At 41.8% G+C, this 57,671-nt stretch carries 56 protein-coding genes and 6 pseudogenes (2 of these 62 only partly in view); 47 read left to right on the top strand and 15 right to left on the bottom strand.

What is annotated here, in order from left to right:
- From rpsO to trxA, 3 genes and pseudogenes are all read left to right on the top strand, one after another.
- Positions 1-35: pseudogene (gene rpsO / locus N596_RS05780) on the top strand (30S ribosomal protein S15) (it extends 236 nt beyond the left edge of the window).
- A gap of 589 nt (positions 36-624) precedes the next feature.
- The gene (locus N596_RS05775; protein WP_023024402.1) at positions 625-849 is read left to right on the top strand and encodes a DUF4649 family protein; all 225 of its coding nucleotides are present in this window, start codon (positions 625-627) and stop codon (positions 847-849) included.
- A gap of 12 nt (positions 850-861) precedes the next feature.
- Positions 862-1,176 (top strand): thioredoxin, encoded by a 315-nt coding sequence (trxA, locus tag N596_RS05770; RefSeq protein WP_023027262.1) that lies wholly within the window; start codon positions 862-864, stop codon positions 1,174-1,176.
- An 85-nt stretch (positions 1,177-1,261) separates the two neighbouring features.
- On the opposite strand, the gene N596_RS05765 is transcribed toward trxA, so the two are convergent.
- The 3 genes from N596_RS05765 to pepF form a co-directional block, all read right to left on the bottom strand.
- Entirely contained in the window at positions 1,262-1,708 is a 447-nt protein-coding gene (locus N596_RS05765; RefSeq protein ID WP_258025862.1) for a DUF6568 family protein, read from the bottom strand.
- On the bottom strand, positions 1,701-2,402 hold the full coding sequence (locus N596_RS05760; protein ID WP_023027260.1) for an excalibur calcium-binding domain-containing protein: 702 nt from the start codon (positions 2,400-2,402) through the stop codon (positions 1,701-1,703). The genes N596_RS05765 and N596_RS05760 overlap by 8 nt, the downstream gene beginning before the upstream one ends.
- A gap of 128 nt (positions 2,403-2,530) precedes the next feature.
- A complete protein-coding gene (gene pepF / locus N596_RS05755) occupies positions 2,531-4,327 on the bottom strand; it encodes an oligoendopeptidase F (protein WP_023027259.1) in 1,797 nt (598 codons plus the stop codon).
- A 176-nt stretch (positions 4,328-4,503) separates the two neighbouring features.
- Between pepF and N596_RS05750 the strand changes: the two genes are divergently transcribed.
- The 10 genes from N596_RS05750 to N596_RS05705 all read left to right on the top strand — a co-directional run bounded on the left by N596_RS05750 (position 4,504) and on the right by N596_RS05705 (position 16,347).
- Complete coding sequence (locus N596_RS05750) at positions 4,504-5,820, top strand: DUF6287 domain-containing protein (protein WP_042361246.1); 1,317 nt, start codon at positions 4,504-4,506, stop codon at positions 5,818-5,820.
- 650 nt (positions 5,821-6,470) lie between these two features.
- On the top strand, positions 6,471-8,687 hold the full coding sequence (pnp, locus tag N596_RS05745; protein ID WP_023027257.1) for a polyribonucleotide nucleotidyltransferase: 2,217 nt from the start codon (positions 6,471-6,473) through the stop codon (positions 8,685-8,687).
- A gap of 24 nt (positions 8,688-8,711) precedes the next feature.
- A complete protein-coding gene (gene cysE, locus N596_RS05740; RefSeq protein ID WP_023027256.1) occupies positions 8,712-9,329 on the top strand; it encodes a serine O-acetyltransferase in 618 nt (205 codons plus the stop codon).
- Between the two features lie 12 nt (positions 9,330-9,341).
- Positions 9,342-10,208 carry a GNAT family N-acetyltransferase gene (locus N596_RS05735; RefSeq protein WP_023027255.1) on the top strand — a complete coding sequence of 289 codons (867 nt, stop codon included), beginning with the start codon at positions 9,342-9,344 and terminating at the stop codon, positions 10,206-10,208.
- A gap of 22 nt (positions 10,209-10,230) precedes the next feature.
- The gene (locus N596_RS05730) at positions 10,231-10,752 is read left to right on the top strand and encodes a dihydrofolate reductase family protein (RefSeq protein ID WP_000301974.1); all 522 of its coding nucleotides are present in this window, start codon (positions 10,231-10,233) and stop codon (positions 10,750-10,752) included.
- Positions 10,753-10,769: 17 nt separating this feature from the next.
- Complete coding sequence (cysS, locus tag N596_RS05725) at positions 10,770-12,113, top strand: cysteine--tRNA ligase (RefSeq protein WP_023027254.1); 1,344 nt, start codon at positions 10,770-10,772, stop codon at positions 12,111-12,113.
- Positions 12,106-12,501 (top strand): Mini-ribonuclease 3, encoded by a 396-nt coding sequence (locus N596_RS05720; protein ID WP_023024384.1) that lies wholly within the window; start codon positions 12,106-12,108, stop codon positions 12,499-12,501. The genes cysS and N596_RS05720 overlap by 8 nt, the downstream gene beginning before the upstream one ends.
- A complete protein-coding gene (locus tag N596_RS05715) occupies positions 12,501-13,361 on the top strand; it encodes a helix-turn-helix domain-containing protein (protein WP_023024382.1) in 861 nt (286 codons plus the stop codon). Before N596_RS05720 ends, N596_RS05715 begins: the two co-directional genes overlap by 1 nt.
- A 123-nt stretch (positions 13,362-13,484) precedes the next feature.
- Positions 13,485-14,615 (top strand): ABC transporter ATP-binding protein, encoded by a 1,131-nt coding sequence (locus N596_RS05710; protein ID WP_023024380.1) that lies wholly within the window; start codon positions 13,485-13,487, stop codon positions 14,613-14,615.
- Positions 14,616-14,679: 64 nt separating this feature from the next.
- Positions 14,680-16,347 carry an alpha-glucosidase gene (locus N596_RS05705; RefSeq protein ID WP_023024378.1) on the top strand — a complete coding sequence of 556 codons (1,668 nt, stop codon included), beginning with the start codon at positions 14,680-14,682 and terminating at the stop codon, positions 16,345-16,347.
- Between the two features lie 329 nt (positions 16,348-16,676).
- Here the strand turns inward: N596_RS05705 and N596_RS05700 are convergent.
- Together N596_RS05700 and N596_RS05695 are read right to left on the bottom strand one after the other, a co-directional pair.
- A pseudogene (locus tag N596_RS05700) lies at positions 16,677-19,571 on the bottom strand (LPXTG cell wall anchor domain-containing protein); the annotation flags it as partial.
- Between the two features lie 507 nt (positions 19,572-20,078).
- On the bottom strand, positions 20,079-21,044 hold the full coding sequence (locus tag N596_RS05695; RefSeq protein WP_023027252.1) for an aromatic acid exporter family protein: 966 nt from the start codon (positions 21,042-21,044) through the stop codon (positions 20,079-20,081).
- Between the two features lie 104 nt (positions 21,045-21,148).
- Here N596_RS05695 and rlmB point away from each other — a divergent pair, with 104 nt between their 5' ends.
- The 5 genes from rlmB to rpsI all read left to right on the top strand — a co-directional run bounded on the left by rlmB (position 21,149) and on the right by rpsI (position 24,293).
- The gene (rlmB, locus tag N596_RS05690) at positions 21,149-21,877 is read left to right on the top strand and encodes a 23S rRNA (guanosine(2251)-2'-O)-methyltransferase RlmB (protein ID WP_042361243.1); all 729 of its coding nucleotides are present in this window, start codon (positions 21,149-21,151) and stop codon (positions 21,875-21,877) included.
- 29 nt (positions 21,878-21,906) lie between these two features.
- Positions 21,907-22,422 carry an NYN domain-containing protein gene (locus N596_RS05685; protein ID WP_023024371.1) on the top strand — a complete coding sequence of 172 codons (516 nt, stop codon included), beginning with the start codon at positions 21,907-21,909 and terminating at the stop codon, positions 22,420-22,422.
- Entirely contained in the window at positions 22,419-23,282 is an 864-nt protein-coding gene (locus N596_RS05680) for a DegV family protein (protein ID WP_023027250.1), read from the top strand. The genes N596_RS05685 and N596_RS05680 overlap by 4 nt, the downstream gene beginning before the upstream one ends.
- 153 nt (positions 23,283-23,435) lie before the next feature.
- Positions 23,436-23,882 carry a 50S ribosomal protein L13 gene (rplM, locus tag N596_RS05675; RefSeq protein ID WP_002876943.1) on the top strand — a complete coding sequence of 149 codons (447 nt, stop codon included), beginning with the start codon at positions 23,436-23,438 and terminating at the stop codon, positions 23,880-23,882.
- An 18-nt stretch (positions 23,883-23,900) separates the two neighbouring features.
- On the top strand, positions 23,901-24,293 hold the full coding sequence (gene rpsI / locus N596_RS05670) for a 30S ribosomal protein S9 (protein WP_002893764.1): 393 nt from the start codon (positions 23,901-23,903) through the stop codon (positions 24,291-24,293).
- Positions 24,294-24,402: 109 nt separating this feature from the next.
- Here the strand turns inward: rpsI and N596_RS05665 are convergent, their stop codons facing one another.
- Positions 24,403-24,624 (bottom strand): tyrosine-type recombinase/integrase, encoded by a 222-nt coding sequence (locus tag N596_RS05665; protein ID WP_002893762.1) that lies wholly within the window; start codon positions 24,622-24,624, stop codon positions 24,403-24,405.
- Between the two features lie 244 nt (positions 24,625-24,868).
- Positions 24,869-25,477 (bottom strand): DUF1269 domain-containing protein, encoded by a 609-nt coding sequence (locus N596_RS05660; RefSeq protein WP_023027249.1) that lies wholly within the window; start codon positions 25,475-25,477, stop codon positions 24,869-24,871.
- Positions 25,478-25,827: 350 nt separating this feature from the next.
- On the opposite strand from N596_RS05660, the pseudogene N596_RS10250 reads away from it, so the two are divergent.
- The 12 genes and pseudogenes from N596_RS10250 to N596_RS05610 all read left to right on the top strand — a co-directional run.
- A pseudogene (locus tag N596_RS10250) lies at positions 25,828-25,971 on the top strand (IS982 family transposase); the annotation flags it as partial.
- Between the two features lie 3 nt (positions 25,972-25,974).
- Positions 25,975-26,308, top strand: a pseudogene (locus tag N596_RS10345) (diacylglycerol/lipid kinase family protein); the annotation flags it as partial.
- A gap of 148 nt (positions 26,309-26,456) precedes the next feature.
- Positions 26,457-27,047, top strand: a pseudogene (locus N596_RS05650) (IS256 family transposase); the annotation flags it as partial.
- A 180-nt stretch (positions 27,048-27,227) separates the two neighbouring features.
- On the top strand, positions 27,228-27,506 hold the full coding sequence (locus N596_RS05645) for a DUF6110 family protein (RefSeq protein WP_002902306.1): 279 nt from the start codon (positions 27,228-27,230) through the stop codon (positions 27,504-27,506).
- 1 nt (position 27,507) lies between these two features.
- Positions 27,508-29,571 carry a heavy metal translocating P-type ATPase gene (locus N596_RS05640; protein ID WP_002893754.1) on the top strand — a complete coding sequence of 688 codons (2,064 nt, stop codon included), beginning with the start codon at positions 27,508-27,510 and terminating at the stop codon, positions 29,569-29,571.
- A gap of 299 nt (positions 29,572-29,870) precedes the next feature.
- Entirely contained in the window at positions 29,871-30,485 is a 615-nt protein-coding gene (locus N596_RS05635) for a CadD family cadmium resistance transporter (protein ID WP_002911684.1), read from the top strand.
- Between the two features lie 11 nt (positions 30,486-30,496).
- A complete protein-coding gene (gene cadX, locus N596_RS05630) occupies positions 30,497-30,835 on the top strand; it encodes a Cd(II)/Zn(II)-sensing metalloregulatory transcriptional regulator CadX (RefSeq protein ID WP_000711078.1) in 339 nt (112 codons plus the stop codon).
- A gap of 43 nt (positions 30,836-30,878) precedes the next feature.
- Positions 30,879-31,013, top strand: a complete 135-nt coding sequence (locus N596_RS10340) for a hypothetical protein (protein WP_023024363.1) — start codon at positions 30,879-30,881, stop codon at positions 31,011-31,013.
- 923 nt (positions 31,014-31,936) lie between these two features.
- Positions 31,937-32,239, top strand: a complete 303-nt coding sequence (locus N596_RS09700; RefSeq protein ID WP_081698226.1) for a TMEM175 family protein — start codon at positions 31,937-31,939, stop codon at positions 32,237-32,239.
- Positions 32,164-32,505, top strand: a complete 342-nt coding sequence (locus N596_RS05620; RefSeq protein WP_000397556.1) for a hypothetical protein — start codon at positions 32,164-32,166, stop codon at positions 32,503-32,505. Before N596_RS09700 ends, N596_RS05620 begins: the two co-directional genes overlap by 76 nt.
- A gap of 13 nt (positions 32,506-32,518) precedes the next feature.
- On the top strand, positions 32,519-32,842 hold the full coding sequence (locus N596_RS05615) for a potassium channel family protein (RefSeq protein ID WP_001253404.1): 324 nt from the start codon (positions 32,519-32,521) through the stop codon (positions 32,840-32,842).
- Positions 32,839-33,888, top strand: a complete 1,050-nt coding sequence (locus N596_RS05610) for a DUF389 domain-containing protein (protein WP_000126416.1) — start codon at positions 32,839-32,841, stop codon at positions 33,886-33,888. Before N596_RS05615 ends, N596_RS05610 begins: the two co-directional genes overlap by 4 nt.
- A 528-nt stretch (positions 33,889-34,416) precedes the next feature.
- On the opposite strand, the gene N596_RS05605 is transcribed toward N596_RS05610, so the two are convergent.
- Positions 34,417-34,620 (bottom strand): CsbD family protein, encoded by a 204-nt coding sequence (locus N596_RS05605; protein ID WP_021154436.1) that lies wholly within the window; start codon positions 34,618-34,620, stop codon positions 34,417-34,419.
- Positions 34,621-35,078: 458 nt separating this feature from the next.
- On the opposite strand from N596_RS05605, the gene N596_RS05600 reads away from it, so the two are divergent.
- From N596_RS05600 to dnaJ, 12 genes are all read left to right on the top strand, one after another.
- Positions 35,079-35,786, top strand: a complete 708-nt coding sequence (locus N596_RS05600; RefSeq protein ID WP_023024359.1) for a CPBP family intramembrane glutamic endopeptidase — start codon at positions 35,079-35,081, stop codon at positions 35,784-35,786.
- 114 nt (positions 35,787-35,900) lie between these two features.
- Entirely contained in the window at positions 35,901-36,506 is a 606-nt protein-coding gene (locus N596_RS05595) for a rhomboid family intramembrane serine protease (RefSeq protein ID WP_023024357.1), read from the top strand.
- Positions 36,507-36,652: 146 nt separating this feature from the next.
- The gene (locus N596_RS05590; RefSeq protein ID WP_006595627.1) at positions 36,653-36,919 is read left to right on the top strand and encodes an ACT domain-containing protein; all 267 of its coding nucleotides are present in this window, start codon (positions 36,653-36,655) and stop codon (positions 36,917-36,919) included.
- 18 nt (positions 36,920-36,937) lie between these two features.
- Positions 36,938-38,275, top strand: coding sequence for a PFL family protein (locus N596_RS05585; RefSeq protein WP_023027248.1), 1,338 nt, complete (start codon positions 36,938-36,940; stop codon positions 38,273-38,275).
- A 133-nt stretch (positions 38,276-38,408) separates the two neighbouring features.
- Positions 38,409-39,125, top strand: a complete 717-nt coding sequence (locus N596_RS05580) for a histidine phosphatase family protein (RefSeq protein ID WP_023027247.1) — start codon at positions 38,409-38,411, stop codon at positions 39,123-39,125.
- 41 nt (positions 39,126-39,166) lie between these two features.
- On the top strand, positions 39,167-39,865 hold the full coding sequence (locus N596_RS05575) for a histidine phosphatase family protein (protein ID WP_023027246.1): 699 nt from the start codon (positions 39,167-39,169) through the stop codon (positions 39,863-39,865).
- Entirely contained in the window at positions 39,858-40,631 is a 774-nt protein-coding gene (locus N596_RS05570; protein WP_023027245.1) for a M15 family metallopeptidase, read from the top strand. The genes N596_RS05575 and N596_RS05570 overlap by 8 nt, the downstream gene beginning before the upstream one ends.
- A 167-nt stretch (positions 40,632-40,798) precedes the next feature.
- Complete coding sequence (hrcA, locus tag N596_RS05565; RefSeq protein WP_023027244.1) at positions 40,799-41,833, top strand: heat-inducible transcriptional repressor HrcA; 1,035 nt, start codon at positions 40,799-40,801, stop codon at positions 41,831-41,833.
- Positions 41,834-41,839: 6 nt separating this feature from the next.
- The gene (gene grpE / locus N596_RS05560; protein WP_023027243.1) at positions 41,840-42,382 is read left to right on the top strand and encodes a nucleotide exchange factor GrpE; all 543 of its coding nucleotides are present in this window, start codon (positions 41,840-41,842) and stop codon (positions 42,380-42,382) included.
- Between the two features lie 223 nt (positions 42,383-42,605).
- Positions 42,606-44,429: a molecular chaperone DnaK gene (gene dnaK / locus N596_RS05555; RefSeq protein ID WP_023027242.1), complete on the top strand. Its 1,824-nt coding sequence runs from the start codon at positions 42,606-42,608 to the stop codon at positions 44,427-44,429.
- A 202-nt stretch (positions 44,430-44,631) separates the two neighbouring features.
- Positions 44,632-45,264, top strand: a complete 633-nt coding sequence (locus N596_RS05550; protein WP_023027241.1) for a DJ-1/PfpI family protein — start codon at positions 44,632-44,634, stop codon at positions 45,262-45,264.
- A 267-nt stretch (positions 45,265-45,531) separates the two neighbouring features.
- Positions 45,532-46,674, top strand: a complete 1,143-nt coding sequence (dnaJ, locus tag N596_RS05545) for a molecular chaperone DnaJ (RefSeq protein ID WP_023027240.1) — start codon at positions 45,532-45,534, stop codon at positions 46,672-46,674.
- Positions 46,675-46,918: 244 nt separating this feature from the next.
- Here dnaJ and gdhA read toward each other — a convergent pair whose 3' ends face one another.
- Positions 46,919-48,265, bottom strand: a complete 1,347-nt coding sequence (gene gdhA / locus N596_RS05540; protein ID WP_023027239.1) for an NADP-specific glutamate dehydrogenase — start codon at positions 48,263-48,265, stop codon at positions 46,919-46,921.
- Between the two features lie 375 nt (positions 48,266-48,640).
- On the opposite strand from gdhA, the gene N596_RS05535 reads away from it, so the two are divergent.
- The 5 genes from N596_RS05535 to N596_RS05515 all read left to right on the top strand — a co-directional run bounded on the left by N596_RS05535 (position 48,641) and on the right by N596_RS05515 (position 54,480).
- Positions 48,641-49,576 carry a dihydroorotate oxidase gene (locus tag N596_RS05535; protein ID WP_023027237.1) on the top strand — a complete coding sequence of 312 codons (936 nt, stop codon included), beginning with the start codon at positions 48,641-48,643 and terminating at the stop codon, positions 49,574-49,576.
- Between the two features lie 154 nt (positions 49,577-49,730).
- Positions 49,731-50,060, top strand: a complete 330-nt coding sequence (locus tag N596_RS05530; RefSeq protein WP_023027236.1) for a hypothetical protein — start codon at positions 49,731-49,733, stop codon at positions 50,058-50,060.
- Positions 50,061-50,330: 270 nt separating this feature from the next.
- Positions 50,331-51,266: a peptide-methionine (R)-S-oxide reductase MsrB gene (gene msrB, locus N596_RS05525; RefSeq protein ID WP_023027235.1), complete on the top strand. Its 936-nt coding sequence runs from the start codon at positions 50,331-50,333 to the stop codon at positions 51,264-51,266.
- A gap of 250 nt (positions 51,267-51,516) precedes the next feature.
- Entirely contained in the window at positions 51,517-52,794 is a 1,278-nt protein-coding gene (locus N596_RS05520) for a CapA family protein (protein WP_258025874.1), read from the top strand.
- Between the two features lie 18 nt (positions 52,795-52,812).
- A complete protein-coding gene (locus N596_RS05515; protein ID WP_023027233.1) occupies positions 52,813-54,480 on the top strand; it encodes a MutS-related protein in 1,668 nt (555 codons plus the stop codon).
- A 104-nt stretch (positions 54,481-54,584) separates the two neighbouring features.
- Here N596_RS05515 and N596_RS10435 read toward each other — a convergent pair whose 3' ends face one another.
- The 6 genes and pseudogenes from N596_RS10435 to N596_RS05495 form a co-directional block, all read right to left on the bottom strand.
- Positions 54,585-54,818: an IS3 family transposase gene (locus tag N596_RS10435; protein ID WP_373364508.1), complete on the bottom strand. Its 234-nt coding sequence runs from the start codon at positions 54,816-54,818 to the stop codon at positions 54,585-54,587.
- Between the two features lie 18 nt (positions 54,819-54,836).
- A complete protein-coding gene (locus tag N596_RS10430; RefSeq protein WP_156023429.1) occupies positions 54,837-55,001 on the bottom strand; it encodes a DDE-type integrase/transposase/recombinase in 165 nt (54 codons plus the stop codon).
- Between the two features lie 49 nt (positions 55,002-55,050).
- The gene (locus N596_RS05510; RefSeq protein WP_081697786.1) at positions 55,051-55,938 is read right to left on the bottom strand and encodes an IS3 family transposase; all 888 of its coding nucleotides are present in this window, start codon (positions 55,936-55,938) and stop codon (positions 55,051-55,053) included.
- A complete protein-coding gene (locus N596_RS05505) occupies positions 55,869-56,435 on the bottom strand; it encodes a helix-turn-helix domain-containing protein (RefSeq protein WP_023023319.1) in 567 nt (188 codons plus the stop codon). Before N596_RS05505 ends, N596_RS05510 begins: the two co-directional genes overlap by 70 nt.
- A 91-nt stretch (positions 56,436-56,526) precedes the next feature.
- Positions 56,527-56,904 (bottom strand): annotated as a pseudogene (locus tag N596_RS05500) (AraC family transcriptional regulator); the annotation flags it as partial.
- 79 nt (positions 56,905-56,983) lie between these two features.
- A protein-coding gene (locus N596_RS05495) for an AraC family transcriptional regulator (protein ID WP_023027230.1) crosses the window boundary here: on the bottom strand, positions 56,984-57,671 show its 3' portion. 188 nt of this gene lie beyond the right edge of the window; the window shows 688 of its 876 coding nt (coding positions 189-876); the start codon falls outside the window, past its right edge; the stop codon is at positions 56,984-56,986.

Below are 57,671 nucleotides of genomic sequence, written 5' to 3'. Positions count from 1 at the left end.
GTGAGTTGATCAACTCTCTTGGACTTCGTCGTTAATTCAAGATACAAAGGCCGTGTTCGATTGAATACAAAAAAGTTAAGTTACTCTATTGTAGAGTAGCTTTTCTTTTTTTACTAGAATTTCAGTATTATCTTCGGCTTCGGTTCCTAGCATCGTAAGGTAAAATAAACCAGATTCATCTCCCTTCGGGGAGATTTTTTATTTTCACTAGGAGTTTATCCCGAGCTCAAATCAGCTCTCTGGATTCAGGGGGCTTTTCTTTTTTTACTAGAATTTCAATATTATCTTCGGCTCGGCGCCTTGTCTAGAACCGTTTTATCCAGCAAGAATGGAGAGAGTGGGACAGAAATCGGTAATTCGTTAGAATTCGATTTCGTCGTCCCACCTCCGCACAGTTGAGTAGGGCTGTAAAAGCTGATGAAATCAGTGTAGTAGAGCCCACTCAACCACTGCGTCTTGCTCGACAATCCAAAGACAATTGAGAGGATAGGACTTTTGTCCCAGCCTCTTTTTTTATTGTCTTTTTTTCGGACAAGATTCATCATTCTGAGTAAATCGTTTTATTTGACAGATGTAATAAACAGAGTTACAATGAGTGTATCTTAAGAAATAGAGGTTACTGATATGATTGAAATTACATATCTAGATGGTGCAAAACAAGAAAGAGTCATGCATTTTGATTCCTATGAAGAGTTTGAACGCTCCCAACAGACCTGCTTGATTGGTGTGGCGGATTACTATCCAGTACAAAAATTGACCTATAATGGTCACGAACTTGATTACCACGGAACTTACGGAGATGTCTTCTTCTATTTGATGAAGCAAGACCTCGATCAATACAAAAACTAAAGGAGAAAGAAAATGGTAAAAGCAATTACAGACGCAACATTTGAAGCTGAAACAAAAGAAGGATTGGTCTTGGTAGACTTTTGGGCGACCTGGTGTGGTCCATGTCGCATGCAAGCCCCTATCCTAGAAAAATTATCCCAAGAACTTTCAGAAGATGAATTAAAAATCCTGAAAATGGATGTGGACGAAAATCCAGAAACGGCGCGTGCTTTCGGCATTATGTCCATCCCAACCTTGCTCTTTAAAAAAGATGGGCAAGTTGTCAAACAAGTAGCAGGTGTACACACAGCAGACCAAATCAAGGCCATTGTGGCTGAGTTGAGTTAAGAAAAAAAGATTGGAGCTATGTTCCAATCTTTTTTTATGTCAGAAATTCAATCATATTTGTTTAGAAGAAATTGACTTCGATTAACTATTCTTTTGTGATAAAATCCAAAATTTCTTCCACACTTGCTTTGCTACCTTTATCTAATTGATTTACTTTTGAACCATGAACAAAATTTGAAAGATTTGGGACCGTCTTGACGTCTAAGTCATGGGCAAATTTTGTAATTTCTTTTCGCTCAGATGAGTCATTATCCAGATAATAAACAATCTTATTACATTTTTGAATGGCTACAGCTAGCTTTGGAGCAAATTTTTGGCAGTACGGGCAAGATTCTCGTCCTATAAAGAGTGTAAACTTCTCCTTGTGCTTAATTTTGGACCGAATGTCAGATAAAGATACCTTCTGAACATATTGGATAGCTTCTTTATAGGTAGTTGGAGTGTTTACTTCCTTTTTTCTAACAATAAGGAAAAGGAAAGCAAGTAAAAGAAGTGAAATTGACAATAGAATGGTGAGAAATTTCTTATTCACAGGCAACACCGTCACCATCTCTATCAAGATGAGAACCATATCCAGGTTGTCCTCTGTAAAGTGGTGCAGCACCTGCCGCGCGTGCTTCACGACAATTTCTATAAGCCCCTTGTTGAGGTTGTGAAGCAAATGCTTGTTGTTGTTGCGCTTGTCGAGCTTGTTCAGCTTCGGCAGCTTGTTGTGCTTGTCGAGCTTGTTCAGCTTCAGCAGCTTGTTGCGCTCGGATATTAATAGCATTTTGTACTAATCCCACTCGGTAAGTTAAGCTATCTTTTATTCCTTGATCTGCTACATTTGAGATAGCGGCTTGAGCAGGAGCAACGTTTTCAGTTACTTGGTTCGCTTCTAATGTTTGAACGGCTTTCTCAGCTTCTTCAGCCTTTTTTGCTTCTTCAGCCTTTTTCACTTCCTCAGCTTTTTTCGCTTCCTCAGCTTTTTTTGCTTCTTCAGCCTTTTTCGCTTCCTCAGCTTTTTTTGCTTCTTCAGCCTTTTTCGCTTCTTCGGCTTTTTTTGCTTCTTCAGCCTTTTTCGCTTCTTTAACTTTTTCTTTACTTACCTCATCATTGTTCTTGTTATTTGTCTTCTGTACAAGACTGACTTGCGTTTTCGTTTTATCCTTGGGGACCTCCGTCTCCGTTGAACACGCCCCTACTAATAGTATAGTAGCAACCATAAAAAATAATCCTTTTTTCATATTAATACTCCTTTTGAATATTTACCCAAGAACATCATAACACAAACTGAAATCGTTTTCAATCACTGCATAGTGATTTTTTTAACAAAAAAATCAGACTTAGAATAAACTAAGTCTGAAAATTGTACTTACTCTCCCAACTCTTCACTATAAGCGATAATCTGATCAACCGTATCAGACAAGAACTGAATCGTATCACGGAGTGGTTTGTCCGTTGAGATATCTGCTCCGATAATCATAGCAGACTCAAGTGGGGTCTTGCTGCCACCAGATTTGAGAAGGTCCAGCCAATCTTTGGCGCCATTTTCGGAGTTCTTCAAATGCAGGTAACCGGCGGTTGAGATAACTAGGCCAGCTGAGTAGGTATAGCTGTATAGCCCCATGTAGTAGTGGCTTTGGCGCATCCAGGTTAAAGCTGCATCATCATCGATTTCTACAGCGTCGCCCCAGAATTCGGTCAAGACTTCCTTCATGATGCTGTTGAGCTTACTAGCTCCAAAGGTCCCACCTTCTTCGATCAGAGTATAGACCTTGCGTTGGAAGGCTGCTTCCAGCAAGTGGGTGATGAAGTTGTGGAAGTAGGTGTCTGTCAAACGGTGAGCTAGGGCAAAGCGTTTTTGACGAGGGTCGTCAAACTGCTGTTCCAAGTAGTCGCTAAGGAGGAGCTCGTTAAAGGTAGAAGGAGCTTCCACATAGTAAGTCGACATGTGGGCGTTGAAGTAGCTTTGGTTGTTGTCTGAGAAGATGAATTGACCAGAGTGTCCGATCTCGTGGATCAGGGTATAAACATCGCTCATGCGCCCTGTCCAACTCATCAGGACATAAGGATGGACGCGATAGGGGTCAGCCGCATAACCACCGGAATCCTTGCCTTCGTTGGCCGCAAAGTCGACCCAACGTTCGGTTTGGTAGCGGGCGATTTCGCGAGAATATTCTTCACCAAGTGGTGCCACAGATTTCATGACCAAGTCATAAGCGTCATCAATGGTGACATCTGGGTTGAGCGCGCTGTCCAAGTCCAACTTCCAATCAGCAAAGGTCATTTTTTCAAGGCCGTTGACCTTGGCCACGTGTTTGAGGAATTTTTGAGCGACCGGAGCGAAGTCTTTCATGATGAGGTCAATCTGACGGTCAAACATAGAACGATCCACTTCTTGCTCAGCCAAGAGATAGTCAAAGACAGAGTCGTAGCCTCGCATATCTGAGATCAGTTTTTCAGACTTGACTTGGGCTAGATAGGTGGCAGCAGCAGTGTTTTGGTGCTTGCGCAATCCTTCTGAGAAGGAACGAAAGGCTTTTTCACGGACTTCTGCATTCTCATGGTTTTGGTAGAAGTTTTCATAGGTGACAAAGCTATTCTTGTAAACTTTTCCATCCACTTCAAAATCAGCCATTTCAAAGTCACCTGCTCGCATCTTGGTGTAGATGTCTTGTGGTCCGTAGAAGACTTCACCAAGGTTAGTCAAAGTCTTTTCCACATCAGCTCCCAAGTAGTGAGCTTTTTTGATTTTAGCTTGGCGAATAGCAGACGTAAGATGAGGGAGTTTCCCTAGGCGCTCGAGGACATCTTCATCCGCTTCGACTAAGGCATCATCAAAGAAGGAAAGCTCGACGCTGGCCCAAGTTTCGAAATCCATCCCCGCTTGGGCAATTTCAGCAAAAGCTTCATCACCAAAGTCCGTCGTTTGTGGCATAAAGCTGTAGTTGCCGATGTGGCTGAGTTGGATCTGAATCTGTTCCAAGACCGCAAAGGCAGCTTCAAAGTCTTCAAAAGTGTGGAGCTTGCCCTTGTAGTTGCGGACAAATTCATTGATTTCCTCACGCGTCTTTTCAATGGCACGTAAGAAGTCTTCCTGGTCTTGGTAGAGGGCTGTGAGATCCCAGAGTTCGTTCTCAGGAAATTCAGAACGTTTTTTTAATTCCATAGTGTTCTCCTTTTTGATCAAATAACTATACTAAGTATAGCAGAAAAAAGGGCAGAATGATAGGTGGATGGGGGATCTTGTCAAAGCCTGACTGAGCCAATAAGAAAACAAGGATTTTCTAGCTTTTTGAACTTCGTTTGGTATAATAAAATGGAGAAAGTTTTAGGGAGTATATGATGAAAAAAATCTATAAAGTTAGCTTGGCAGCGATGACGTTGCTAACCCTGGTGGCATGTGGACCTAAGCGACGTCCTCGGACGCAACCTTCTACAGTTCAGAGTGAAGTAGCAGATGGAAAAGAAACTAAGAAAACATCGTCTGGGCATGAGTACTATCAAACGGTTCTTGAACGTTATCAGGCCTACTCTAGGGCTATCGAGGCAGGTGATAGTGCAGGTTTAGAGACCAAACTAAAAGAAATAGATCCTCAATCCGATGAGTATGTTTATGCTAGGTATCTTCAAACCCTGGGTAGAAAACCAAGTCTTTCTTATTTTTATACGGATTTGGATAAAGATGGGCGGGATGAGCTCTTGATTGGAAATGGCCAAACAGTATCAGCGATTTATTATCTAAAAGGCCAGCAACCAGAATTGCTACATACGGCTTTTGTAGCTTCCTCTGGCGGTTCTCGTTCAGGTTTCCAAATTTTTGAGGATGGTTCAGTCATTTATGCTAGCTTTTCGTCTCTTCAACCAGAGGTGAATCTAATTCATTACAAGTTCCAAAAAGGAAAGCTTGAGACTGTCAATCAGATCCAAATAAAAAATGGGGACGGCCAGAAGCCAGAAAAAGCCTTGGGGATTACAGCAAAAGAATTGGATCAAGCAAAATTTGGATGGAAAGAACTAGAGACCGGTAAGAAGGCGACGAGCCAAGCAAGTAACTCAGAGTCGCAAACAAGTAGTTTTCAAGTCCGCGTAGGAGTTTCAGATCTTCGGATTCGTAAAGAAGCATCGATCAAGGGAGAGGAAGTTGGAATGATCCCACAAGGTGTTTATACGATCACAGAGAAGGTTTCAGCTGACGGTTATACCTGGGGAAAGCTCCAGTCTGGCCAGGGGTGGATTGCGCTTGAATTCACGACGAGAGTGGAAGGTTCTAATGCGGCTACCTCAAATAAGGGAAGTGTCGGGATGAATATTCAAGAGATTCAGAACGGAGATTTTTCAAGTATTTCGGGGACTTGGCGAAATGGCTTGGGATGGACTTTGGAATTTGATAAAGATGGCTTGACCGGAAATCAATTTTTTACAGATGGTAGTGGGGTCGTCAATAACATTAATCCTGATCATAGCTATATTACTGGAGCTATCCACAGTTCAAAACCGAATACAGCTGGTGGAGCAGCAATTTCGTTTTTACCAGCAGGGACATCTATCAAACCAGATAGTAACCAGAATAGTGATCCGTCAGATACTAAAAAAGATCGAATTTGGATTGGGCAGCAGTACATTTGGAACCCAGAGGACTTCTTCTATCGTGTGGATTAATAGAATTGTCATTTACCTAGGAAGCACTTAGTTGTGTAGTGAGTAGAGATTTCATGTAAACTTTAAAATAGATAGCACCTATATCTAGCTCTAGAATTTTAAAATAAGTGGAAATCAAATATTCCTCGAAAAAGGCTTTTTAAGCCTTTTTCTTTTGGGCTTGAATATGGTAAAATAAAGGTTATACGTGCTTGGATACAAAGATGAGGATATAAGATACAGATGGATGCTTGAAATCCTATGCTATCAGGTGTAATTGAACCCGCCTACAACTCTGTGGAAAAAGATAAATCTTCCTAGGAGCGGTCGCTCCGTCGTTGGATTTCCTATTTTCCTTTGAGTTGTTTAACGGCTTAGTATCTTGGGAATTGAATTTTGGCCTCATTTCTTAGGAAAAAAGATAAGCTTCCTAGCACTCATCGAGTGCGGCGTCACCTTCCTATTTTTCTACAGAAATGTTCGGCAAGCCGAACCGTCCAAAATATCTTGATAGTTGAACACGGGCTAAATCCCTAGTGAAAAAGAGAGATTTCCTTGTGTGCGTGGCACACTGCGTCAATCTCCTATTTTCATACGGGATTCTTCACGCCCTTTGTATCCTGATTTTTGTAGGCAAGTCGTATAATATTATCCATCCAAAGGGGATTAAAATGGTAAAACAAGTGTTTAAAACGACTTTTGCGGGTCGTGAGTTGATCGTAGAGACTGGCCAGGTTGCCAAGCAAGCAAATGGTTCTGTTGTCGTACGTTACGGTGAGTCAACTGTCTTGACGGCAGCTGTCATGTCTAAGAAGATGGCAACTGGGGATTTCTTCCCACTCCAAGTCAATTACGAAGAAAAAATGTATGCAGCTGGGAAGTTCCCTGGTGGCTTTATGAAGCGGGAAGGACGTCCTTCAACAGATGCGACTTTGACAGCGCGTTTGATTGACCGTCCGATCCGTCCGATGTTTGCGGAAGGTTTCCGTAACGAAGTGCAAGTCATCAATACTGTCCTTTCTTACGATGAAAATGCCTCTGCACCAATGGCAGCCATGTTTGGTTCATCCTTGGCCTTGTCTATCTCAGATATTCCATTTGACGGCCCAATCGCTGGAGTACAAGTAGGTTATGTCGATGGGGAAATCATCATCAACCCAACCCAAGAACAAGCAGAGCGCTCGCTTCTTGAATTGACAGTAGCTGGTACCAAGCACGCTATCAACATGGTAGAGTCTGGTGCCAAAGAATTGTCAGAAGAAATCATGTTGGAAGCTCTTTTGAAAGGGCATGAAGCCGTTAAAGAATTGATTGCCTTCCAAGAAGAAATCGTTGCGGCAGTCGGCAAAGAAAAAGCAGAAGTTGAATTGCTTCATGTAGATGAGGAATTGCAAGCTGAAATCATCGCAGCCTACAACAGTGACCTTCAAAAAGCGGTCCAAGTAGAAGAAAAATTGGCTCGTGAAGCTGCAACTCAAGCAGTCAAAGACCAAGTCACAGCCGTTTACGAAGAAAAATATGCAGACCACGAAGAATTTGACCGTATCATGCGGGATGTGGCTGAAATCTTGGAACAAATGGAACACGCAGAAGTGCGCCGTTTGATTACAGAAGACAAGGTTCGTCCTGACGGTCGTAAGGTCGATGAAATCCGTCCTTTGGAAGCGGTTGTTGACTTCGTTCCCCGTGTGCACGGTTCAGGTCTCTTTACTCGTGGACAAACGCAGGCCCTTTCTACCTTGACGTTGGCGCCAATGGGTGAAACGCAAATCATCGATGGTTTGGATCCAGAGTACAAGAAACGCTTTATGCACCACTATAACTTCCCACAATACTCTGTTGGTGAAACGGGTCGTTACGGTGCGCCTGGTCGTCGTGAGATTGGTCACGGTGCTCTTGGTGAGCGTGCTCTTGAGCAAGTCTTGCCAAGCTTGGAAGAATTCCCATACGCGATCCGTCTGGTAGCAGAAGTCTTGGAATCAAACGGTTCTTCTTCTCAAGCCTCTATCTGTGCGGGAACGCTTGCCCTTATGGCTGGTGGTGTGCCAATCAAGGCGCCAGTAGCAGGGATTGCCATGGGACTGATTTCTGATGGAAGTAACTATACCGTATTGACAGATATCCAAGGTTTGGAAGACCACTTTGGAGATATGGACTTTAAGGTTGCAGGTACGCGTGACGGGATTACAGCCCTTCAAATGGATATCAAGATCCAAGGGATTACTGCAGAAATCTTGACGGAGGCTCTTGCTCAAGCCAAGAAAGCTCGTTTTGAAATTCTTGATGTGATTGAAGAAACGATTCCAGAAGTTCGTCCAGAATTGGCTCCAACTGCTCCGAAAATTGATACCATCAAGATTGATGTGGACAAGATCAAGATTGTCATCGGTAAAGGTGGAGAAACCATCGACAAGATCATCGCTGAAACAGGCGTTAAGATTGATATCGACGAAGAAGGTAACGTGTCTATCTACTCGAGTGATCAAGCTGCGATTAACCGTGCCAAAGAAATCATTGCTGGCTTGGTTCGTGAAGCGAAAGTGGATGAAGTTTACCATGCCAAAGTGGTTCGGATTGAGAAATTTGGTGCCTTTGTAAACCTCTTTGATAAGACAGATGCCCTCGTTCATATCTCTGAAATGGCTTGGACACGTACCAACCGTGTCGAAGACTTGGTAGAAATCGGTGATGAAGTGGATGTCAAGGTAATTAAGATCGATGAAAAAGGCCGTGTCGATGCTTCGATGAAGGCTCTTCTTCCTCGTCCACCAAAACCAGAACATGCAGAAGAAAAAGGGGATAAGGCTCATCGTCATGGTGATCGTCCTCGTCACCACAAACCAAAAAAAGACTTTGCTAAAGATGCAAGCCAAGAAACGAAAGAATAAGCAATCAAAAGAAAGGAGCACGGTATGGGATGGTGGCGTGAAACCATTGATATTGTAAAAGAAAATGACCCAGCAGCACGTACCTCGCTGGAAGTCCTCTTGACCTATCCTGGGGTAAAAGCTCTAGCTGCTCACCGTGTTTCTCACTTTTTGTGGAATCATGGTTTTAAGCTCTTGGCGCGGATGCATAGTCAGTTCTGGCGTTTTTGGACCCAGATTGAGATCCATCCAGGTGCGACCATTGCTTCAGGTGTCTTTATCGACCATGGAGCAGGCCTTGTCATCGGGGAAACGGCTATTGTTGAAAAAGGAGCCATGCTCTACCACGGGGTGACCCTTGGAGGAACTGGGAAGGATATCGGCAAACGCCATCCAACGGTCCGTGAAGGAGCCTTGGTCTCCGCTCATGCCCAGGTCATCGGCCCAATTGAGATTGGAGCCAAGGCCAAAGTAGGAGCAGGAGCGGTTGTGGTCTCCGATGTACCGAGTGATGTGACCGTTGTCGGAGTCCCTGCCAAGATTGTTCGGGTTCACGGCAAAAAGGATGAGCCAATCATTCACCAAGAAGAAGAAAAACGCGAATACTACGTGAATAAGATGGAGCACGCCAAGGAAGCCAGTCATCGGTCTTCTAGCTTGTAAGGAGATAGCCACATGATTCAAGCAATCAATACATTGAATGACCACCAACTATTGGAAGTCAAGGCCCTGATTGCTGCCTGTCAGAACTATGACGGAACTTTTCGGGAGCCCTATCTCTCTAACATGCTTAATTTTGACCCAAATATGCCCGCCTTTTTCCTTTATTATGAAAAAGGCGAACTTGTTGGCCTATTAACAGTCTATGCAGATGACCTAGATGTGGAAGTGGCGATACTGGTCCACCCCAACCATCGTTGTCAAGGCATTGCGCGGGCTTTGTATAGAAGTTTTGAGAAAGAAACGGCCTCTTATCCAATTGAGTCTGTTACCTTTCAGACTGAGCGTATTTTTCTAGAGCGCCATCCTGATTTCGCCAGCAACTGGGGACTGGTTGAGGATGAAGAGACAGAAACTTGGTTAGGTAAGGATAGAAGACCTTATCCGTTAGCAAATGTTTCCAATCTGGAAGTTTTGTTAGCAGATCGTTCGTATCAGGATCAAATTAGTCAGTTAAAATTTCAGGCATTCTCAGAGGACCATGAATCTAGAGAAGTTGTGGATAGATATGTCGCTAAAGCTCTGAAGGATCCAGAAAGTCTCCTATATATTTTATTAAAAAACGGTCAGGTTATTGGAACTTGCACGGTTGATTTGTCGAGTAATACGAATTACCTCTTTGGCTTGGCAATAGCTGAACTTGAACGTGGAAAAGGCTATGGAACTTATCTAGCAAAATCCCTTATCAACCAACTGATTGAGCAAAATGACAAGGCATTTCAGATTGCCGTAGAAGACAGCAACCTAGGTGCAAAACGCTTGTATGAAAAGATTGGCTTTGTCAAACAGACCCAGGTGGTTTATCTGAAACCAAAAGTGTAGAACTGGAAAGGAAACTACAAGAATGGCAGTATATTTTTACGGCTGTATCACCATGGATGGCTACTTGGCAGACAGCCAGCACAGGATAGACTGGCTGCATCAGCTTGGTTCTGTAGAGGATACAGGCTATGATGACTTTTACAGGCAAATGGATATCACCATCATGGGCAAGCGGACCTTTGAGGAAATCCAAGATTTGCAAGATGTAGAAAGTTTTTATCAAGCTACGGAAAACTATGTCTTTACGCATGATAGGCATCTGCCTGTCAGCAATTACCAGCCAGTAGCTGGGGATGTGGTGGACTTTGTTCACCAGATTGACAAAGGCAAAAATGTCTTTGTGATTGGTGGTAATTCCTTGGTAGGACCGCTCTTGGATGCGGATCTTTTCGACCACCTCATTATTCAGATAGCGCCCCTTATCCTAGGAAAGGGGGTTCCCCTCTTTACCCAAGAGGAAGGGCAGCGCTTTTACCAACTGGATAGCCTCAGACAATTTGGCCCTTTTGCAGAGCTGGTTTTCAGCCGAAAAAGTCAGAAATAGAGAAGGGAGTGGACCGCATGATTAAAATTTACGACACCATGACCCGCAGCTTGCGGGATTTTGACCCTATCGAGGACGGCAAGGTCAAGATGTATGTTTGTGGGCCAACTGTTTACAACTATATCCACGTGGGGAATGCCCGTTCAACGGTAGCCTTTGACACGATTCGTCGCTACTTTGAGTATCGTGGCTACGAAGTTACCTACATTTCCAACTTTACAGATGTGGATGATAAGATCATCAACCGTGCCAAGGAAGAAGGCATTACGCCTCAGGAAGTGGCAGACAAGTACATAGCGGCTTTTCGTGAGGATGTGACGGCTCTGGGGGTCAAGCCTGCTACCCGTCACCCTCGTGTGGTTGAGTTTATGGATGATATTATTCGTTTTGTCACCGACTTGATCGAAAAAGGCTATGCCTACGAGAGTCAAGGGGATGTTTATTTCCGTGTGGAAAAATCCCACAACTACGCCAAATTGGCTAATAAAACTCTAGAAGACTTGGAGCTAGGTGCTTCAGGTCGGACAGACGAAGAGACGGCTCGCAAGGAAAATCCTGTCGACTTTGCCCTTTGGAAAGCTGCCAAGCCAGGTGAAGTTTCTTGGGAAAGCCCTTGGGGGCCTGGTCGTCCGGGATGGCACATCGAATGTTCGGTCATGTCAACGGGGATTTTAGGAGATACCATTGATATTCATGGGGGTGGAGCCGATCTCGAATTCCCGCACCATACCAATGAAATCGCTCAGTCAGAGGCTAAAACAGGCAAGACCTTTGCCAATTACTGGATGCACAATGGCTTTGTCAATATTGACAATGTCAAGATGTCCAAGTCCTTAGGCAACTTTATCACTGTGCATGATGCTCTCAAGACTATCGATGGCCAAGTGCTTCGCTTCTTCTTTGCGACCCAGCACTACCGCAAACCCATCAACTTCACAGAAAAAGCTGTGCGCGATGCGGAGACCAACCTCAAGTATTTGAAAAATACCTACGAGCAACCTTTCACAGGAGAAGTGGATCCAGCAGACTTGCAAAGCTTTGTGGACAAGTTTGTAGCGGCTATGGATGAAGATATCAATGCGGCAAACGGAATCACCGTCGTCTTTGAATTGGCCAAATGGATCAACTCAGGACATTACAACCAAGATGTCAAGGAGGCCTTGGCAAAGATGTTAGAAGTCTTTGGAGTGGTCTTTGTCGAAGAAGTCTTGGATGCGGATATTGAAGCCTTGATCGCTGAACGCCAAGAAGCGCGGGCTAAGAAAGATTTTGCGCGAGCAGATGAAATTCGCGATGAATTGGCTGCGCAAGGAATCAAGCTCTTGGATACAAAAGAAGGTGTAAGGTGGACACGTGATTGATGTCAATCTGATTAATGGGATTGCCCTAGCCTTTGAGGGAGATGCGGTTTATTCCATGTATATCCGTAAGCATTTGATTTTGCAAGGGATGACCAAGCCTAACAAACTCCACCAGACTGCGACTAGGTATGTCTCTGCCAAGGCGCAAGCTAATCTGATTGCGACCATGCTTGAGGAAGATGTTTTGACAGAGAAAGAAGTTGAAATCTATAAGCGCGGCCGTAACACCAATAGTCACACCAAGGCAAAAAATGCCGACGTCGTAACCTATCGTATGTCGACAGGTTTTGAAGCGGTCATGGGTTACTTGCACTTGACAGATGAAATCAACCGCTTAGAGGAATTGGTGGCTTGGTGTATTCAAAAAGTGGAAGAAGGGACAAAGTAGTGAAAGATATCAGAGAGTGGTTCCCTCAGGCAGAGGTAACGGATCAACCCAATCCACCAGCTGGTTTTGTAGCCATTCCCCTGCAGGCCCAGCAATGGTTGCAATTGAAGGAAGAAGATCTGACCGAGAGAGAAAAACATTTGATTGCCTGGTTGGCTAGTGAGGAAGATCTTGCCCCCAATCCATGGTACCAATACCTGATAGATGGGAAAGGGGAAGCCCCTCAAGTCATTAAAAAGATGCAACTCGTCTATTGTCACCTCTCACATTCGACAGCGGAAGGTATTGCTTCTTGGCTAGAGATGATGCAGACGCTCTTGCCAAACTTTCGAGCAACCTTGCAACTGAGTGGACAAGATTATGTGCTCATTCTGGATCAAGAGCAGTCGCTAACTGTGGCTGATATCTTAAAAGATACCGTCTCTGCCATGGAGTATGACTTTAATATTCGCTTATCCATCATGGTCGGGCAGGTATGGACAGAGTCAAAAGATGGAAAAGTGTCTCCTGTCATCCGAGCAGAATGGGCAGCCTTTAGAGCCTGGATCCGAGAAGGGCACCAAGGTGTCTACCGCTTTTCTCAACTCTATCTGTGGGGAATCGAGCAGGCAGATTTGGATCTCCATCCTATCAAAGAACGCTTGCATCAGTTGATCGGGAGTCAAGACCAGTTGCAGGATATCATTGTTGCACTGTGGGATAACGGAGCAGTTGTGACCAAGGCGGCTCAGCAACTCTATCTCCATCGGAATTCCCTTCAATACAAGATGGACAAATGGGAAGAGCTAACGGGTCTCCAACTGAAAAACCTGACAGATCTAGCTCTTTGTTACCATTTGGTTCTACAGGATGTGATGTAACGGAATAAATAGAGGGTTTTGTGCAACTTGCACAAAACTCTTTTTCTTTTTTGTGAGACTTGCCATAGCTTTGTAAAACGTTTTCATTTACAATAGAATTATAAAAATCAAAGGAGTACCATCATGGTAGAATTAAATCTTAAAAATATTTACAAAAAATATCCAAACAGCGAGCACTATTCAGTTGAAGACTTCAACTTGGACATCAAAGACAAAGAGTTTATCGTTTTCGTAGGTCCTTCAGGATGTGGTAAATCAACAACTCTTCGTATGATCGCTGGTCTTGAAGACATCACAGAAGGTGAATGTTCGATCGATGGTACTGTTGTAAACAACGTGGCACCTAAAGACCGTGATATCGCCATGGTATTCCAAAACTACGCTCTTTACCCACACATGACTGTTTATGACAACATGGCCTTTGGTTTGAAATTGCGTAAATACAGCAAGGAAGATATCGACAAACGTGTACAAGAAGCAGCAGAAATCCTTGGCTTGAAAGAATTTTTGGATCGTAAACCAGCTGACCTTTCTGGTGGTCAACGTCAACGTGTGGCTATGGGTCGTGCCATTGTCCGTGATGCAAAAGTGTTCTTGATGGACGAACCTTTGTCAAACTTAGATGCCAAATTGCGTGTATCCATGCGTGCTGAAATCGCTAAAATCCACCGTCGTATCGGAGCTACAACTATCTACGTAACTCACGACCAAACAGAAGCGATGACATTGGCAGACCGTATCGTTATCATGTCAGCAACTAAGAACCCTGCTGGTACTGGTACAATTGGACGTGTTGAACAAATTGGTTCTCCGCAAGAAGTGTACAAAAACCCAGTGAACAAATTCGTAGCTGGATTCATCGGAAGCCCAGCGATGAACTTCATTAACGTGAAATTGGAAAATGGCTACATCGTTGCTAACGGTTTGAATTTGAAAGTTCCAGAAGGTGCTTTGAAAGTTCTTCGTGAAAAAGGTTATGAAGGCAAAGAATTGATCTTTGGTATCCGTCCAGAAGATGTGAATACAGAGGCTGCTTTCCTTGAAACATTCCCAGAATCAGTAGTAAAAGCAACCATCTCTGTATCTGAGTTGCTTGGTTCTGAATCTCACTTGTACTGCCAAGTTGGTGACAACGAATTCATCGCTAAAGTGGATGCGCGTGACTACCATGAAACAGGTGCAACTATCGAACTTGGATTTGACTTGAACAAAGCTCACTTCTTCGATAAAGAAACTGAAAAAACAGTATACTAAAATTTGAATAATATAGAGGCTGAGACGCATGTCTTGGCCTTCTATTTATTAAAGGAGACAAGAAATGGAAAAAGATTGGTGGAAGGGAAAAGTCGCTTACCAGATCTACCCGAAAAGCTTTAAGGACAGCAATGGCGACGGGATTGGGGACCTGAAAGGAATTACTCAAAAGCTAGATTATCTTGAAAAACTTGGAATCGATATTCTCTGGCTATCCCCTATTTACAAGAGTCCTTTTATTGATCAGGGCTATGATATTTCAGACTACTATGCCATTGATCCCCTCTTTGGGACTATGGAAGACATGGAAGAGTTGATTGCGGAAGGCAAGAAGCGTGGCATTTCCATTATTATGGACTTGGTGGTCAACCACTGCTCCAGCCATCACGAGTGGTTCCAAAAAGCTTTAGCGGATCCTGATGGCCCTTATGCGGATTACTTTTATTTTATCGAAAGTGACAAGGAGCCCAATAACTGGGAAAGTTATTTTGGAGGCAGTGTCTGGGAACCGGTTCCTGGCACCAACAAATACTATCTCCATTCTTTCCATAAGGATCAGCCGGATCTCAATTGGCAAAATCCTGTCCTGCGCGAAGAAATTTACACTATGATCAACTGGTGGTTGGACAAGGGGATTGCGGGCTTTCGGATCGATGCCATTATCAATATCAAAAAGGATCTGGAATGGCGTTCGCTTCCATCAGATCGTGCCAATGGCTTGGTCCCAGTACCGGAATCATTGGTGAATGCCCAACCGATTGAACCCTTCTTGCAAGAGTTAAAGGAGCGAACCTTTGCTAAGTACAATGCCTTCACTGTAGGGGAAGTTTTCAATGAAACCGACGAAGAATTGCATTTCTTTATCGGAAAAGATGGTGTCTTTTCTTCGATTTTTGACTTCAAGCAAACCATGCTAGGTCAGGAAGGAAAGGGCTGGTTTGACCATACTCTTCCAACAGCAGATGAACTTAAGGAAAGTATTTTTCAAGCGCATGAGCGCGCGGATAGCATTGGGGTCCTCTCAACCATCATTGAAAATCATGATGAGCCTCGTGGTGTGTCCCACTATATCGCAGAAGGTCCTGTAAACGATACCAGTAAAAAAGCCCTAGGAACCATTCAAGTGTTGCGCAAGGGAATTCCTTTTATCTATCAAGGCCAAGAAATTGGGATGGAAAACCAAGTCTTTGAATCAGTGGAGGATTTTGATGATATCGCAACGATTAATGGCTACCATGTGGCTAAAGAGGCCGGTCTGAGCGAGGAAGAAGCCTTGGCGGCGATTGCCAACTACAGCCGAGACAATGCGCGGACGCCGATGCAGTGGACAGCAGAGCCAGGTCTGGGCTTTAGCGATGGACCAGCTTGGTTGATCAGTCCCAAACCGGATTATTCCATCAATGTGGAAGACCAGGAAAAGGACCCAGACTCCATCTTGAATTATTATCGTCAGCTGACGGCCTTGTATCGCCATCCTCTCTATGGAAATACCATCCGGTTTGGAGATATGATCCCAGCTTATCGGGATCGTGAAAACATCATCGCCTTCGAACGTCGTGGGGAGAAGCGTCTCTTAATTGTCAGCAATTTTCAAAATCGTCAAGCTAGCTTGGACTTGCCAGCTCCGATTGAAACTGTCATTTTAAATAATGTCACGGGACTATTCCAAGAAGAAGACCAGGTATTAGAATTGGCCCCTTACCAAACCATCGTGCTGGAACTACAAGAATAAGAAGGAACTTTGCATCATTGTTAGAATTTAAGATGTAGAATAGTATTTTCATTAAATATTCTGAAAAATTTATAGAAGATTTCTATTACTTTAGAATCAGTCAAGTATAAACTGAAACTTTCCGCTGTGAGAAAAGTGCTTGAAACATTATTGTTTCAAGCACTCGGGAGTTTTGAGACCTTAGGCTCAAAACTAAGTCATGGAACTTCGAAGAAGTTCGCTGACGTCCGTACTCACCTAAGGAAAGTTTTGAAAAATATTTTATTTCCGAAAAGAACCTTCGCATCTGCGAAGGTTCTTTTCATGCCATCCAAGTCTAAACCTGGAACTTATTCAACTTCTTTCTTTTTCAAGAGGAGGAATCCACCGCTAACGGCTAGCAAGAAGCTTGAAAGGATAAAGTGTCCACTTGAGTGATCTCCAGTTTGTGGCAATTGTGGCTTGGCTGGATTTTCTTGGAAGCTTTGTCCAACTTGGTAGGCCAAGGCTTGTACGCTTTCTCCAGTTTCAGCTGTAGTTTCTTTTTGTGGAAGGAGAACTGTAGGAGTGTCCTTCTTGGCCAAGATTGGCTGTTGAGTGGTTGTTTGGTTATGAATTGGAACTACCACTTGATCTGGGTCTTTAGCTGGAACGTAGTCTGTCAAGGTAGCCAACTTACTACCAAAGATCGCATTGGTTACCCAGCGGAAGAAGTGGACAGGGTGTTGGCGATTGGTTGGATTTCCAGCATAGACAAAGAGTGGTTGGCCGAGAAGTTCCCCAGAAATGGCCATGACCTTATTGGCTAGGACCTCATTTTTTGGCCACCAGCCCGCAATGTAGTAGTCGCTTGAAGCGATACTCATCAAGGTCTTGAAGTTGCTTGGAACTTTTTCAATCCAGTTTCCTGAGTTGGAGTAGAAGAGGGCGTTCTTCTTGTAACCACTGGTCAGTGGGTCTTGGTCATCAATGATGGCCTTCATCAAGCCCTCGTAGTCACTGCCACCTTTTAGTTTTTCAGCATCAAATCCTGAAAGAACTCCCAATTTTTCCAGTTTCTGCATGGCTTCCCCGCCGATGACGAGGGTTGGTTTCTTGCCGAAGATGGAGGCATCATAGCGATTGTTTTCAAGCACAATGACATCGGCCTCTTCAGGAGTATCGACGATTTGGAAACCTAATTTTTCAAGAACCAAACTAGTATGAGCAGGCGCATCTACTCCAGTCCAATTGTAGTGATAATTAGGTGAGTAGATTTTCAGTGGTTTTAAGGTTGGACCGTTTGGAACCTTGTAGAGGGCTTCACCGTAAATAGCATAATTTGGAAGGAGCGATGCGAAGGTATCGCGGTCAACGATGTAACCATCATCTGTTAGGTAAACAGATTTGCCTTGGGAAATCGCCTTGTTTACTGCTTGAACAGCGCTAGCTGATGTATTGGCGATGACGTAGTAAGGTGCTTTTGGATCGATCTCAGAGGTCCGAGTCGCGCGAGTGGTTGTGACTTCTCCAAGTTTTCCAGCAAAGAGACCGTCCTTGAATACAGGTTCTGCCTTGAAGCCTTTCATATCAGGGAAGTTAACGAGAAGTTCTGCATACATGGCTGCCCAGGCGGATTCATTCGAACCTTTATAGAGGATATGGTTGGCATAGCCCCGTTTGGCTTGGGCCATATCAATGACTAAGTCCCCTTTTTTGTAGCTGCCTGTATCTTCTTTGAGTTCTTTAACGAGGACACCGTTTCGTTTGAAGTAGTCGATCATATTGAAGGCTTCTTGGGCGTCATTGTCCTTGTCGAGGCTCATTGGGATGACATAGTAGTCTGGGAAGAATTTCGGACGACCATTTTTCACACGTCCAACGATTTCCCCATTTGGACCGACCAGTTCGTTTTCTGCTTTTGGATCTTCAATTTTGTTGAGACCACGTAAGTAGAAGTTGAGACGCATTTCAAGGAGTTTGTCTGGATCTTTGTTGAGGAAGTCAATGCCTCCGAGGACAGCATTACGACCAGCATAATAAGATTCTTGGTTGGATTCTGGAATTTCAATCGTATGGCCTAGGATACCGTGATAGACAGCATAGACACCTGTATACCCAGAGAAGGAATCATCCCAGCCATCTCCCCAGTCTAGTTTTGGAATGATGTAGCTATCGTATTTGGAATTGGCAACTCCAGCCCGTCCCATATGACGGGCATTTTCCAACATGAGGTTGGACATGAGGTCGTATTCAAAGTTCGGATCATGTGGAGGTGTTGCAGGCTCGATCAAGAATTCTTTGACAAATCCATGGATATCATAGAGAGCGATTGGATTCCACTTGTTGATCATTTGGATGACGGTACGCACTTCTGGGTTGGTTTGGTAGCTAGCATCCCGGTTTGGATCCAGTCCATTGGCCAAAGCACGCAAGTTGAGAGCATCCCCGTCTGGGTTTTCCGTGAAGTCAAACAAGAAGATAAATTTATTTAAGAGAGTTGGGATGTCCAGAGTCACATTCTTGACGTTACCAGCTTCGTCTGTCGTTTTAAAAGTGACTTGATCTTCTGTGGCGAAGGTACGGAAGAGACCGGTGATGATATCAATACCAGGTTGTTCATCCGCATGCGTATTATGAACTAGGACAGGCAGTTTGTAATCTAAGGTTTTGTCCTTCAGAGCTGCCAGCATTTCACTTGGTTTGGTCAAAGCTTTTGGATTGGTAGATGAGAGATAGTGGTCAATACTTGCTTGGTCCTTACTCACAATTCCCATCTTCATATCCCGTCCTTGGGCGCTCTTGCCAAGAGTTTCGAGCTGAACCAGACGGTCTGTTTTGGCTTCTGCCTTTGTCTGTTCAATAGAAGCTAGCATCTCCTCGTGGGTATGGAAATCTTTATATGGACGGAAGGTTAGATTCTTGCGAATAGTTAGTCCAAGATCTGCGCTGGTTCCAACCAAAGTGTGTTCACCGATATAGTTCCGATAGGTCCGACGGATATTATTAGGGCTCCGAAGACTTAAATCTTCACCAAAGAGTTCCTTGACAGTAAAGGTTAGATCCAAATCATTTCCGTTTTTGTTCTCTTCAACTGTGATGAAGGGATCTTTGGACAGAGTACCTGTCTCCATATCCCAAGTTTTCCATTCTTCTAGTGGTTTGTCGTCCAAGGTCCAGTTGATCTTTCCAGCAGCCTGAGCTTGATCCTTGACGGTATCCGTCAGCATCCCTTTTTCAGACATGTAAATAGGGCTATCAGTAAGACTGATAGTAGGCTCTGCGTTTGCAGCCCGCTCTGTTACAGGGGCTTCTACTTTGGCTGTAGGACTCGCTGTGTCTGAAGCGGTAGGAGAGCTTTCTCCTGTCCCAGCTGGACTAGCAGTCGCTTCTGTTGCAGGGGCAGGATTTGTTGCCTCTGTGCTGCTTGCCGGACTAGTACTGGTTTCCTCTGGCTTGAGGACGTTTTCGACAGGTGTAGCAGGACTTGCTGGTTCAACAGTGTCCGCAGCAACTTGGCCTTGTGCGAGGAAGGCTAATAGGACAGCGGTAGAGAGACTGAGTGCGTTTGTGTACAAACGCTTCTTATAAGAAGAATGCATAAAGAGACCTCCTTTGTTCTTTACATGTATGCACCCCTATCATAACACTTTATGACAGCGCTTTCAATATATATGGAGGTTTTTCTCTTAAAATTCGTTATAAATTGATGACAAAGAAAAAAGAGCTGGAAAAATCTTTCCAGTCTATTTTTTATAGATCTAAAGATAGAGCTAAGCTTGAAGTTCCTTCTGATAATTTTGATAAAATTCGACCTTGAAGGAGATGAAGGTTTCAAGATCTCGCAGGAGTTGCAAAAGGGTCGCTCGGGTTTCAAATTCTTGACGAGATCGAGGAAGAGGTCGTTCACGAAAGACTGCTAGATAGCGATTGATTTCATCAAGAAGGAATTGAGCTGGATTTTCCTGACTGAGTTGGCTGGCTGTTTTAGCAAAGAGTTGAGCCAAAATAAGACTCTCGCTCGCGGCTAATTGGCAGTTGTTTACGTTGTTGGCCATGTCTCGCAGGATATTATTTTGGCGCTTGCGCATTTCAAAATAGTGGATATGATAGTTGGTCTGATGGAAGAGGTGGTTGGAATGGTCTAGATACACCAAATCGAGAGCCTCTTTTAAGATAGTATCTAGCTCACGAATCAAGCTGGCATCGTTGCTTCCATCTCCTTTTCCCAGAAATTCTGCAAACCGATAGAGAATCTTCTTGAGTTGTTCCTCAACAATCTCGTGATAGCGATCAATTTCTTCTTGTCGAGAAGGCATATAGAGATTGGCAAGGAGAGCAAAGCTGGTTCCAATTAGGAAAATAGCCACTTCATTTCCTAATAGGGCTAGAGAAGTGGATTTTTCTAGCAGGAGATGGGTAACCAGGACGGAACTTGGTGTGATGCCAATTTCCCAGCCTTGTAGAAAAGCAAGTGGGACATAGGTAGCCAGATAAAGACCAAGAGCCCAGAGATTGTAGCCGAGAATCTGAAAGGCTAAGCTTCCAAGGAACAGGGCTAGAAGCATGGACATAAAGCGGTTGTAGGCCAATCTAGCTGTACTGCGACGGGTATCGGTAATGCTGAGGATGGCAATAATCCCCGCAGAGGTGGCGTAGGCCAGACCTAAAAACTCTGCAAGCAAGATGGCCAAACAGGTGGCGAGGACCATCTTGATGGTTCGGTGAATAAGTGGCATAATGCTGATTCTTTCCTTTTTCTAAACTAGTTTTATTATACCACAAGCAAAGTGGGCTACTCCAAATGTTTCACCAGATATGGCAATTGTGTTATACTAGTTTCATGGAAAAAAACGATATTGTTTACGGCGTTCATGCCGTCACAGAAGCACTGATCGCAAATACAGGAAATAAATTGTATATCCAGGACGATTTGCGAGGAAAGAATGTAGAAAAAATCAAGGATCTGGCTGCAGATAAGAAGGTGTCCATTTCTTGGACTCCTAAGAAGACCTTACAAGAAATGACAGAAGGGGCTGTCCACCAAGGTTTTGTCTTGCGAGTTTCAGAATTTGCCTATACGGACTTGAATGATATCTTGGCCCAGGTAGCTGATCAAGACAATCCCTTGCTCTTGATTTTGGATGGCTTGACCGATCCCCATAACTTAGGATCCATTCTCCGAACAGCCGACGCTACCCAGGTGGCTGGAGTCATCATTCCCAAGCACCGTGCTGTTGGGGTGACACCTGTTGTTGCCAAGACCTCAACTGGAGCAGTAGAGCATGTCCCTATTGCTCGAGTGACCAACCTTAGCCAAACCTTGGATAAGCTCAAAGAAGCAGGTTTTTGGATCTTTGGGACCGATATGAATGGAACGCCTTCTCACAAATGGAATACCAGTGGGAAGTTGGCCCTCATCATTGGAAACGAAGGCAAGGGCATTTCGTCCAATATTAAAAAGCAAGTGGATGAAATGATCGCGATTCCGATGCAGGGGCATGTCCAAAGTCTGAATGCTAGTGTCGCGGCAGCAATCCTCATGTATGAGGTCTTTCGCAATAAACTATAATAGAAGAAAATCCTAGGAAGGGGGAGTCGATGAAGGAAAAGATTTTGTTAGTGGACGGCTACAATATGATTGCCTTCTGGCAGGAAACCCGTCAGCTCTTTAAGAAGAGTGAGCTAGATGCCGCACGAACGATCCTCCTAGAAAAGCTTAGTCACTATGCCAGCTTTGAAGGCATTCGCGTGATTTGTGTGTTTGATGCCCAATATATGCCAGGGATTCGTCAGACCTATGAGGAATTTCAAGTCCAAGTGGTCTTCACAGCGGAGGATGAAACCGCCGATGACTACATTGAACGCTTGGCGGCAGAGCTCAATACCCCCCTTCACCAAGTATCAGTCGCGACGAGTGACTTGAATGAGCAATGGACGGTCTTTGCTCAAGGAGCGCTCCGTGTTTCGGCGCGTGAGCTGGAGAAGAGAGTCGCCGTTGTCAAAGCTGATTTGAACCAGGCGCGAGGAGCCGTCAACGATCAAAAACCACCGATACGGCCTTTTGACCAAGAGGGCCTACGTCAACTACAAAAAGAGATGGGAGCAAGTAAATGACCTTTAAAATTTTAACAGATTCAACTGCAGATTTAGATGAAAGATGGGCACAGGAGCATGATGTAGAAATCGTCGGTTTGTCGATCCAAATCGATGGGACTCATTATGAGACAGTAGGTCCAGATAAACTTACTAGCCCCCAATTATTAGCAGAAATGCAAAAGGGTGCTAAACCAACGACCAGCCAGGTCAATGTTGGGCAATTCCAAGAGATTTTCAAGGGCTATGCTCAGCGCAAGGAAGACCTCCTTTATATCGCCTTCTCTTCAGTCTTGTCAGGGACCTACCAGAGTGCGATCATGGCAAGAGACTTGGTCCTTGAAGAATACCCAGAAGCTGTGATCGAAATCATCGATCCAAAAGCTGCAGGGATTGGAGAGGGCTACTTGTCTATGCTAGCAGTTGAGGCGCGTGATGCCGGAAAGAGTTTGGATCAAGTTAAGGAAGAACTGATGGAAGTCGCTCCCAAGTTGCGGACCTATTTCTTGGTGGATGATCTCTACCATCTGATGCGCGGAGGACGTCTCTCTAAGAGTTCAGCCATCGTCGGAAGTTTGGTCAACATCAAACCCCTTCTTTGGATTGATGCAGAAGGCAAGTTAGCCCCTATAGCCAAAGTTCGGGGACGTAAAAAAGCTATGCGGGAAATGCTTTCTCTGATCCAGGAAGATATCGGTCACAGCACAGCCTTGGTTTCCTATACAGATGATTTGGCAGGAGCAGAGGAGCTCAAGGATCAATTGTTGGAGAATCCAGCTATCTCCCAAGTCTTGATCATGCCACTAGGTCCCGTCATTGCTGCTCACGTCGGTCCTAATTCTCTCATCGGCTTTGTTATAGGAAAAGAAAATCGCAAATAATTTTTTAAATTGGTTGACTTTTATCTTAAAAATTTGATACAATAGTAGGCGGTATTGTTTACCCCATTTGTAAGGCCCCGGAACCTTTCAAATAACTTGCGGACCGGAACATCCGCCCTGTAAACAAAAACGATATTCATAATAGGAGAAATCATGAACAAAACTACATTCATGGCTAAACCAGGCCAAGTAGAACGCAAATGGTACGTTGTTGACGCAACTGATGTACCTCTTGGACGCCTTTCAGCAGTTGTTGCAAGCGTGCTTCGCGGAAAAAACAAACCAACATTCACACCTCACACTGATACAGGTGACTTCGTAATCGTTATCAATGCTGAAAAAGTTAAATTGACTGGTAAAAAAGCAACTGATAAGATCTACTACACTCACTCAAACCACCCAGGTGGATTGAAATCAATCTCTGCTGGTGAACTTCGTTCTAAAAATGCAGTTCGTTTGATTGAGAAATCAGTTAAAGGTATGCTTCCACACAATACTCTTGGCCGCGCTCAAGGTATGAAATTGAAAGTATTCGTTGGAGCTGAGCACACTCACGCTGCACAACAACCAGAAGTTCTTGATATTTCAGGACTTATCTAAGGAAAGGAACAATAAAGTATGTCACAAGCACAATATGCAGGTACTGGACGTCGTAAAAACGCTGTTGCACGCGTTCGCCTTGTTCCAGGAACTGGTAAAATCACTGTTAACAAAAAAGATGTTGAAGAGTACATCCCACACGCTGACCTTCGTCTTGTAATCAACCAACCATTCGCAGTTACTTCAACTGCAGGTTCATACGACGTTTTCGTTAACGTTGTAGGTGGTGGATACGCTGGTCAAGCAGGAGCAATCCGTCACGGTATCGCTCGTGCCCTTCTTCAAGTAGACCCAGACTTCCGCGATTCATTGAAACGCGCAGGACTTCTTACACGTGACTCACGTAAAGTTGAGCGTAAGAAACCAGGTCTTAAGAAAGCTCGTAAAGCATCACAATTCTCAAAACGTTAATCAATACGATTATATCAACGTTTACAGACATTCAAGAATTATTTCTTGGATGTCTTTTTTGTTTCAAAAAATCAAAGTTCACCCCAAAATTCACCCCATATTCACCCCATCAATTTTTTAAACTACGAAAAGCAATATCACCTACAGTCTGATTGACTTTATCTTTGATATTAACGTAAGTTTTTGTAATCTCTTTATCACTATGAGTAAGAGCTTCTGAGAAGGCTTCAAGAGAAACACCTGCTTGTTTAGCAAGAGTAGCACCAGTATGTCTTAGTTTGTGTGGTGATGCTGGTGCTAATTCGGGATGTCTTCGTCTGACTGATTTCATCTTGATAAAACTTAAAATTTTTCTAATTATAACGAAGCATAGTCAAAAAGCTATGACCTCTATATTCACAAAAAAATCCAGACCAATACTAGTCCAGATTTCTTGTCTATTAAACATTCTTTTCAAAGAATGGAAGAACGGCTGTAACGGCTTTGTCAACGCAATTATTTAACTGTGAGAATCCGACGCACATAAATTTTAAATGGCGTCTCAGTCACATTTAAATTTATGAGACGCTTAGACGTTAGGCTTTCAATTTGTCAAATTTTGCTTTGACATTTGCCTTGAATTCTTCAAGTTTATCCTTGCGTTCGGCTTTACGTTCAGCCTTCATTTGTGCACGTGCCTGGTTGTAGAGGTCTTCTTGGACTTGCAGAGCTGCTTCGATTTCGGCTACGACGGTTGCTACATCCCAACGCATGATTTGGGTGTCGTACTTGGTGAAGTAAGCATCGATGACTGCTTCGTTGTCTTCTTGCACCAAGGCAACAACGGCTGTTTCACCGTTAGTCAATTTCTGAGAAACAACGTCAATCAGGCCAGTTTCAGCCGTATCAATGGCATCACCAGCAGCCAAACCATAGAGGCTACCCATACCATAACCAAACAAGACGCCGATAGGACCACCCAAAAGCCCGATAACTGCACCGAGCAAGCCACCTTTTAGGGCTGCATCCGTCGTTGAATCTTCAAAGTCATAGCGTTCTTTTTCAACGATATGACCGTTTTCATTTTTGACCAAGGCGATTTGAGCAACCTTGGTCGTCTGAGTTTGGCGGAAAGCCTTCAAATCCGCAAAGGACTGATAAGCTTCGCTTTCAGTGTTAAAGACTGAAACTACTAGGTTTTCCATAGTTAGTACCTCTTTTCTAAATATATACGTTCATTATAATACAGTTTCAATCACTTTTCAATCATTTTAGTGCGACATTTTAATTGATATGTCGCGTTTATCAGCGTCAAAGAACAGTTTCAGGCAGCGGTATATCTTTGCCATATCCCAGCCCAGACACTCTGGCGACTCTGAGTGATTATCAAGAAAGGCGTCCAGCAACATCTTAAAGCCTCCCGTGCAAAAAGTAAATAAATAGTGTTTTTCCTGTATGCCTGTCACACGGCTAAAAGACCGCTTGACCAAATCTTCCAGAAAATTATAGCAGATATTATGTACCAGCTCTGTGTAGCGAGTCTGATGAGCGTGCCGAATCACATCGACACTTTTATAGAATCTGCCAACTGTTTCCTTATGGTCGAATCCTTGAAAGAAGTCGCTTTATTCGTCGGTCAAGACAATTAATTTGGCTGGTGCAACTGATTCGCCAAGCTATGAACAAGCAATTATTACCTTTTGAAAGCAAAAATGGCAATTATGAAGGTGAAGCTACTCAGGTCTTAGTTCTTCTATCCAATTACTATGCAGACAAAAAACTATTTGATGAAAATACAGATGAATATGGAAATATCTTGATTTTAAAGGATTCATCCATCATTTCTAAATTATCGGCTATCCCAGATTTATTAAAAAGGGGATCTAGTAGGTAACAATAATATCGAATATATCAAAGTACGCAATATTAGGATTTCTTCAGAGGTTGAGTTAGAGTCAGATGTTGATGGGGATAAGTCGGATAATCTGCCAATAGATATAAAAATACTAGAAAACAGGCTTGAAAAAGGCTCGTAAAGCTAGCCAGTTCTCTAAACGTTAATTCGTTGCTGGACAGCAGAATACAAACGAAAACACTTTGCATCTTGCAAGGTGTTTTTTTCTATGAGAACTGGCGGTGCGCAATTAGGATAGCTCTAGCGACTTTAGTCGCATAGAGATATGCTATGCACAGTTGCCTCAAGAAAACAATGCTTCTTGGTCCACCCTGTTAGACAAGCTTCAAAACCAAGGAATCCAACAGATTTCTCTTGTAGTTACAGATGGCTTTAAGGGGCTTGAGCAGATTATCAGTCAGGCTCACCCATTAGCTAAACAACAATGTTGCTTAATTCATATTAGTCGAAATCTAGCTAGTAAAGTGAAACGAGCAGATAGAGCGGTTATTCTGGGGCAATTTATAATGATTTATCGTGCTGAAAATTTAGAAATGGCAGGACAAGCTTTAGAGGACTTTCTCGCCGAATGGAAACCAAAGTATAGGAAAGTCATGGAAAGTCTGGAGAAGACGGATAATCTTTTAACTTTTTATCAGTTTCCCTACCAGATTTGGCACAGCATGTATTCGACAAACCTCATTGAGTCTCTTAACAAAGAAATCAAACATCAAACGAAAAAGAAGGTTCTTTTTCCTAATGAGGAGGCTCTGGAACGTTACTTAGTTACGTTGTTTGAAGATTATAATTTCAAGCAAAGTCAACGAATCCATAAAGGGTTTGGTCAATGTTCTGATACACTTGAAAGCTTATTTAATTAACACTCCGTAACTCTACTTAAGTGTTTACACATAATTATTGACAGTATCAAAAAATAAAGTATATTGTTTTCATCATAATATAATTAAATATCAGTATAGAGAATTTTATCTATATATCAGATATCAGCAATTGCTTTTGCTGTCATTTTTCGCTACAATAGTTACAAGGAGGAAATAAACATGTTAAAAGAAGTATTAAACGTCGTAAAAGTTGCGAAAAAATCATCTCTCTTCTTAGGAGGGGTAGCATTTGGGACGCTTGGCTTGAAAGTCTTAGCAAGTAAAGAAGCTAAGAAAGGCTATTCTAAGGCCTTGGCTAAAGCTTACAAATTGAAAGATGGACTGGATGCATCTGTTTCTGTTGTAAAACAACACGGTGATGATGTTTTACAAGACGCTAAATATTTATACGAACAGGAAAAGAAAGAAGAACAATTAGATAGCCTGACAGGTGAATAATATGTCTTTTAAAGTGCTACACAGAGGATATCAACATATCCGATTATCGTCCTCGTTTTCACTGACCTTGGATATTCAAGATTATCTTCGTTCCTTGGCTAAAGATGAAAAAGGGATCGACTCTATTCAGTTTTATATGGATCAGCAGCACTTTACTCTACGTATGAAAGAAGGCTTCTCTGTATTAGAAAATGCAGAGGCCTTTTTAAAAAAAATTGACAAGGGGAAAGTTTCGGACTTGATGACTCTTCCCATTCGTAGAGAAGAGAGTGCTTATTCAATTGTATCGGGTGCAGCGATTAAGCGTTTGCTGTTTCGAAGTTTTGTACCCTACCCTATTCGTTATATTTGGACTTGTTATCAGGCTTTGGGTTATGTCAAAGAAGCCTATCAAACTTTAGCGCGCAAGGAACTAACCATGGAGGTCTTGGACTGTTCGGCCATTTTGTTGTCCTTGTTTATGAACCAATCCAAGACAGCTAGCAACATCATGTTTATGCTTGATTTGGGTAATCATCTGGATCAGTGGTCTTTAAAAAAAACAGCAACAGATTTGGAACAAAGCCTTCTTGCTAAAGAAAGTGATGTTTTCTTAGTGCGGGGAGACATGGTCATCAGCATCAAGAGTTCTGATGTTCAAGTAGGTGATGTATTAGTTGTCTCCCAAGGTAATGAAATCTTGTTTGACGGCCAAGTGGTTTCAGGATTAGGCATGGTCAATGAGAGTTCCTTGACTGGAGAGAGCTTCCCTGTTGAAAAGAAAGAGGGAGATTCTGTATGTGCGAATACTGTTTTGGAAACAGGAGAGTTAAGAATTCGTGTGACTGATAATCAGATAAACAGTCGTATTTTGCAACTCATCAATCTGATGAAAAAATCTGAAGAGAGTAAGAAGACAAAACAACGTCATTTTATTAGGATGGCAGACAAGGTTGTAAAATATAACTTCTTAGGTGCTGGTTTGACTTATCTGTTAACAGGTTCGTTTTCAAAAGCCATTTCCTTTTTATTGGTGGATTTTTCATGTGCTCTAAAAATATCCACACCTGTAGCCTACCTTACGGCCATAAAGGAAGGTCTAAATCGAGAAATGGTTATTAAAGATGGTGATGTATTAGAAAAATATCTGGAAGTGGATACTTTCTTGTTTGATAAAACGGGTACCATCACGACGAGTTATCCTTTGGTTGAAAAGGTTCTTCCTTTCGGAGATTATACTGAGAAAGATATTTTAAGAATAAGTGCATGTTTGGAGGAACATATCTATCATCCTATTGCCAATGCAATTGTTAAACAAGCTGAAATTGAAGGCATTGAACACGAAGAAATGCATGGCAAGCTTCAGTATGTTGCAAGCAAAGGGATTAAATCGCAAATTGATGGTCAATCGGTTGTCATTGGAAATTATGTACTAATGCAAGACGAACAGGTAAGAATTAGTTCTGAGCAGCTGGCCTTGATTGAGCAATATAAGACTCATTACAATTTATTGTTTTTGGCTTATAAGAAAGAATTAATTGGGATGTTTTGTATCCACACTCCCTTGAGAAGCGAGGCGAAAGTTGCATTGAAAAAGCTAAAGCGCCAAGGGAAAAAACTGATTCTGGCAACTGGTGATACGTTGGCTAGAACAGAAGAGTTGGTTAAAGATCTGCCATTTGACAACGTTTATACTGATTTAAAACCAGATGGTAAGTTTCAGTTGGTTCAGGAATTACAGAAAGCTGGCCGAACTATTTTGATGGTTGGAGACGGGTTAAACGACTCTGCTGCCTTGACGCTTGCAGATATTGGGGTTGTGATGAATGAAAGTGCTGATATTTCTAAGCAGATGAGTGATATTTTATTATTAGATAATCGTTTAGATTTCTTCGAGGAATTGAATTCTTTATCTGAATCGTTGCAGAAATTAATTCAAAGAAATATTCAAGAAACAGTTGTAATAAATGGAAGTTTAATTGGATTTGGGTTGTTAAATTGGTTAAGCCCATCTAATCTTTCGATATTGCACAATCTGACTACTTTAAGAATCGTCCTTCGTAGTCTTTCTATTAAAAGTAGGTAAGAGACCGAGAAGCTGAGGTTATAAAAACTAAAAGGAGTTGTCTCATTTGAGAATAACGGTTCTTTGTCAACTGTAGTGGGTTGGTGGAAAATTATACCCTGGAGAGGACCAAATTGGTTCTCTCCTTTTAAATATTGAAAAAACCATTGGCAGTGGACATACTTTAAGACTATATATTTCTGAAACTAGTTTCACAATACAAATATTGACATGCAATTATTAATTGGTGGATTTTAAGTTGACATCTACAAAGGTTAATGTTAGAATACATTCAAAAATATATTTGAATGAGGTGTTTTATGATTCAAAATATTGTTACTTCAATAATCCTGTATTCTGGGACAGCCGTAGACTTACTTATTATCCTAATGTTATTTTTTGCCAAAAGAAAAAGCAGAAAGGACATCATTAACATCTATTTAGGACAATTTCTAGGCTCTGTTAGTCTAATATTCCTAAGTTTGCTTTTTGCATTTGTCTTAAATTATATTCCTAGTAAAGAGATTTTAGGTTTACTCGGTTTGATTCCAATTTTCCTAGGCCTCAAAGTTTTGCTTTTAGGAGATTCTGATGGAGAAGCTATTGCAAAAGATGGTTTGCGAAAAGACAATAAAAACCTGATTTTTCTAGTCGCTATGATTACTTTTGCAAGTTGTGGCGCTGACAATATTGGTGTCTTTGTCCCATATTTTACCACCTTAAATTTAGCGAATTTGATAGTGACTTTACTTACTTTTCTAGTCATGATTTATCTCTTGGTTTTTTCTGCCCAAAAATTAGCACAAGTCCCTTCTGTTGGAGAAACTTTGGAAAAATATAGCAGATGGTTTATTGCCGTTGTCTATTTAGGATTGGGGATGTATATCCTGATTGAAAACAACAGCTTTGACATGCTATGGGCTGTGTTAGGCTAGGAGAAAAAATTATGAAAAAAGATAGTATCTGTCAAGTGGATGTTATAAATCAACAAAATGTTACAACCGCAACGAACTACCTTGAAAAGGAAAAAGTCCAAAAATCACTTCGCATTTTATCAAAATTTACCGATAATAAACAGATAAATATCATCTTTTATCTCCTTGCCGTCGAAGAACTCTGTGTCTGCGATATAGCCTGTTTATTAAATCTCAGTATGGCATCTGCCTCCCACCATCTTCGTAAACTAGCCAATCAAAACATCTTGGACACTAGAAGAGAGGGGAAAATTATATATTATTTTATAAAAGATGAGGAAATCAGAGATTTTTTTAATCAACTAGGATAACAACTATTTTTACTACTTTTCCATGATTATAGGGAGATTATATATGAAATTTTTTGATGAAAATTACTCACAAGAAATACCTACTCGTATTAAATGTTTAAGAAAAAAGTATAATTTAAAGCAAAGCGACCTAGGTAATGCAGGTCAAGTTAGGCAAATTGAAAAGGGAGAAATTTGAAAGAATTTGTATCTTTTATTTTTTGTTTCATTTATGCCCTATGCTACTGGAATAGTTAGTAGTCATTTCATGAATCATACGGCACAGCTCTTTTATGGACTGATCGTTATTGTTTCAACGGTAGCAAACTGTTTTTTACATAAAGTAATTGATAAACCCAATATAGATCAGAAAGAATTACTTGAAGCTACCGCACAATATAGGAAGTTATTGATACCTGACCTAATAATTAAAGGAGTGGGATTGATTCTATCCTTAATTGTCTATCCTCTGATTATGATGTATAGTGTTTTAATTGCGGCATTTTACATCATAACTTTAAAAACACTATCCGAAAAAAGAGTGAATAACTAAAAAACGGTGACCAAAGTTAGGTGTATTATTTTAATGCTTAGAGACCTAAACTATTTCCCCGTTTAAAAAATATTGATTCAAATTTTATGAAATCAATTAGTAGATATCGTTCTGAAAAGCCCTGATATTACGCTATTTTTAGTCCATCTGAAACCCATACTTTCCAAACCAGGCTTGAAAAAAGCTCGTAAAGCATCACAATTTAGTAAACGTTAAAACTTATTTAAACTTATTGAAAGCATTTCGTATCAAAAATACGGGATGCTTTTTCTGTTCACCCCAAATTTTTGTAACTAGGTGATACTTGAAATTAATACAAATTTGGTTGTTTTTGATAAATCTAAGCAACACTAAATGATGAAGTGAAAGGGGATGAATCTTTGATAGTATTCATTTATTGTGAAATATGATATATTTATTAATTAGATGGATGAATACTTCTAGAGTTAAATATAGCATAATAGGGACAGACTTTTTGGTTTATTTTTGTTTGTAGTCGGATTATGAAAGAATATCCAATATTATGCGATAAGATAGAATGTTACAAAAAAGAAAGGGGATGCAATCCGATGAAGAAAGACAGATTAATTGTATTGACAGATGTTGTTCTAGCAATTATTATGACCATCTTGATTTTAGAGTTAGAAAAACCAACAACACCAAGTCTTGAAGCTTTTTGGGATTTACGGCAAAATTTCTTTGCTTGTTTTCTTTCCTTTTTCTGGTTGGGATCGTTATGGATGGCACTAAACACATTATGGGAAAAGGTTGAGAAAATTTCCTCAGAAATTATTTGGTGGAATTTGTTTCTACTCTTGGAGCGGCAGGAGTTCTCTTTGGAGAATTTCATGCCATCCAAGATACCAGTCTGAATGATGTGGTGGACCGGATCTATATAAATGTCAAGGATTTACCGTTTCAGTCCTTGGGAGCTTTAGCTAATATCCTGTCTGATGTTAAGAAGGGACTGATTCAAGACAGTCATATCTGGTCTTTCTTCCAGTCATTTTTCAAACAATATCAGTTGATAATCAGCTTAAATCAGATCTATCAGTTTGTCTATCTTTCTCTGATGGAGATCATGTCCTATCTTCACTTTGATTATTGGAAAAAACGGCTCGGTCAGGAGCTAGTATGAATAAGGAGAACAAATGAGACGTTTAAAAATGTTATGGCATATTATACAGGTTACGGGTTTTACTCGGTTTGCTCTGAGTTTTGTGACCTTTGTTTTTGGGTCAGGAGGCGTGCTTTTCCTAGTTGAACCTGCTATCACAAATTACGGAGACGGTCTTTGGTATGCTTTTGTGACTTCGACGACTGTCGGCTACGGGGATCTCCTAGCTGTGACCTTGATTGGAAGGATTACCAGTGTCTTCTTGACGATTTATGGGCTCATATTTTTTGGCTGTTTATCAGCTGTTATTATTAATTATTATACCGATTTAAATAAGGAAAGAGGAGAGGACAAATGACTGCCAATTATTCAACACGGGAATACCGTGAGAAATTATACGATGACCTTCATGTTCGATTGAGAGATACAGCGATTTTGATGTGTGCAATTTTTATTGCCTCTATCGGTCTAAATATGAATTCAACAGCTGTTATTATTGGAGCCATGTTAATTTCACCTCTCATGACACCGATTGTTGGACTGGGATTCGGTTTAGCTATTTTTGATACGCGTTTAATCAAGCAATCTCTAGAGGTTTTATTGACTCAAGTGTTGGTCAGTTTGCTTGTCTCGACTCTGTATTTCTGGATTTCTCCCTTGTCTTATGCAAGTAGCGAGTTGATCGCACGAACCTCTCCAACCATTTGGGATGTTCTCATTGCTATTGCTGGTGGGATTGCTGGTGTGATCGGTTCAAGGAAAAAAGAAGCAAACAATATCGTGCCAGGAGTAGCCATTGCTACAGCTTTGATGCCGCCTATCTGTACTGCTGGCTATGGTTTAGCTAATGGGAATGTACGATTTTTATTGGGGGCTCTCTATCTTTTCTTGATCAACTGTGTCTTTATCATGCTAGCCAACATTGTTGGAACAAGAATTTTGATGAGAAAATCTCCTTTAACTTCATTTAAAGAGCTGAGCATTAAAATGAGAATTGGCTTGATTTCTTTGATTGTATTGTTGATTCTTCCAGCTAGCTATTCGGCAGTTACTCTGACAATAGAACAAGCGCGCAAAGAAGGGATCAAACAGTTTGTAGGAAAAGAGTTCGCCAATTATACGGTTATTAATCAAGTCTACAAGTCAAGTAACAATGAATTGGTCTTGACGGTTGTTGGAGATCCGATTTCAGAAGAAGAATTAGAAACACTCCACCAAAAACAAGCCTCTTACGGTATTCAATCTGTTCAATTGAAAGTGAATCAAGTTCAGAACTCGCCAACATTAGATAGTGAAGCGACCAAGGAATTTTATGAAAACATTGACAAGTATATTGATCAAAAACTCTCTGAAAAAGATTCACAAAACGATCTCGTAAAAGAAAATGAAGCAGACAAGGATTGAGGACAATGAACTGAATCGGTTTTTACGCCGTGTTTTTCTTGTATCTTCCTCTTTCTTACTTATAGCAGGTTGTTTTTGCTTGAATAAGAAATAAATTAGAAGTTCTATCATCTAAGAAAAATGATGAAAAAAATCATTTAACTAATGGTGTGAACGTTTAGTGTTTATCAGCTCCATTCTCTGTAATTTTGGGGGTAAAATCCACACCATTTAGATAAAATTAGTTGAATTTGATTGGAAAAACGCTTTTATAAAAGCGGAGAAAAGTCTTGATATTACGCTGTTTTTAGTCCAACTGAAATTCATACTTTCCAAACCAGGTCTTAAGAAAGCTCGTAAAGCATCACAATTCTCAAAACGTTAATTCGTTACTGGAAAGCAGAATACAAACGAAAACACTTTGCAGTTTGCAAGGTGTTTTTTCTATTCCTAATATATAGTTTACATATGAATGGTAAACAAAAACCACCCCATCTCCTCCAGTCAAATAGGACTGTAGAAAATAGGGTGGATCCAGAACGTTAACGATTAGTTATCGTCTTTGTGAAGGATGTTTTTCACACCGTTGATAGCTCCTTCGACAGCTTCTTTTGCGTCTTCAGCAACTTCTTTAGCTTTTGATGCAACTTTTTCAGCAACGCCTTCAGCTTCTGTTTTTGTGTCACCAGTTACTTTACCGAGACCTTCTTTAACAGAACCTTTAACTTGGTTTAATTTATCTTCTAATGACATAGCGCCACCTCCGTTTAGTAAATAGTTTTTTTAATCCGAATTCAAGACAGTTTATTAAAAAATTAAAACTGTTTATATCAGATTAATATAAGTATATGTCTTCTGGAATGGAAAGTCAAATTTTCGCTACGCTAATCTGAAAGTTGGAATGAGTCCTTCCGATATTGTGAAAAAGAGGGATGAAAAAGTTGCTGCCTTGTTTTCTATTTGAAGAAAGATCAGTCTTCAGTTATTTCAAAACAAAATCGTCCAGATGATGAAGGGATAATAGATTGTAGAATTGTCAGACTAGAAAATCTAAAATGCTGATTTCTTCTATTAAAGTGGACAAAAAAATACGAGTAGATGCCTCTATCTGTTGAAAAAGGAACAATTTAGGATTAACTTGTATACAATTATTTCCATGTGCTATACTTGTAAATAATTGTATAGAAGAATGATATTGGAGATTGGATGTTATGAAATATGCCAAACATGGAGTCGCTTTACTGTTTCTGTTGTATCTATTTGTTTTTGGGATCGATGGCCTTGTTATCTACCTAACCGGAGTTTTCAATGGTGATGTAAGTTTTCTTTATTTCATGTATTTGGTTCTCTACTCTTTGCTTCTCATCGGCATTCTACTTTGGTTTAAAAGACAGAAGATAGCCACCCATTCAAACAGACAGAAATGGAAGTGGTCCTATCTGGGGTATTTTGCTTTGGTGCTCTTGTGGTTCTTTGTTGAAAGATGGGTGCTGCAAACTTTTCAGGATTTGCTGGTTCCTGTCGTTCATCAAACCAAATTGCCATCCTCCATTTATCTAAATGGCCCTGGTATTTCGGGTACTCTGTTTTTTGTCCTAGCAACTGTTACATCTCCTATGATCGAAGAATTTATTTTTAGAGGCTATCTGATGAATGTCTTCTTTAAAGAAAGTAAGTTTCATTTAGATGTTTTGCTTTCGGGCTTTCTCTTTGCGGTCTTTCATTTGATCCATCAATATCGGGACCCTATAACCTTTTCTCTTTATTTCTGTTCAGGACTCTTCTTGGCAGCTGTCTACAAGAAACACAAAGATATCCGGTTGCCCATCTTCTTGCATGCCTTTAGCAATTTTCTCACTTTTTGGAAACCAATCTGGATTTTCATCTACAACTATATCTACTGGCATTTTCTTGTTTAATATCTATTGTCTTTGAAGTTGGCATAAAATGGGAAATTAGAAATCGGAGTGTAGTATAATAGACATAGATGAAGAACTGCAAAAATTAGAAGTATATAGAAGAGAATTAGCAACATGAAAAACATCCTCAAAACCTACCCAGTTGTCATTACTTTAACTTTTATTTGTTTATTGTTAGGAATTCTCACTTCTATTTATGGGAATGCTATGTACGACCTATTGGCCTTTCATTCAAAACCGGTTTATTATTGGCAGTATATGAGTGGAACCTTGATGCATGGAAGTAAAGGAGCCCCCCTCTGGTTTTTATGGGTACATCTATTTTTAAATGGGCTCATGATTCTACCTTTTGGCGGACTACTGGAAAGGAAAAGAGGCTCCAAATATGTCTTGCTTGTTTTTGTTACCGCGACAGTCATCTCTTCCATCGCCTTTCACTTCTTAACACAGGGGCAAAAAATTCAGGCGACGGGGATTTCTGCGGTTGGCTATGCTTTTATAACTGGAGGAGTCATACTTTTACTGAATATTTGGAAAGAATTTTCATGCACCGTAAAACTGTGTTATCTTTTCTTAATCCTTCTATCTATCCTGATGCTACTACCAATGATCACCGGATGGATCTCGACCTTCTTGCATCTTTCGGGGATTGCTAGTTACCTTTTGGTTTTATCTTCAGCTACTACCTTAAGGGAAATGCTTGAGCCATCCGTTGATTGATCATGATATTAAGATTTACAGACATTCAAGAGATTCTCTTGGATGTCTTATTTTTATTTGTAAAACCGAACCTTCTCTAAAACATTTAAGCGATTTTAAGGGGAATATGCTACAATGGAAGCAAATAAATAGAATGGAGCAGTGAAATGAAAGCAATTATTACAGTTGTCGGAAAAGACCAAAAAGGAATCGTAGCAGGTGTTGCGACTAAAGTGGCAGAGTTGGGACTCAATATCGATGATATTTCCCAGACCGTATTGGATGAGTACTTCACTATGATGGCGGTTGTGACATCGGATGAGAAAAAAGATTTCACACAGCTTCGTTCAGAATTAGAAGAATTCGGTCAGTCTCTTCATGTAAAAATCAATATCCAGAGCGCAGCGATTTTTGATGCCATGCACAATTTGTAAGAATGAGGTGGTAGAAATATGGACATTAAACAGGTAACAGAAACCATTGCCATGATTGAGGAGCAGAACTTTGATGTTCGGACCATCACCATGGGCATCTCCCTTCTAGATTGTATTGATCCAGATATCGATAAGGCGGCTGAAAAAGTCTACCAGAAGATTGTGACAAAGGCCAAGGACTTAGTAGCTGTCGGGGATGAGATTGCGGCAGAACTCGGCATTCCGATTGTGAATAAGCGGGTTTCGGTTACTCCTATATCCATTATTGGAGCAGCAACCAATGCGACAGACTATGTGCCCTTTGCCAAGGCGCTGGATCGTGCGGCTAAAGAAGTTGGGGTCAACTTTATCGGTGGCTTCTCAGCCCTGGTTCAAAAAGGCTACCAAAAAGGGGATGAAATCCTCATCAATTCCATTCCTCGCGCTCTAGCAGAGACCGATTTTGTCTGCTCTTCGGTTAACATTGGTTCCACTAAGACAGGGATCAATATGACAGCTGTCCGAGACATGGGCCGTATCATTAAAGAAGCTTCCCAAGCAGATCCGATGGGGCCAGGTAAGCTGGTGGTCTTTGCCAATGCAGTAGAAGATAATCCTTTTATGGCAGGGGCTTTCCACGGTGTCGGTGAAGCGGATGTTGTCATCAACGTTGGGGTTTCTGGTCCTGGTGTTGTCCAACGGGCGATTGAAAAAGTTCCAGGTGCAAGCTTTGATGTATTGGCAGAAACCGTTAAGAAGACAGCCTTCAAGATTACCCGTGTCGGTCAATTAGTGGGTCAAATGGCTAGTGAACGTCTCGGTGTGGAGTTTGGGATTGTAGACTTGTCTCTCGCACCAACTCCAGCTGTTGGGGATTCGGTTGCCCGTGTCCTCGAAGCTATGGGGCTTGAAGTAGTAGGAACCCACGGGACAACCGCAGCACTGGCTTTGCTCAATGACCAAGTGAAAAAAGGCGGCATCATGGCTTGTAACCAAGTCGGTGGTTTGTCAGGTGCCTTCATTCCAGTCTCAGAAGATGAGGGGATGATTGCAGCGGTCCAATCGGGTCATATCAACCTGGAAAAATTGGAAGCCATGACTGCCATCTGTTCAGTCGGTCTGGATATGATTGCCATCCCAGCTGATACTCCGGATACGACGATTGCGGCTATGATTGCCGATGAAGCAGCTATCGGAGTGATCAACCAAAAGACAACAGCGGTTCGGATTATTCCTTATGGAGAAGAAGGCGATATGTTAGAGCTTGGAGGACTTCTTGGCTCTGCTCCAGTGATGAAGGTCAACAAAGCTTCGTCAGCTGACTTTATTGCCCGTGGCGGTCAAATTCCAGCCCCAGTTCATAGTTTTAAAAATTAAAAAATGGCCCTGGAGCATACTGTTTGCTCAGGGCTTTTACTGTTGACCAAGGTAGTGAAAGTGAATCTAGAGGTCATCGCTGCCAGTTTCCTTATAAAAAATGATATAATAGAAGAACGTAAAAGGAGATCACATGGCGAAAACAAGATTATTTATTATTCGGCATGGAAAAACCATGTTTAATACGATAGGTCGTGCCCAAGGTTGGTCGGATACGCCTTTAACTACTCAAGGAGAAGAAGGTATCCGTGAATTGGGAGTTGGGTTGAGAGAATCTGGTTTGGACTTTGTCCGTGCTGTTTCCAGTGATTCAGGTCGCGCCATTCAAACTATGGGGATTGTTTTAGACGAGCTTGGACTCACAGATCAGATTCCTTATACTTTCAACAAAAAGATCCGGGAATGGTGTTTTGGAAGTTTTGATGGTGCCTATGGAGGAGAGCTGTTCCGTGGAGTCGTTCCCCGTGTTCTGGATATAGAAGACTACAAGAAGTTAACACTAGAAGAGTTAGCGAATGGGATCTACCAAGTGGATACAGCCGGTTGGGCTGAACCATGGAATGTGTTGAAAAAACGGATTGTAGATGGTTTTGAAGAGATTGCGAAAGAAGTTGAAGCTAAGGGTGGTGGAAATGTTCTTGTTGTCAGTCATAGCATGACGATCGGTTCCTTTGTGTGCATTTTAAATCCAGAGATTGTGCTAGATCCAAGGGTTGAAAATGGCAGTGTTACCCTTGTCGAATACGAAAATGGACGCTTCTCGATCAAGACCATCGGAGATGAATCTTATCGCAAGCTAGGTGCTAACTGGTTAGAGGCCCACTCAGAAGAAATTGATGTGAAAAAATAAGTTATCTTATATAAGAAGAAAACAATTGCAGGAGGATAGAAATGGCAAAGACAAAATTGTATATTGCCCGTCACGGAAAAACCATGTTTAATACGATCGGTCGCGCCCAAGGGTGGTCCGATAGTCCCTTGACGGAAGCTGGCGAACGAGGGATTCATGAATTAGGGATTGGTCTGCGTCAAGCAGGAATCCAGTTCCAACAAGCTGTGTCCAGTGACTCTGGTCGAACCATTCAAACCATGGGGATTGTGCTAGAAGAATTAGGGTTAACAGGTAAAATTCCTTATCGCTATGATAAGCGTATTCGCGAATGGTGTTTTGGAAGCTTTGATGGCGCCTACGATGGAGAACTCTTTATGGGGGTTCTGCCACGTGTCTTTCGGGTCGATGATTTCCATCATTTGAGCTTGATGGAGTTGGCTGAAGGAATTGTCGAAGTGGATACAGCAGGCTGGGCAGAGTCTTGGGAAACTCTTCGCGATCGAATTTTGGAAGGCTTTACGGCAATTGCCAAGGATGTTGAGTCTCAAGGTGGTGGCAATGCCATCGTGGTCAGTCATGGGATGACCATCAGCACCTTGATTTACCTGATTGATCCAAAGGCTTTTAAAGAATTTGTCTTGGACAATGGTAGTGTGACTGTTATTGAGTATGAGGATGGCCAACTTAAACTAGAAGCAGTTGGAGATATGTCATACCGACAGGTTGGAGCAAAATTGTTAGAGGAAGATCATGACTAAATACAAACTTGCCAAGAAAAGAGAAAAGAAAGTTAGCTGGATCGTGCTCTGCTGTTTAGGTCTCTGTCTGATCGGAGCAGGAGTGGGTATTTTCTATTTGAAACCTCAATGGCTTCATATGAGCTCTGTTGAAGATAAAAAAGTAGAAACAACCACTCCAAAAAAGGTTGAGAAAAAGGAAGAAAAACCTAAAACAGACCTTCCTCAAGTTTCTACTAAGGATTGGAACCTAGTCCTGGTCAATCGGGACAACAAGTTAGCTGAGCTGAACCCTCAGTTAGTTGATGTTGAAGAAATCAAGGTGGATAGTCGGATTGCAGAACAAACGAAACAGTTTCTAGCAGCGGCGAGAGCTGTCGCGCCTGAAGAATCCTTGATTTCGGGTTATCGAAGTGTGGAGGAGCAAACAGAACTCTATAATGAGCGGGTGGCGCAATTAGAAGCTACGGGACTTTCTCATGAGGAAGCAGAAGCTCAAGCTCAAGCTCAAGTACAGGTTCCAGGTGCTAGTGAACACCAAACGGGTCTTGCGATTGATATGAGTGCTCCAAATGGACAGTCTGAAGAGGTAGCCCAGCAGATTATTGCTTTGGCTCCCCAGTATGGTTTTGTTCTCCGCTATCCAGAAGGGAAAAATGCGATTACAGGTGTGGACTATGAAAACTGGCATTTCCGCTACGTTGGTGTAGAAAATGCCCAGTATATGGTCAAGCATCAGCTGGTTTTAGAAGAATACATTCAAAAATTGAAAGAAGCAGGTTTATAGGCTTTTTTAGACAAGTATCGGTCTTAAGAATGATTTTTAGCACTCTTTGAAAAAGAGTGCTAATTTTTTGGATTTTTCTCTTGACTTTCTCTTGAGAGGGTGTATAATAGAATCATGGTTTAGCACTTGAGTGTTTAGAGTGCTAAATATGAAAGAGAGGTGAGGTCATGGTTACAGAACGTCAAAATGAGATTCTAAATCTTGTCGTTGATATCTTTACCAAGACCCACGAACCAGTCGGTTCAAAAGCACTGCAAGATGTCATTCAATCTAGTAGTGCCACTATCCGAAACGACATGGCTGCCCTCGAAAAGAAAGGCTTATTAGAAAAAGCCCATACTTCGAGTGGCCGAATGCCTAGCCGAGCTGGTTTTCAATATTTTGTTCAGAACTCACTTGACCTAGAGCTGATTGATGAACAAGATGTCTACCAGGTGGTGAAAGCCTTTGATTTTGAGGCCTTTAAGTTAGATGATATTTTGGATGCTACGGCTAAGTTGCTGGCCCAGATGACGGGCTACACCGCAGTCATTCAGGATGTTGAACCGACACGACAGCGCTTGACTGGTTTTGAGATTGTTCCATTATCCAACCACGATGCCTTAGCGGTTCTGACCTTGGATGAATCAAAGCCTGTTACCGTCCAGTTTGCGATTCCAAAGAATTTCTTAACCAGTGACTTGGAAATCTTCCATCAGTTGGTTCAAGAACGTTTCATTGGAAATACAGTTTTGGATATCCACTACCGCTTGCGGACGGAGATTCCACAGATTGTACAGCGCTATTTTAAGACGACAGACAATGTATTGGATCTGTTTGATTACGTCTTCTCGCAATTGTTTCAAGAACTGGTCTTTGTAGAAGGAAAGGTTTCATCCTTAACCTACGCCGATCTTCAGACTTATCAGTTCTTAGATAACCCTCAACACGTAGCTCTTGAGTTGCGAGGGGGGATGGCGGAGGACCAAATGACCCAGATCCTGGTTGCTGAATCCCAAGAGAAGGCCTTGAAAAATGTGACCGTGATTAGTCACAAATTCCTGGTTCCTTATCGTGGGATGGCCCTCATGCATGTGATTGGTCCCGTAGAGATGGATTACAGGCGTGTGATTAGCCTCGTCAATGTTATCGGCCGAGTGCTGGTCATGAAGTTAACGGACTACTACCGTTACCTCAACAGCAACCATTATGAAGTAAATTAAGACCAAATGAAAGGGGTGTATGCCTTGACAGAAGAAATCAAAAAAGAAGACGTGAAAGAAGAGGAAGTTGTCGAGACAACTGAAGAAGTTGTAGAGGAAACCAACCAACCTTCTGAATTAGAAGAAGCACAAGCGCGTGCCGAAGAATTTGAAAACAAATACCTTCGTGCCCACGCAGAAATGCAAAATATTCAACGTCGTGCCAATGAAGAACGCCAGCTCTTGCAACGCTATCGTAGCCAAGATTTGGCAAAAGCAATCTTGCCATCACTTGATAACCTTGAACGTGCCCTTGCTGTAGAAGGGTTGACAGATGATGTGAAGAAAGGCTTGGAAATGGTGCAAGAAAGCTTGATTCATGCTCTGAAAGAAGAAGGAATCGAAGAAATCGCAGCGGACGGAGAATTTGACCATAACTACCACATGGCCATTCAAACAGTTCCAGCGGATGATGAGCATCCGGCTGATACCATCGCACAAGTCTTCCAAAAAGGCTACAAACTCCATGACCGGATCCTACGCCCAGCCATGGTGGTTGTCTATAACTAGGCTACCTTGTCCGAAACGACACTAAACTATGAAAGAAAGATAAGATGCAAGCCGGAGGCTTGCAAGGAAGATATTTCCCGCCGTGGTGAAACAGGGGATTTTTGAGACAATAGGCTCAAAAATAAGTGATGAAATCCCGTAGGGAGTTGCTCACGTCCCCACCACTTAAGGGGAATATCAAGAAAAATCAAAATTAGAATTAAAATAATAAGGAGAAAAACACATGTCTAAAATTATCGGTATTGACTTAGGTACAACAAACTCAGCAGTTGCAGTTCTTGAAGGAACTGAAAGCAAAATTATCGCAAACCCAGAAGGAAACCGCACAACTCCATCTGTAGTTTCATTCAAAAACGGTGAAATCATCGTTGGTGACGCTGCAAAACGTCAAGCAGTCACAAACCCAGATACAGTTATCTCTATCAAATCTAAGATGGGTACTTCTGAAAAAGTTTCTGCTAACGGAAAAGAATACACTCCACAAGAAATCTCAGCTATGATCCTTCAATACTTGAAAGGCTACGCTGAAGAATACCTTGGTGAAAAAGTAACCAAGGCTGTTATCACAGTTCCAGCTTACTTTAACGATGCTCAACGTCAAGCAACTAAAGACGCTGGTAAAATTGCTGGTCTTGAAGTAGAACGTATCGTCAATGAACCAACTGCAGCAGCTCTTGCTTACGGCTTGGATAAGACTGACAAAGAAGAAAAAATCTTGGTATTCGACCTTGGTGGTGGTACCTTCGACGTATCTATCCTTGAACTCGGTGATGGTGTCTTTGATGTATTGGCAACTGCAGGAGACAACAAACTCGGTGGTGACGACTTTGACCAAAAAATCATCGACCACATGGTTGCAGAATTCAAGAAAGAAAACGGCATTGACTTGTCAACAGACAAGATGGCTCTTCAACGTTTGAAAGACGCAGCTGAAAAAGCTAAGAAAGACCTTTCTGGTGTGACTTCAACTCAAATCAGCTTGCCATTCATCACTGCTGGTGAGGCTGGACCTCTTCACTTGGAAATGACTTTGACTCGTGCGAAATTTGATGATTTGACTCGTGACCTTGTAGAACGTACAAAAGTTCCAGTTCGCCAAGCCCTTTCAGATGCAGGTTTGAGCTTGTCAGAAATCGACGAAGTGATCCTTGTCGGTGGTTCAACTCGTATCCCAGCAGTTGTAGAAGCTGTTAAAGCTGAAACTGGTAAAGAACCAAACAAATCAGTAAACCCTGACGAAGTAGTTGCGATGGGAGCTGCGATCCAAGGTGGTGTCATCACTGGTGATGTGAAAGACGTTGTCCTTCTTGACGTAACACCATTGTCACTTGGTATCGAAACAATGGGTGGAGTCTTTACAAAACTCATCGACCGCAACACTACAATTCCAACTTCTAAATCACAAGTCTTCTCAACTGCAGCAGACAACCAACCAGCCGTTGATATCCACGTTCTTCAAGGTGAACGCCCAATGGCAGCAGATAACAAGACTCTTGGACGCTTCCAATTGACAGATATCCCAGCTGCACCTCGTGGTATCCCACAAATCGAAGTAACATTCGACATCGACAAGAACGGTATCGTATCTGTTAAGGCCAAAGATCTTGGAACTCAAAAAGAACAGACAATTGTTATTCAATCTAACTCAGGTTTGACAGACGAAGAAATCGATCGCATGATGAAAGATGCAGAAGCAAACGCTGAAGCAGATAAGAAACGTAAAGAAGAAGTAGACCTTCGTAACGAAGTAGACCAAGCTATCTTTGCGACTGAAAAGACAATCAAAGAAACTGAAGGCAAAGGCTTCGATGCAGAACGTGATGCTGCACAAGCTGCCCTTGATGATCTTAAGAAAGCTCAAGAAGACAACAACTTGGACGAAATGAAAGCAAAACTTGAAGCATTGAACGAAAAAGCACAAGGACTTGCTGTGAAACTTTACGAACAAGCCGCAGCAGCCCAACAAGCTCAGGCAGGAGCAGAAGGCGCACAAGCAACAGGAAACGCAGGCGATGACGTCGTAGACGGAGAGTTTACTGAAAAGTAAGATGCAAAGCCCGTTAAAACCTCACAGTGAAAATAGGAAATCTGACGCAGAAACTTTAGTTTCTAGAAAGATTTATCTTTTTCACCAAGAGGTTAGGGCGTGCTCAATTCGGCCTAACTCGTTTAGAACGTCGTAATGATAAGAAGAAATCCAGAGGTTGCAACCCAGCCTCTGTTTTTCGGTAAAATAGAGGATGTTGCGTATGAAAAAAGTACTTTGTATTATTTATCCTAATTTTTCTCTTTATGAGATAACCACTTTAACGAGTACTTTAGCTCTGTCTTTTGATATCACGATTGATTATGTAGCTTTTGAGAATTCAATAGTGGTCTCTGAGGATGGTTTGCCCTGTCAACCGACGAAAACATTGGATCAAATCCGTATAGAAGAGTATTCTTGTGTGATTTTGCCAGGAATGGTAAATATAGGTCCTGCTCTACAAGATGAGAAATTGATCTCGTTTTTGAGAAGTCTTGATGAGCGAGATATCCTAATTGCAGCCATTTCTTCAGCGCCTCTTTTATTAGCCAAAGCAGGTCTGTTGAAGGACACGAAATTCACAGGTGGAATTTGGCAAAACTTCTTTAACTATTTTGAATTTCTTCCACGTGAAAATTTCCAACCGAAAGTCCTTGTGCAAGATAAACAGATCATTACGGCTATCGGTTTTGCACATCAAGAGTTTGCAAGAAAAGTGATTCTTAGTCTAGGATTGGCAGAGAATACGGACAACTATTTTAAAGAAAAAAACGAGTATGCTGAAGAGGATTTGAAATTTACTCTATCAGATGAAGAGTTTGATCAAGTGAAGCAGAGTATAGAAAACACCCTCTAAAGATTTACATGAAAATTATAGAAAGGAACAAGGAGTGTTTGGTAAATTGTAGCTGAGCTCTGAAGTTTCTTACTCAATGTAAAAGAAAGGAATTGAACCCGACCTAAATCGTGGTTTGATTCACAATATCAATAGAAAGGATAAAGAGTGTTCGAGAAATTGAACTCGAGCGGAAAGCTTGGAAATTAGATAAACCTCCTAAGAAATCAGGATTTCTTGTCGGTTTCCTAAATTTCAGTCGCTTTCTGTTCGCTCTTAGTATCTTGTATGAACAATACTGAATTTTATGACCGTTTGGGCGTTTCGAAAAATGCATCTCAAGATGAGATCAAGAAAGCCTATCGGAAATTATCTAAGAAATATCACCCAGATATCAACAAGGAGCCTGGCGCTGAGGAAAAGTACAAGGAAGTTCAAGAAGCTTATGAGACTTTAAGTGACGAACAAAAGCGGGCGGCTTATGACCAATACGGTGCTGCAGGAGCCAACGGTGGTTTTGGCGGTTTCGGTGGCGGAGCTGGTGGTTTCGGTGGTTTTGATGGCGCTGGCTTTGGTGGCTTTGAGGACATTTTCTCAAGCTTCTTTGGTGGAGGTGGAAGTCGCAATCCCAATGCTCCACGTCAGGGAGATGATCTTCAGTACCGCGTAAATCTCAAGTTTGAAGAAGCCATCTTTGGAACTGAGAAGGAAGTGAAGTACCATCGGGAAGCTAGCTGTCGGACATGTGATGGAACTGGTGCTAAGCCAGGAACAAGTCCAGTAACTTGTGGACGCTGTCATGGTTCGGGTGTCATCAATGTGGATACGCAAACCCCACTTGGGATGATGCGTCGCCAAGTCACCTGTGATGTCTGCCATGGTCGAGGAAAGGAAGTTAAGGATCCTTGTACTACCTGTCATGGGACTGGGCATGAGAAACAAGCCCACAGTGTTAGCGTGAAAATCCCTGCTGGGGTCGAAACAGGTCAACAAATCCGCCTCTCTGGACAAGGAGAAGCTGGCTTTAATGGGGGGCCGTACGGAGACCTTTATGTAGTCGTCAATGTTGAGCCAAGCGACAAATTCGAACGGGATGGATCAACCATCTACTATAAATTGAACTTGAACGTTGTTCAAGCTGCTCTTGGAGATACGGTTCATGTACCAACGGTTCACGGCGATGTCGACTTAGTCATCCCTGAAGGAACCCAGACTGGTAAGAAATTCCGCCTCCGTGGCAAAGGAGCACCAAGCTTGCGTGGTGGATCTGTGGGAGATCAATATGTAACTGTTAATGTGGTGACACCAACAGGTCTAAATGACAAGCAAAAAGAAGCCCTTCGTGCATTTGCGGAAGCTGGTGATATCAAGGTAAGTCCAAAGAAAAAAGGCTTCTTTGATAAGGTGAAAGATGCCTTGGATGATTTATAAAAAAAAGGAGGCTGGGACAAAAGTCCTAGCCTCTCAATTGTCTTTGGATTGTCGAGCGAAACGCAGTGGTTGAGTGGACTCTACTACGCTGATTTCATCAGCTTTTACAGCCCTACTCAACTGTGCGGAGGTGGGACGACGAAATCGAATTCTAACGAATTACTGATTTCTGTCCCACTCTCTTTTTTTATCAAAAAAACACCTCCGAAACTAGGGGTTTCAGAGGTGTGGCAAAAGAATCAAATTAAACAATACCTTGGGCAATCATAGCGTTTGCAACATTTTCAAAGGCTGCGATGTTGGCACCAGCAAGGTAATCTTTACCAAGACCGTAGGTTTCTGCAGTTGTTTTAGCAGTGTTGAAGATGTTGGTCATGATATCTTTCAAACGACCATCCACTTCTTCACGTGTCCATGAAAGACGGAGGCTGTTTTGGCTCATTTCAAGAGCAGATACAGCAACCCCACCAGCATTGGCAGCTTTAGCAGGTCCGTAAAGGATACCATTTTCTTTGTAGACTTTGATAGCTTCAAGGTCGCTTGGCATATTAGCTCCTTCAGAAACAACTTTAACACCTTGAGCAACTAGGCGTTTAGCTGCTTCACCGTTAATCTCATTTTGAGTCGCACATGGAAGAGCGATGTCATAGTTGCCAGCATAAGTCCATACAGAACCTTCGTAGTAGGTAGCAGTTGACTTTTCTGCAGCGTATTCTGTCAAGCGAGCACGGCGTTTTTCTTTGACGTCTGTAAGAAGGTCAAAATCAATACCGTTTTCGTCGATGACATAGCCGTTTGAGTCAGAGACTGAGATGACAGTTGCACCAAGTTCAGTTGCTTTTTGAAGAGCGTATTGGGCTACGTTACCAGAACCTGAGATCACGACTTTCTTACCAGCAAAGCTGTCCCCGTTAGCCTTCAGCATTTCTTCAGTGTAGTAGACCAAACCGTAACCAGTTGCTTCTGGACGGATCAAGCTACCACCGAAACCAAGAGGTTTACCTGTCAAGACACCGGCATCGAATTGGTTAAGGCGTTTGTATTGGCCGTAAAGGTAACCGATCTCACGTCCACCAACCCCGATATCACCAGCTGGGACATCAAGAGATGGTCCGATGTATTTTTGCAATTCTGTCATGAAGCTTTGGCAGAAACGCATCACTTCAGCATCAGTTTTGCCTTTCGGATCGAAGTCAGATCCACCTTTACCTCCACCGATTGGAAGTCCAGTCAAGACGTTTTTAAAGATTTGTTCGAAGCCGAGGAATTTCAAGATCCCTTGATTTACAGTTGGGTGGAAACGAAGTCCGCCTTTGTATGGGCCTACAGCTGAGTTAAATTGGACACGGTAACCACGGTTCACTTGAACCTTTCCATCACGGTCAACCCAAGGAACACGGAAAGAAATCACTCGTTCTGGCTCAGTGATACGGGCCAAGATGTTTTCTTCAATGTATTCTGGATGTTTTTCAAATACAGGTTCCAAAGTGCTAAGGAACTCTTCAACAGCTTGAAGGAATTCTGCTTCATGGCCGTTGCGAGCTTTTACGGTTTCGAAAGTGCTTTGGATATATTCTTTTGCAGTTGTCATCTTGTTTCTCCTTTTTGATTGAAACGACTTCCAGCAAATTGGCTAAATTACTGGCATATGGAGGCACTGCTAGAAGCAATGTCATGTTTTATTACGTGGACAATTATAGCAGACTTTTTTTGACTTGTAAAGGAAAAAGTTGAATTTTCAGAAAATTTTCACAGCTAATAAAGACTGGTAAAAAGCTACCTACCTTGGACTTACTCCGGTTGAAATAATGATACGATTTTTAGCCTTTTTTTGAGCGAAAATCTACTCCTTTTCGAGTAATGTCTTGTTATTTCCGGACGATCCTTCCTCTTTTTTATTTTTTTAGCCATCCATCCTCTTTTTCATGCTATAATGACTGTAAGAATTTATTTCAAGGAGTAGAAGATGGTATCGACAAAAACAACTATTGCAGGTTTTGAGTTTGACAACTGCCTGATGAATGCCGCGGGTGTAGCCTGTATGACAATTGCAGAACTTGAAGAAGTAAAGAATTCTACTGCGGGAACATTTGTGACGAAAACTGCGACCTTGGAGTATCGTCAAGGGAACCCAGAGCCACGCTACCAAGATGTGCCGCTAGGATCTATTAACTCGATGGGCCTTCCCAACCAAGGCTTGGACTATTATTTGAATTACTTGTTAGAATTGCAAGAAAGCGATCCAGATCGGACCTTCTTTCTATCTCTTGTCGGCATGTCTCCCGAAGAGACCCATACCATCCTGAAAAAAGTGCAAGACAGTGACTTTAAAGGCTTGACGGAATTGAACCTTTCTTGTCCCAATGTTCCTGGTAAACCTCAGATTGCCTATGACTTTGAGACGACCGATCGAATCTTGTCAGAGGTATTTGGCTATTTCACCAAACCTCTTGGCATCAAGTTACCACCTTACTTTGATATTGTCCACTTCGATCAAGCAGCAGCGATTTTTAACAAATACCCGCTCAAGTTTGTCAACTGCGTCAACTCGATCGGAAATGGCCTCTATATCGAGGATGAATCCGTTGTGATCCGTCCTAAGAACGGTTTTGGTGGAATTGGTGGCGAATACATCAAACCGACTGCTCTGGCTAATGTTCATGCCTTTTACCAACGTTTGAATCCAGAGATTCAGATTGTGGGAACCGGTGGGGTCTTGACTGGTCGTGATGCCTTTGAGCATATCCTTTGTGGCGCTAGTATGGTGCAAGTCGGAACCACGCTTCATAAAGAAGGAGTTGGGGCTTTTGACCGCATTACAGCTGAGCTTAAAGCCATCATGGAAGAAAAAGGCTACCAAAGCCTAGAAGATTTCCGTGGGAAATTACACTACATTGACTAATCTTTCGAAAAGAACTTCCTCAAGTGGATGCTTGGGGGAGTTCTTTTCTGTTTCCTGGTCGAGTAAGAAAAAATTCTGTTCCTAGTTTTAGAGAATTTTCATTTTTATAGAGAGAAAAAGGTGTACAATGGAGGTGAAAAGGAAGGTGGTTTATATGGGAGAAAGGGATGTGATTCAAGAAGCAAGAACGATGATCAAAACTCTTCGAACAGCCTTTTCTAGGGACTTCATCCCCAGTCCAGATGCCCTTCGATTTGAGGAAAATCTAAATCATATTTTGGAAGTTTTATTGAGGGCAAGACAGGTAGACAATCGCCTATTGATCGAGTTGGAGAAGTTTTATCAGAATGCGAGTTTATTGATTGGTTTAAGTGGACTGCGTTTGAATAAAGAGTCCTTTCAAGCCTGGCGGTCTTATGATCACTGGCATTACGAAGCTGTGAAATCTCAGTTACAGGTATATGGACCAAGCATGATCTTGTAAGCAAATGAGTGTTTGCTTAAGAAATATTGAGGAGGTGTGTGATATGTCGCTCGTGCATGATTTTTTTCATCAGTTTTTAGTATCTATACGGAATCTTGGTTACTCGCTCTTTTTCTTATTTGAAAAATAAGCATCTCCGAATCCCTTTTACTAGTACAGTAGAAGGGATTTTTGATGCAGAATCCTTGAAAATCTGAGGCTATTGGATTATGATGGAGCTAATAGATGTCAAGCGTTCTTTGTAGGGAATGCGGGAAGCGAGGAAAAAAGATGGCAGAGATTTATCTAGCAGGTGGCTGTTTTTGGGGCTTAGAGGAGTATTTCTCACGGATCCCTGGTGTAGAAAAGACAACAGTGGGTTATGCCAATGGTCAGGTGGAAACGACCAATTACCAATTGATCAAGGAAACGGATCACGCAGAGACCGTTCAGGTCGTCTATGATCCAGACAAGATCACCCTCCGAGCGATTCTGCTCTACTATTTCCGTGTAATTGATCCCTTCTCCATTAACAAACAGGGAAATGATCGAGGGCGCCAGTACCGGACGGGTGTCTATTACCTAGACGAGGTAGATCGTGAGGTGATCGCCCAAGTGTTTGCGGAGCAAGAAGAACAACTGGGAACTAAGATCGTAGTTGAGTTGGAACCTTTACGCCACTATATCTTGGCTGAGGACTACCATCAAGACTACCTCAAGAAGAATCCTGGAGGCTATTGCCATATTGATGTGACAGATGCTGACCAACCCTTGATTGATCCGGCAGCCTATCCAAAGCCCAGTCAGGAGGAATTAAAGGTACGATTGACAGAGGAGCAGTACCAAGTCACCCAAGAAAGTGCGACGGAGCGTCCTTTCCACAATGCCTATGACCAGACCTTTGAAGAGGGCATTTATGTGGATATTACGACCGGGGAACCTCTCTTCTTTGCCAAGGATAAGTTTGCGTCTGGCTGTGGATGGCCGAGCTTCTCTCGTCCTATTGCGAAAGATGTCGTTCACTATTACCAGGATCATAGTCACGGAATGGAGCGAATTGAAGTTCGTTCCCGCTCAGGCAATGCCCACCTCGGCCATGTCTTTACTGATGGGCCAAGAGACCAAGGAGGTCTTCGCTATTGTATCAATTCGGCCTCTCTACGCTTTATTCCTAAAGAGGAAATGGAGGCAGAGGGATACGGGGACCTACTCAGGCAAATGCACTAAAAGAATGATTGAGAAAGGGGGCTCTGAGCCCTCTTTTTTTAATTTCTTTAGTCCCTCCGTTTATCTATTCATGGAAGTTTAGGTCAGTCTGTTTTCTTTTGTCAAAATTGTGTTACAATGAAAAAAAGGCCTGAAAGATGACGGAGAGGTCTTTGACAAGTGCAAGAGAATTGGATAGAAAGAGAAGAAGATGAAGAATTGGAAGGATCTCCTAAAGAGATGGAGTGAGCTCGGGAAAGATATCCTCACGATGCTTAATGACTGGCTTGATATTGGATTGGGAAAGGCGACAGCATTTCGCTTGACCAACGAACAGTTTGTCTATGGCTTGCTGATTACAGTATTTGCGGCCGCGAATTTGGTCTTATGGGTTCAAAAATGGAATGGCTTTCCCATTACAGCACTAGAGATGCCAGAAGTTGTTGAAAAGCAAGAGGAAATCCATCCGGATCAGTTACCGCATACCGCTCGGATCATGGCAAATGGGGATCAACTCTACCATGACTTGATTTATATGAGTGCAGCCAAGGAAGATGGAAGCTATGATTTTTCTGAGAATTATCACTATGCTCAGGAATGGTTGAAGCAAGGGGATCTGGTTTTGGGGGATTTTGAAGGTACTATCAATTCGGATTATGGCCTTTCTGGATATCCGATTTTCAATGCCCCTGGGGAGGTAGTTGCTTCGATCAAGGATGCGGGCTATCAGGTGATGGACCTGGGACATAACCATATCCTCGATTCTGGCTTGGAAGGGCTGTTTTCGACTGCGAAAGCCTTCGAAGATGCGGGGATCCAAACGGTTGGTGTCTATCCGCATGAGACGCGAGGTCAAGCCCCTATCCTGATTAAGGAAGTAAATAGAATCAAGATCGCGATTTTGGCTTATTCCTACGGCTTTAATGGGATGGAGTATAATCTGGAACAAGAGGACTATGACAATCGTCTATCGGATCTCAATGAGGAGCGGATGCGTCAAGAAATCCAAAAAGCTGAGATGGAAGCGGACATTACCATTGTCATGCCTCAGATGGGGATTGAATATGAATTAGAGCCAACAGAGGAACAAAAGGAGCTATATCATAAGATGATTTCTTGGGGAGCTGATATTGTCTTGGGTGGCCATCCTCATGTCGTCCAACCTGCCGAGATTGTGGATAAGGATGGACAACAGAAATTGATCATTTATTCTATGGGGAATTTTCTTTCGAATCAGCGACTGGAAACCATGGAAGGGATAGAAAATGCTCAATGGACCGAACGGGGTGTTCTGATGGATATCACAATTGAGAAAGTAGGGCGTAAGACCCGTATCAAAACAGCAACAGCTCATCCTACTTGGGTCAACCGGACGCCGAAGGACAGTTATTCTCCTGAAGGCTATGAACTCTATCATTTCCAGACCTATATCTTGGAGGACTGGATTGAAGGAGGCAAGTATCGGGATCAATTGAATGATGAAACAAAGGCGCGTGTCGATACAGCCTACCAGGAAGTGAAAGAACGTGTGAATTTGAATTGGCAATAGGAAGGGGCGAATGAAGGAATGGACAAACTTGGATGGTTACCAATTGGATTTGTTGGACTGATCATCGTTATGACTCTAACAAATCAGCTATCAACGATTCTTCTGAGAAAAAAATTAGCCAAGGCTTGGGAGGGTAAACCTTTTTTCATAAAAAAAGATAGTGAAGAAAGTTTAGCGGAAACAATGCTCTTGGCTTCGGCACTCCAACCGACAGATAGCCAAGTAGACGGTCAGACTTGGCATGATTTGGACCTCTATAGAGTCTTTGATCAGTTGAATTATACACAGTCTAGTATAGGGGCTGAGGCCTTGTATCAGAAGATGCGTTTGATTAAATTTCAACCAGAAGCATCCTTGCAGGAGTTAGAGGATTTTTTTGACCATCACCCTGATCTTCGTCTCAAGGTTCAAGTTGTCATGAACCAATTAGGAAAAAAGAACCACAATATGGCTAGAAGTATTGTGGCTAATCCAGGGAAACAGGATTCGAAGATCTATCTTTCTCTCTATATTTTCTTAGCCTGTTTGCCGGTCTTCTCGCTTTTCTTCCTTCCATTTTTTAAAATTCAAGCGATGATGGTCTTGGTGGCGAGTGCGACCTTCAATATCATTTTTTCGAGCATTCGGAATTGGTCGAATAAAATGCGCTTGGATCGAGTTAGTTACTTGGTTCGTATCTTTGCCTCAACGGCAAAGCTTAGCCATTTAGCGATTCCAAAACAAGAAGCCCTCAAACAGGCTGTCCAACCATTTAAGAAGACGAAAGTTATTTCCGGAATCTTACAAAGTCCAACAGGAAGCTCAGATATGGAAATTATTCTGATTTACCTTAATTTTCTTTTCTTAATTCCGCAGATTGCTCAAGTTTATATCTATCAGCAAGTGAGGATTCATCAGAAAGAAGCTCAGGAAGCGATCAATCTTTTGGGAGAATTGGAAGTAGCCATCAGCCTTCTACGCCATAAGCGTGATGTTGATTTGGTCTGTCATCCCAGCTTTAAAAAAGAAGGCGGAATTAAGGGCAAGGGGATCTACCATCCTTTACTAACGGATCCGGTTGCTAACGATGTTCGTTTTGAAAAAAATATGGTGATTAGTGGAGATAATGCCTCAGGGAAATCTACTTATCTGAAAATGGTAGCTATTAACTGTATTCTAGCTCAGGGCTTGGGCTTCGCCTATGGTGAAAGTTTGGAGCTTTCTTATGGACATGTCATGACCTCTATGGATGTCAGTGATGATATCGAGGTTGGAGATAGTTATTTTATTACAGAGAGCAAAACGATTCTCCGAATGATTGAGAGTCTGGAAAAGTCTGGCTTTCATTATTTCTTTATTGATGAACTCTTTAAGGGTACCAATACCATTGAGCGAATTGGATCTGGCTTGGGGATTGTCCGCTGGCTATCTAGACACGATTGCTTGTATATGATTTCGAGTCATGATATTGAGTTAGTTGCGGCGTCTGGTGCAGTCAATGATAATTATCATTTTGATAGTCGTTATGTTGACGGGGAAATTGTCTTTGATTATCAGATAAAGCAGGGGGCGGCAGTAACGAAGAATGCGGTCAATACATTAAAAAGCCTCCATTTTCCTTCAGAAATCACCCAAACTTCTCAAGAATTAATAAGGCAATATGAAGAAACAGGGAAATGGTCTTTAAATACAATAATTGAGAGCTAAAGATGTAAGTTGCTTCGTTTTATCTGATATTTCTACTGTAAAAAAACTAAAAGCCCCTGGAACATAAGTGATATGTACCCAGAATCCTGGACACATGTTATGAACTAAGTGGAACACATGGATGCTATCCTGTACATTACAGGTGGCATCCATTTTGTTTTTCCTTGTATTCTTTCATTGTTGTAATAACTTATGTATTCATCTAGTGCTTTTGAAAAGCTCTCAAATGATTCATATTCTTTCTCGTAGCTGTAGTACATTTCATTCTTTAGACGTCCAAAGAATGTTTCCATAATGCAATTATCTATACAATTGCCACGTCTAGACATTGATTGGATAATTCCCCTGTTTTTTAGTTACTGACGATAGTAGTTGTGTTGATATTGCCATCCTTGATCTGAATGAAATATTAATCCTGTAAGTGATTTGAACTTTTTAAACGCCATCTCTAGCATTCTCTTGATTTGATTTAGGTTTGGACTCATCGACAAGTCATATGAAATAACTTCATTTGTGTACATATCAATTATCGGAGGATATGTACCCAGAATCCTGGACACATGTTATGAACTAAGTGGAACACATGGATGCTATCCTGTACATTACAGGTGGCATCCATTTTGTTTTTCCTTGTATTCTTTCATTGTTGTAATAACTTATGTATTCATCTAGTGCTTTTGAAAAGCTCTCAAATGATTCATATTCTTTCTCGTAGCTGTAGTACATTTCATTCTTTAGACGTCCAAAGAATGTTTCCATAATGCAATTATCTATACAATTGCCACGTCTAGACATTGATTGGATAATTCCCCTGTTTTTTAGTTCCTGACGATAGTAGTTGTGTTGATATTGCCATCCTTGATCTGAATGAAATATTAATCCTGTAAGTGATTTGAACTTTTTAAACGCCATCTCTAGCATTCTCTTGATTTGATTTAGGTTTGGACTCATCGACAAGTCATATGAAATAACTTCATTTGTGTACATATCAATTATCGGAGAAAGGTAACACTTTCCCCATGAAAAGTTAAACTGAGATACATCAGTTGTCCACTTCTGAAGTGGTGCTGTTGCTGTAAAGTCTCTATCTATTATGTTTGGTGCTACTTTACCTACTTCACCCTTGAATGAGTGATACTTTTCTTTAGGTCTTTTGCCTTGCAATCCAAGTGAATGCATGATACGTTGTACTCTTTTATGATTGACAGAATTTCCACGTCTTAAGAGCTCTCTATACACTCTTCTCACACCATATCTACCTTTATGCTGGCTAAATATTTTCTTGATTTCTTCAGTGAGCTTAATATTTCTAAAGTCTACAGTATCAACTTTACTGATTTCGTAGTAGTAAGTTGATTTAGGCATATTTAAACCTTTTAGTAGGTGCTTTAATTGGTATCCTTCTTCTCTGAGCGCTTTGATGATTGCTGCTTTTTCGCCTTGAGTTGCGCAGCCCATCTTTCTTGCCTCAAGGCGATCCTTTTTTTTACTACTTCAATCTCCGCTTTCATTGCCGCAATTTCTTCTCTTAGTCTGATTAACTCTTCACGTTCTGATTCAGTTAAAGGTTTGGGCTTAATCGTTTTCTTTTTCATAACAGGGTTCTTACTCTTGCGACCTTTCTTTTTATTCACAAGACCATTGTAACCTAATTCTTTGTATTTGCGAACCCAGGTATATAGCATTCCATTATTTATACCTGCAGAAACAGCAACTGACTTGTTGGATTGTCCTGCTAATACTTTAGCAACTAATTCATATTTCGCTTCAGGGGTCCACACTTTGTTATTACCTAAGTGCTTTAATGCATCTGGTCCATTTTCTTCTTCGATACGAGCCCAGTATCGAACCATTAGATGAAAGTTTGATGTTTTTATTCCTTCTGGTGTTTCAGGCCATATTCCTTTTCTATATAGCTCAATACACTCTAACTTATACTCATGACTGTAACGCATGAAAATACCCTCCTTACTGGGTGTCCAGTAAAGAGGGTACATATCAAAGTTTCAATTGTGTTCAGGGGGCTTTTATTATTTGATCCTTTGATTAAAGACAAGCTTTTCGGTATTGACTTGGAGTGATCTGATAGTATTTCTTGAATTGGCGATTAAAGTTTGAGAGGTTGTTGAAGCCAGATTGGCTAGCGATATCAATAATTGCCAGATCAGAATGCTGGAGGAAATGGGCGGCTTTTTTTAGCCGATATTGGATGATGTACTCCATACAAGAGATCCCTAATTGTTTCTTAAAGAAATTCATAAAGTGGGTCGGGCTAAAATGACACAATTCTGCTAATTGCTCAATCATAAGCTCCTCTTGGTAATGGTTCGAAATATGGTCGAGGACCAAACGAATTTTTTCTTCTCTTCGATAAGCATCCGTTGAAAACTTCTTCTCGACAATATAGTTGTGAGAAAAGAGGACCTTACTGGGTGTCCAGTAAAGAGGGTACATATCAAAGTTTCAATTGTGTTCAGGGGGCTTTTATTATTTGATCCTTTGATTAAAGACAAGCTTTTCGGTATTGACTTGGAGTGATCTGATAGTATTTCTTGAATTGGCGATTAAAGTTTGAGAGGTTGTTGAAGCCAGATTGGCTAGCGATATCAATAATTGCCAGATCAGAATGCTGGAGGAAATGGGCGGCTTTTTTTAGCCGATATTGGATGATGTACTCCATACAAGAGATCCCTAATTGTTTCTTAAAGAAATTCATAAAGTGGGTCGGGCTAAAATGACACAATTCTGCTAATTGCTCAATCATAAGCTCCTCTTGGTAATGGTTCGAAATATGGTCGAGGACCAAACGAATTTTTTCTTCTCTTCGATAAGCATCCGTTGAAAACTTCTTCTCGACAATATAGTTGTGAGAAAAGAGGAGATAGAGGAGTTCATTGAGCTGGGATTTGAGTCGAAGTTCATAGAAAGGACCTTGTTCTCTTCCGTTTGCCATACAGTTTAAAAGGCTCTGTTTGATTTCTTCATAACCCGGAGATTGGACTTGGATACGTCGGACAAATTCAAAATCACCATTGTAGAGGGGTTGTAAATATTTTAGAGTGGCAATATTTTTATGAGTAATCCCAATCAGGTCCAGATTAAAATGGAGGACATCCATGGTATGGGAAGAACTCTGGATGGGATGAATGGAGTGAAGGGCATTAGGGCGGATCAAAATAATATCGCCTGGT

The organism is Streptococcus ilei, from assembly GCF_000479335.1.
In the GTDB taxonomy this organism is placed as follows: Bacteria; Bacillota; Bacilli; order Lactobacillales; family Streptococcaceae; genus Streptococcus; species Streptococcus ilei.
Note: the sequence above shows the minus strand (reverse complement) of the source record. Positions and strands in the feature narration are given on the sequence as shown.

Excerpts from the sequence above, each read along its gene's own strand:
- N596_RS05535 (WP_023027237.1), top strand. The coding sequence starts at position 48,641 with ATGGTATCGACAAAAACAACTATTGCAGGTTTTGAGTTTGACAACTGC.
- N596_RS10340 (WP_023024363.1), top strand. The coding sequence starts at position 30,879 with ATGAAATTTTTTGATGAAAATTACTCACAAGAAATACCTACTCGTATT.
- N596_RS05775 (WP_023024402.1), top strand. The coding sequence starts at position 625 with ATGATTGAAATTACATATCTAGATGGTGCAAAACAAGAAAGAGTCATG.
- N596_RS05660 (WP_023027249.1), bottom strand. The coding sequence starts at position 25,477 with ATGGAAAACCTAGTAGTTTCAGTCTTTAACACTGAAAGCGAAGCTTAT.
- N596_RS05600 (WP_023024359.1), top strand. The coding sequence starts at position 35,079 with ATGAAATATGCCAAACATGGAGTCGCTTTACTGTTTCTGTTGTATCTA.
- N596_RS05515 (WP_023027233.1), top strand. The coding sequence starts at position 52,813 with ATGGACAAACTTGGATGGTTACCAATTGGATTTGTTGGACTGATCATC.
- N596_RS05505 (WP_023023319.1), bottom strand. The coding sequence starts at position 56,435 with ATGCGTTACAGTCATGAGTATAAGTTAGAGTGTATTGAGCTATATAGA.
- N596_RS05520 (WP_258025874.1), top strand. The coding sequence starts at position 51,517 with ATGCTTAATGACTGGCTTGATATTGGATTGGGAAAGGCGACAGCATTT.
- N596_RS05595 (WP_023024357.1), top strand. The coding sequence starts at position 35,901 with ATGAAAAACATCCTCAAAACCTACCCAGTTGTCATTACTTTAACTTTT.
- N596_RS05575 (WP_023027246.1), top strand. The coding sequence starts at position 39,167 with ATGGCAAAGACAAAATTGTATATTGCCCGTCACGGAAAAACCATGTTT.
- N596_RS05730 (WP_000301974.1), top strand. The coding sequence starts at position 10,231 with ATGGCAGTATATTTTTACGGCTGTATCACCATGGATGGCTACTTGGCA.
- cadX (WP_000711078.1), top strand. The coding sequence starts at position 30,497 with ATGAAAAAAGATAGTATCTGTCAAGTGGATGTTATAAATCAACAAAAT.
- N596_RS09700 (WP_081698226.1), top strand. The coding sequence starts at position 31,937 with ATGAAGAAAGACAGATTAATTGTATTGACAGATGTTGTTCTAGCAATT.
- N596_RS05695 (WP_023027252.1), bottom strand. The coding sequence starts at position 21,044 with ATGCCACTTATTCACCGAACCATCAAGATGGTCCTCGCCACCTGTTTG.
- N596_RS10430 (WP_156023429.1), bottom strand. The coding sequence starts at position 55,001 with ATGTACACAAATGAAGTTATTTCATATGACTTGTCGATGAGTCCAAAC.
- dnaJ (WP_023027240.1), top strand. The coding sequence starts at position 45,532 with ATGAACAATACTGAATTTTATGACCGTTTGGGCGTTTCGAAAAATGCA.
- dnaK (WP_023027242.1), top strand. The coding sequence starts at position 42,606 with ATGTCTAAAATTATCGGTATTGACTTAGGTACAACAAACTCAGCAGTT.
- rpsI (WP_002893764.1), top strand. The coding sequence starts at position 23,901 with ATGTCACAAGCACAATATGCAGGTACTGGACGTCGTAAAAACGCTGTT.
- N596_RS05605 (WP_021154436.1), bottom strand. The coding sequence starts at position 34,620 with ATGTCATTAGAAGATAAATTAAACCAAGTTAAAGGTTCTGTTAAAGAA.
- gdhA (WP_023027239.1), bottom strand. The coding sequence starts at position 48,265 with ATGACAACTGCAAAAGAATATATCCAAAGCACTTTCGAAACCGTAAAA.
- N596_RS05510 (WP_081697786.1), bottom strand. The coding sequence starts at position 55,938 with ATGGGCTGCGCAACTCAAGGCGAAAAAGCAGCAATCATCAAAGCGCTC.
- N596_RS05635 (WP_002911684.1), top strand. The coding sequence starts at position 29,871 with ATGATTCAAAATATTGTTACTTCAATAATCCTGTATTCTGGGACAGCC.
- N596_RS05580 (WP_023027247.1), top strand. The coding sequence starts at position 38,409 with ATGGCGAAAACAAGATTATTTATTATTCGGCATGGAAAAACCATGTTT.
- cysE (WP_023027256.1), top strand. The coding sequence starts at position 8,712 with ATGGGATGGTGGCGTGAAACCATTGATATTGTAAAAGAAAATGACCCA.
- msrB (WP_023027235.1), top strand. The coding sequence starts at position 50,331 with ATGGCAGAGATTTATCTAGCAGGTGGCTGTTTTTGGGGCTTAGAGGAG.
- N596_RS05550 (WP_023027241.1), top strand. The coding sequence starts at position 44,632 with ATGAAAAAAGTACTTTGTATTATTTATCCTAATTTTTCTCTTTATGAG.
- N596_RS05710 (WP_023024380.1), top strand. The coding sequence starts at position 13,485 with ATGGTAGAATTAAATCTTAAAAATATTTACAAAAAATATCCAAACAGC.
- N596_RS05665 (WP_002893762.1), bottom strand. The coding sequence starts at position 24,624 with ATGAAATCAGTCAGACGAAGACATCCCGAATTAGCACCAGCATCACCA.
- N596_RS05610 (WP_000126416.1), top strand. The coding sequence starts at position 32,839 with ATGACTGCCAATTATTCAACACGGGAATACCGTGAGAAATTATACGAT.
- N596_RS05705 (WP_023024378.1), top strand. The coding sequence starts at position 14,680 with ATGGAAAAAGATTGGTGGAAGGGAAAAGTCGCTTACCAGATCTACCCG.
- hrcA (WP_023027244.1), top strand. The coding sequence starts at position 40,799 with ATGGTTACAGAACGTCAAAATGAGATTCTAAATCTTGTCGTTGATATC.
- N596_RS05680 (WP_023027250.1), top strand. The coding sequence starts at position 22,419 with ATGACCTTTAAAATTTTAACAGATTCAACTGCAGATTTAGATGAAAGA.
- trxA (WP_023027262.1), top strand. The coding sequence starts at position 862 with ATGGTAAAAGCAATTACAGACGCAACATTTGAAGCTGAAACAAAAGAA.
- N596_RS05530 (WP_023027236.1), top strand. The coding sequence starts at position 49,731 with ATGGGAGAAAGGGATGTGATTCAAGAAGCAAGAACGATGATCAAAACT.
- grpE (WP_023027243.1), top strand. The coding sequence starts at position 41,840 with ATGAAAGGGGTGTATGCCTTGACAGAAGAAATCAAAAAAGAAGACGTG.
- N596_RS05735 (WP_023027255.1), top strand. The coding sequence starts at position 9,342 with ATGATTCAAGCAATCAATACATTGAATGACCACCAACTATTGGAAGTC.
- N596_RS05590 (WP_006595627.1), top strand. The coding sequence starts at position 36,653 with ATGAAAGCAATTATTACAGTTGTCGGAAAAGACCAAAAAGGAATCGTA.
- N596_RS05615 (WP_001253404.1), top strand. The coding sequence starts at position 32,519 with ATGAGACGTTTAAAAATGTTATGGCATATTATACAGGTTACGGGTTTT.
- pepF (WP_023027259.1), bottom strand. The coding sequence starts at position 4,327 with ATGGAATTAAAAAAACGTTCTGAATTTCCTGAGAACGAACTCTGGGAT.
- N596_RS05760 (WP_023027260.1), bottom strand. The coding sequence starts at position 2,402 with ATGAAAAAAGGATTATTTTTTATGGTTGCTACTATACTATTAGTAGGG.
- N596_RS05640 (WP_002893754.1), top strand. The coding sequence starts at position 27,508 with ATGTCTTTTAAAGTGCTACACAGAGGATATCAACATATCCGATTATCG.
- N596_RS05685 (WP_023024371.1), top strand. The coding sequence starts at position 21,907 with ATGAAGGAAAAGATTTTGTTAGTGGACGGCTACAATATGATTGCCTTC.
- N596_RS05645 (WP_002902306.1), top strand. The coding sequence starts at position 27,228 with ATGTTAAAAGAAGTATTAAACGTCGTAAAAGTTGCGAAAAAATCATCT.
- rplM (WP_002876943.1), top strand. The coding sequence starts at position 23,436 with ATGAACAAAACTACATTCATGGCTAAACCAGGCCAAGTAGAACGCAAA.
- cysS (WP_023027254.1), top strand. The coding sequence starts at position 10,770 with ATGATTAAAATTTACGACACCATGACCCGCAGCTTGCGGGATTTTGAC.
- pnp (WP_023027257.1), top strand. The coding sequence starts at position 6,471 with ATGGTAAAACAAGTGTTTAAAACGACTTTTGCGGGTCGTGAGTTGATC.
- N596_RS05570 (WP_023027245.1), top strand. The coding sequence starts at position 39,858 with ATGACTAAATACAAACTTGCCAAGAAAAGAGAAAAGAAAGTTAGCTGG.
- N596_RS05750 (WP_042361246.1), top strand. The coding sequence starts at position 4,504 with ATGAAAAAAATCTATAAAGTTAGCTTGGCAGCGATGACGTTGCTAACC.
- rlmB (WP_042361243.1), top strand. The coding sequence starts at position 21,149 with ATGGAAAAAAACGATATTGTTTACGGCGTTCATGCCGTCACAGAAGCA.
- N596_RS05585 (WP_023027248.1), top strand. The coding sequence starts at position 36,938 with ATGGACATTAAACAGGTAACAGAAACCATTGCCATGATTGAGGAGCAG.